This is a genomic window from Clostridium moniliforme, from assembly GCF_017873235.1.
Taxonomy (GTDB): Bacteria; Bacillota; Clostridia; order Clostridiales; family Clostridiaceae; genus Clostridium; species Clostridium moniliforme.
The window spans coordinates 57,672-115,342 of record NZ_JAGGJZ010000005.1; the positions used below are offsets into that span (position 1 = coordinate 57,672).

51 protein-coding genes (2 of these 51 cut by a window edge) are annotated in these 57,671 nt (G+C 28.1%); 38 read left to right on the forward strand and 13 right to left on the reverse strand.

The annotated features are described in order from the left end of the window. Both glpK and J2Z53_RS08770 read right to left on the reverse strand, forming a co-directional pair. On the reverse strand, positions 1-1,379 hold the 5' portion of the coding sequence (glpK, locus tag J2Z53_RS08765; protein ID WP_209797117.1) for a glycerol kinase GlpK. 121 nt of this gene lie to the left of the window's left edge; 1,379 of the gene's 1,500 nt are visible here — the first part of the coding sequence; its start codon is at positions 1,377-1,379; its stop codon lies beyond the left edge, outside the window. 37 nt (positions 1,380-1,416) lie between these two features. Then, positions 1,417-2,121 carry an MIP/aquaporin family protein gene (locus tag J2Z53_RS08770; RefSeq protein WP_209797118.1) on the reverse strand — a complete coding sequence of 235 codons (705 nt, stop codon included), beginning with the start codon at positions 2,119-2,121 and terminating at the stop codon, positions 1,417-1,419. Between the two features lie 448 nt (positions 2,122-2,569). Between J2Z53_RS08770 and proB the strand changes: the two genes are divergently transcribed. The 4 genes from proB to J2Z53_RS08790 all read left to right on the forward strand — a co-directional run bounded on the left by proB (position 2,570) and on the right by J2Z53_RS08790 (position 6,321). Next, on the forward strand, positions 2,570-3,388 hold the full coding sequence (proB, locus tag J2Z53_RS08775; RefSeq protein WP_209797119.1) for a glutamate 5-kinase: 819 nt from the start codon (positions 2,570-2,572) through the stop codon (positions 3,386-3,388). Between the two features lie 2 nt (positions 3,389-3,390). Then, entirely contained in the window at positions 3,391-4,635 is a 1,245-nt protein-coding gene (locus J2Z53_RS08780; RefSeq protein WP_209797120.1) for a glutamate-5-semialdehyde dehydrogenase, read from the forward strand. A gap of 68 nt (positions 4,636-4,703) precedes the next feature. After that, entirely contained in the window at positions 4,704-5,156 is a 453-nt protein-coding gene (locus J2Z53_RS08785; RefSeq protein ID WP_209797121.1) for a GNAT family N-acetyltransferase, read from the forward strand. Positions 5,157-5,400: 244 nt separating this feature from the next. Continuing rightward, positions 5,401-6,321 (forward strand): TraB/GumN family protein, encoded by a 921-nt coding sequence (locus J2Z53_RS08790; RefSeq protein ID WP_209797122.1) that lies wholly within the window; start codon positions 5,401-5,403, stop codon positions 6,319-6,321. A gap of 146 nt (positions 6,322-6,467) precedes the next feature. Here the strand turns inward: J2Z53_RS08790 and J2Z53_RS08795 are convergent, their stop codons facing one another. The 4 genes from J2Z53_RS08795 to J2Z53_RS08810 form a co-directional block, all read right to left on the reverse strand. Further along, the gene (locus J2Z53_RS08795) at positions 6,468-7,130 is read right to left on the reverse strand and encodes a class II aldolase/adducin family protein (RefSeq protein ID WP_209797123.1); all 663 of its coding nucleotides are present in this window, start codon (positions 7,128-7,130) and stop codon (positions 6,468-6,470) included. Between the two features lie 78 nt (positions 7,131-7,208). After that, on the reverse strand, positions 7,209-8,573 hold the full coding sequence (locus J2Z53_RS08800) for a PTS galactitol transporter subunit IIC (RefSeq protein ID WP_209797124.1): 1,365 nt from the start codon (positions 8,571-8,573) through the stop codon (positions 7,209-7,211). A 134-nt stretch (positions 8,574-8,707) separates the two neighbouring features. After that, on the reverse strand, positions 8,708-8,998 hold the full coding sequence (locus tag J2Z53_RS08805) for a PTS sugar transporter subunit IIB (RefSeq protein ID WP_209797125.1): 291 nt from the start codon (positions 8,996-8,998) through the stop codon (positions 8,708-8,710). A 38-nt stretch (positions 8,999-9,036) separates the two neighbouring features. Continuing rightward, complete coding sequence (locus J2Z53_RS08810) at positions 9,037-9,510, reverse strand: PTS sugar transporter subunit IIA (RefSeq protein WP_209797126.1); 474 nt, start codon at positions 9,508-9,510, stop codon at positions 9,037-9,039. Positions 9,511-9,751: 241 nt separating this feature from the next. Between J2Z53_RS08810 and J2Z53_RS08815 the strand changes: the two genes are divergently transcribed. From J2Z53_RS08815 to J2Z53_RS08830, 4 genes are all read left to right on the forward strand, one after another. After that, positions 9,752-9,949, forward strand: coding sequence for a hypothetical protein (locus J2Z53_RS08815; RefSeq protein WP_209797127.1), 198 nt, complete (start codon positions 9,752-9,754; stop codon positions 9,947-9,949). Positions 9,950-9,963: 14 nt separating this feature from the next. Beyond that, a complete protein-coding gene (locus tag J2Z53_RS08820; protein ID WP_209797128.1) occupies positions 9,964-12,744 on the forward strand; it encodes a sigma 54-interacting transcriptional regulator in 2,781 nt (926 codons plus the stop codon). 81 nt (positions 12,745-12,825) lie between these two features. Continuing rightward, complete coding sequence (locus tag J2Z53_RS08825; protein WP_209797129.1) at positions 12,826-13,602, forward strand: SDR family NAD(P)-dependent oxidoreductase; 777 nt, start codon at positions 12,826-12,828, stop codon at positions 13,600-13,602. 10 nt (positions 13,603-13,612) lie between these two features. After that, the gene (locus J2Z53_RS08830) at positions 13,613-14,425 is read left to right on the forward strand and encodes an HAD family hydrolase (RefSeq protein WP_209797130.1); all 813 of its coding nucleotides are present in this window, start codon (positions 13,613-13,615) and stop codon (positions 14,423-14,425) included. 45 nt (positions 14,426-14,470) lie between these two features. Here the strand turns inward: J2Z53_RS08830 and J2Z53_RS08835 are convergent, their stop codons facing one another. Together J2Z53_RS08835 and J2Z53_RS08840 are read right to left on the reverse strand one after the other, a co-directional pair. Then, on the reverse strand, positions 14,471-15,652 hold the full coding sequence (locus J2Z53_RS08835; RefSeq protein WP_234925817.1) for an ABC transporter permease: 1,182 nt from the start codon (positions 15,650-15,652) through the stop codon (positions 14,471-14,473). Further along, positions 15,645-16,376 (reverse strand): ABC transporter ATP-binding protein, encoded by a 732-nt coding sequence (locus J2Z53_RS08840; protein WP_209797132.1) that lies wholly within the window; start codon positions 16,374-16,376, stop codon positions 15,645-15,647. Before J2Z53_RS08840 ends, J2Z53_RS08835 begins: the two co-directional genes overlap by 8 nt. Before the next feature lie 462 nt (positions 16,377-16,838). Between J2Z53_RS08840 and carA the strand changes: the two genes are divergently transcribed. The 3 genes from carA to J2Z53_RS08855 all read left to right on the forward strand — a co-directional run bounded on the left by carA (position 16,839) and on the right by J2Z53_RS08855 (position 21,678). Continuing rightward, positions 16,839-17,888, forward strand: coding sequence for a glutamine-hydrolyzing carbamoyl-phosphate synthase small subunit (gene carA / locus J2Z53_RS08845; protein ID WP_209797133.1), 1,050 nt, complete (start codon positions 16,839-16,841; stop codon positions 17,886-17,888). A gap of 21 nt (positions 17,889-17,909) precedes the next feature. Next, positions 17,910-21,125, forward strand: coding sequence for a carbamoyl-phosphate synthase large subunit (gene carB / locus J2Z53_RS08850; protein ID WP_209797134.1), 3,216 nt, complete (start codon positions 17,910-17,912; stop codon positions 21,123-21,125). Positions 21,126-21,414: 289 nt separating this feature from the next. Then, positions 21,415-21,678, forward strand: coding sequence for a hypothetical protein (locus J2Z53_RS08855; protein WP_209797135.1), 264 nt, complete (start codon positions 21,415-21,417; stop codon positions 21,676-21,678). 102 nt (positions 21,679-21,780) lie between these two features. On the opposite strand, the gene J2Z53_RS08860 is transcribed toward J2Z53_RS08855, so the two are convergent. Next, on the reverse strand, positions 21,781-23,682 hold the full coding sequence (locus J2Z53_RS08860; protein WP_209797136.1) for a type I glutamate--ammonia ligase: 1,902 nt from the start codon (positions 23,680-23,682) through the stop codon (positions 21,781-21,783). A 344-nt stretch (positions 23,683-24,026) separates the two neighbouring features. Between J2Z53_RS08860 and murI the strand changes: the two genes are divergently transcribed. From murI to J2Z53_RS08965, 21 genes are all read left to right on the forward strand, one after another. Continuing rightward, complete coding sequence (gene murI, locus J2Z53_RS08865; protein ID WP_209797137.1) at positions 24,027-24,800, forward strand: glutamate racemase; 774 nt, start codon at positions 24,027-24,029, stop codon at positions 24,798-24,800. A 370-nt stretch (positions 24,801-25,170) separates the two neighbouring features. After that, the gene (locus J2Z53_RS08870; protein ID WP_209797138.1) at positions 25,171-25,443 is read left to right on the forward strand and encodes an STAS-like domain-containing protein; all 273 of its coding nucleotides are present in this window, start codon (positions 25,171-25,173) and stop codon (positions 25,441-25,443) included. Between the two features lie 450 nt (positions 25,444-25,893). Then, entirely contained in the window at positions 25,894-26,667 is a 774-nt protein-coding gene (locus J2Z53_RS08875) for an IclR family transcriptional regulator (protein ID WP_209797139.1), read from the forward strand. Between the two features lie 667 nt (positions 26,668-27,334). Next, positions 27,335-27,973, forward strand: coding sequence for a bifunctional 2-keto-4-hydroxyglutarate aldolase/2-keto-3-deoxy-6-phosphogluconate aldolase (locus J2Z53_RS08880; RefSeq protein ID WP_209797140.1), 639 nt, complete (start codon positions 27,335-27,337; stop codon positions 27,971-27,973). A 14-nt stretch (positions 27,974-27,987) separates the two neighbouring features. Next, the gene (locus J2Z53_RS08885; protein WP_209797141.1) at positions 27,988-29,010 is read left to right on the forward strand and encodes a sugar kinase; all 1,023 of its coding nucleotides are present in this window, start codon (positions 27,988-27,990) and stop codon (positions 29,008-29,010) included. 15 nt (positions 29,011-29,025) lie between these two features. Beyond that, a complete protein-coding gene (locus J2Z53_RS08890; protein WP_209797142.1) occupies positions 29,026-30,210 on the forward strand; it encodes a glycoside hydrolase family 88 protein in 1,185 nt (394 codons plus the stop codon). 27 nt (positions 30,211-30,237) lie between these two features. Then, positions 30,238-31,068, forward strand: coding sequence for a 5-dehydro-4-deoxy-D-glucuronate isomerase (gene kduI / locus J2Z53_RS08895; RefSeq protein ID WP_209797143.1), 831 nt, complete (start codon positions 30,238-30,240; stop codon positions 31,066-31,068). A 28-nt stretch (positions 31,069-31,096) separates the two neighbouring features. After that, entirely contained in the window at positions 31,097-31,882 is a 786-nt protein-coding gene (kduD, locus tag J2Z53_RS08900) for a 2-dehydro-3-deoxy-D-gluconate 5-dehydrogenase KduD (RefSeq protein WP_209797144.1), read from the forward strand. Positions 31,883-32,000: 118 nt separating this feature from the next. Beyond that, entirely contained in the window at positions 32,001-32,657 is a 657-nt protein-coding gene (locus J2Z53_RS08905; RefSeq protein WP_209797145.1) for a lactate utilization protein, read from the forward strand. A 56-nt stretch (positions 32,658-32,713) separates the two neighbouring features. Further along, positions 32,714-33,931: a glycoside hydrolase family 88 protein gene (locus J2Z53_RS08910; protein WP_209797146.1), complete on the forward strand. Its 1,218-nt coding sequence runs from the start codon at positions 32,714-32,716 to the stop codon at positions 33,929-33,931. A 46-nt stretch (positions 33,932-33,977) separates the two neighbouring features. Next, positions 33,978-34,787: a PTS mannose/fructose/sorbose/N-acetylgalactosamine transporter subunit IIC gene (locus J2Z53_RS08915; protein WP_209797147.1), complete on the forward strand. Its 810-nt coding sequence runs from the start codon at positions 33,978-33,980 to the stop codon at positions 34,785-34,787. A 12-nt stretch (positions 34,788-34,799) separates the two neighbouring features. Then, a complete protein-coding gene (locus J2Z53_RS08920) occupies positions 34,800-35,636 on the forward strand; it encodes a PTS system mannose/fructose/sorbose family transporter subunit IID (protein ID WP_209797148.1) in 837 nt (278 codons plus the stop codon). Between the two features lie 17 nt (positions 35,637-35,653). Then, entirely contained in the window at positions 35,654-35,944 is a 291-nt protein-coding gene (yajC, locus tag J2Z53_RS08925; protein WP_209797149.1) for a preprotein translocase subunit YajC, read from the forward strand. A gap of 92 nt (positions 35,945-36,036) precedes the next feature. Next, positions 36,037-37,788 (forward strand): solute:sodium symporter family transporter, encoded by a 1,752-nt coding sequence (locus tag J2Z53_RS08930; protein ID WP_209797150.1) that lies wholly within the window; start codon positions 36,037-36,039, stop codon positions 37,786-37,788. Between the two features lie 188 nt (positions 37,789-37,976). Beyond that, positions 37,977-38,537, forward strand: coding sequence for an undecaprenyl-diphosphatase (locus J2Z53_RS08935; protein ID WP_209797151.1), 561 nt, complete (start codon positions 37,977-37,979; stop codon positions 38,535-38,537). Between the two features lie 34 nt (positions 38,538-38,571). Continuing rightward, entirely contained in the window at positions 38,572-39,225 is a 654-nt protein-coding gene (locus J2Z53_RS08940) for a DedA family protein (RefSeq protein ID WP_209797152.1), read from the forward strand. A 211-nt stretch (positions 39,226-39,436) separates the two neighbouring features. Beyond that, positions 39,437-39,961, forward strand: coding sequence for a peptidylprolyl isomerase (locus J2Z53_RS08945; protein ID WP_209797153.1), 525 nt, complete (start codon positions 39,437-39,439; stop codon positions 39,959-39,961). A gap of 13 nt (positions 39,962-39,974) precedes the next feature. Next, entirely contained in the window at positions 39,975-40,337 is a 363-nt protein-coding gene (locus J2Z53_RS08950) for a DUF3783 domain-containing protein (RefSeq protein ID WP_209797154.1), read from the forward strand. A gap of 6 nt (positions 40,338-40,343) precedes the next feature. Then, a complete protein-coding gene (locus J2Z53_RS08955; protein ID WP_209797155.1) occupies positions 40,344-41,021 on the forward strand; it encodes a helix-turn-helix domain-containing protein in 678 nt (225 codons plus the stop codon). A 229-nt stretch (positions 41,022-41,250) separates the two neighbouring features. After that, on the forward strand, positions 41,251-44,721 hold the full coding sequence (locus tag J2Z53_RS08960) for a S8 family peptidase (RefSeq protein WP_234925818.1): 3,471 nt from the start codon (positions 41,251-41,253) through the stop codon (positions 44,719-44,721). 61 nt (positions 44,722-44,782) lie between these two features. Beyond that, positions 44,783-46,015, forward strand: coding sequence for a peptidoglycan-binding domain-containing protein (locus J2Z53_RS08965; protein WP_209797156.1), 1,233 nt, complete (start codon positions 44,783-44,785; stop codon positions 46,013-46,015). Positions 46,016-46,084: 69 nt separating this feature from the next. On the opposite strand, the gene J2Z53_RS08970 is transcribed toward J2Z53_RS08965, so the two are convergent. Continuing rightward, positions 46,085-47,149 carry a YkvI family membrane protein gene (locus J2Z53_RS08970; protein ID WP_209797157.1) on the reverse strand — a complete coding sequence of 355 codons (1,065 nt, stop codon included), beginning with the start codon at positions 47,147-47,149 and terminating at the stop codon, positions 46,085-46,087. Between the two features lie 132 nt (positions 47,150-47,281). Between J2Z53_RS08970 and J2Z53_RS08975 the strand changes: the two genes are divergently transcribed. From J2Z53_RS08975 to J2Z53_RS08985, 3 genes are read left to right on the forward strand one after another with little or no spacing between them, the layout of a single operon-like run. Next, positions 47,282-48,385 (forward strand): hypothetical protein, encoded by a 1,104-nt coding sequence (locus J2Z53_RS08975; protein WP_209797158.1) that lies wholly within the window; start codon positions 47,282-47,284, stop codon positions 48,383-48,385. 50 nt (positions 48,386-48,435) lie between these two features. Continuing rightward, positions 48,436-49,371, forward strand: coding sequence for a TIGR01212 family radical SAM protein (locus J2Z53_RS08980; protein WP_234925819.1), 936 nt, complete (start codon positions 48,436-48,438; stop codon positions 49,369-49,371). 9 nt (positions 49,372-49,380) lie between these two features. After that, on the forward strand, positions 49,381-50,094 hold the full coding sequence (locus J2Z53_RS08985) for a 2-phosphosulfolactate phosphatase family protein (protein ID WP_209797159.1): 714 nt from the start codon (positions 49,381-49,383) through the stop codon (positions 50,092-50,094). A gap of 51 nt (positions 50,095-50,145) precedes the next feature. Here the strand turns inward: J2Z53_RS08985 and rbr are convergent, their stop codons facing one another. After that, positions 50,146-50,736: a rubrerythrin gene (gene rbr, locus J2Z53_RS08990; protein WP_209797160.1), complete on the reverse strand. Its 591-nt coding sequence runs from the start codon at positions 50,734-50,736 to the stop codon at positions 50,146-50,148. A gap of 387 nt (positions 50,737-51,123) precedes the next feature. Between rbr and J2Z53_RS08995 the strand changes: the two genes are divergently transcribed. Further along, on the forward strand, positions 51,124-52,356 hold the full coding sequence (locus J2Z53_RS08995; protein ID WP_209797161.1) for an NAD(P)-dependent oxidoreductase: 1,233 nt from the start codon (positions 51,124-51,126) through the stop codon (positions 52,354-52,356). Positions 52,357-52,475: 119 nt separating this feature from the next. On the opposite strand, the gene J2Z53_RS09000 is transcribed toward J2Z53_RS08995, so the two are convergent. Both J2Z53_RS09000 and J2Z53_RS09005 read right to left on the reverse strand, forming a co-directional pair. Next, positions 52,476-52,625 (reverse strand): hypothetical protein, encoded by a 150-nt coding sequence (locus tag J2Z53_RS09000; protein WP_209797162.1) that lies wholly within the window; start codon positions 52,623-52,625, stop codon positions 52,476-52,478. Positions 52,626-52,692: 67 nt separating this feature from the next. Then, positions 52,693-52,920 (reverse strand): (2Fe-2S)-binding protein, encoded by a 228-nt coding sequence (locus tag J2Z53_RS09005; RefSeq protein ID WP_209797163.1) that lies wholly within the window; start codon positions 52,918-52,920, stop codon positions 52,693-52,695. Between the two features lie 638 nt (positions 52,921-53,558). Between J2Z53_RS09005 and ileS the strand changes: the two genes are divergently transcribed. Continuing rightward, complete coding sequence (gene ileS / locus J2Z53_RS09010; RefSeq protein WP_209797164.1) at positions 53,559-56,669, forward strand: isoleucine--tRNA ligase; 3,111 nt, start codon at positions 53,559-53,561, stop codon at positions 56,667-56,669. A gap of 177 nt (positions 56,670-56,846) precedes the next feature. Further along, positions 56,847-57,671, forward strand: partial view of a LacI family DNA-binding transcriptional regulator gene (locus J2Z53_RS09015; protein ID WP_209797165.1) — the 5' portion only. The gene runs 174 nt beyond the window's last position; only the first 825 of its 999 coding nucleotides appear in the window; its start codon is at positions 56,847-56,849; its stop codon lies off the right edge, out of view.

The window sequence follows — 57,671 nt, forward strand, 5'->3', positions numbered from 1 at the left end:
ATTTCTTCTTTATCTTTCCAGAATCCAACTGCAAGACCTGCTAAGTAAGCAGCACCTAATGCTGTTGTTTCTACTATCATTGGTTTTTCAACAGTTGTTCTAATTAAATCTGCTTGGAATTGCATTAAGAAATTATTTCTACTTGCCCCTCCATCAACACATAATGTATTTAAATTACAACCTGTATCTGAAATCATTGCATCTAAAACATCTTTAGTTTGATAAGCAATTGCTTCTAAAGCTGCTCTTATTATGTGATTTCTATTAGATCCTCTTGTTAATCCAAGTATTGCTCCTCTAGCATACATATCCCAATAAGGTGCTCCAAGACCTACAAAAGCAGGAACAACATATACACCACCATTATTTTTAACTTTTTTAGCAAAATATTCTGAATCAGGAGCATCATTTATTAATTTTAATTCATCTCTAAGCCATTGAATAACAGCTCCACCAACAAATATAGATCCTTCTAAAACATACTGAACATTATCTTTGGTACTTGCCCCTATTGTTGTTAGTAATCCTTTTTTACTTTTAACTATTTCATTTCCTGTATTCATTAATAGGAAACAGCCTGTTCCATAAGTATTTTTAGCATCTCCCTTTTCAAAAGCAGTTTGACCAAATAAAGCAGCTTGTTGGTCTCCAGCCATACCTGATACAGGAATTCTAATTCCGCCTTTTCCTCCAAGGTTTGTATATCCATATATTTCTGATGAGCTTTTAACTTCTGGAAGCATATTTCTAGGAATGTTTAATATTTTTAATAATTTTTCGTCCCATTTTAAATCTTTTATATTAAATAACATAGTTCTTGAGGCATTAGTATAATCTGTTACATGAACTTTACCATTTGTAAGTTTCCATACAAGCCATGTATCTACTGTTCCAAATAGTAATTCACCTTTTTCTGCCTTCTCTCTAGCACCCTCAACATTATCAAGAATCCATTTAATTTTTGTACCTGAAAAATAAGCATCTATTATTAATCCTGTATTATCCTTTACGTAGTCTTCTAATCCATCTATTTTTCTTAATTCATCACACATTGAAGCAGTTCTTCTACATTGCCAAACTATTGCATTGTAAATAGGAACTCCAGTTTTCTTATCCCAAACTATTGTAGTTTCTCTTTGGTTTGTAATACCTATTGCTGCAATTTCTTCTTGGCTAATATTACTTTGTGCTATTGCTTCTTGTAGTACACCAAATTGTGATGACCATATTTCCATAGGATTGTGTTCAACCCAGCCTTCTTTTGGATAAATTTGATTAAATTCTTTTTGACTTACTGCAATTATATTTTGTTGTTTATCAAAGATTATTGCTCTTGAACTTGTTGTTCCTTGGTCTAATGCTATTACATATTTTTTCATTCTACTCACCTCTAAATAAAATTTAAAATTAAATTACTTAAAATATGGTTACAAATACAAGTGCTCCAGCAATAGCACCTAATATAGGAGCTACAACAGGAATCCATGCATATTTCCAATCTGCATCTCTTTTTCCTGGTACAGGTAAAATTGCATGAGCTATTCTTGGTCCTAAGTCTCTAGCTGGGTTAATTGCATAACCTGTAGTACCTCCTGAACTTAAGCCTAATGCCCAAATTAATAAACCTACAGCAAGGGTATTTAAACCATTTGCCATTTTAACTGCATTAATTCCTAAAATTCCAAATACTAAAAAGAAAGTTCCTAAGAATTCACTGATAAAATTAAATAAACCATTTCTTATAGCAGGGCCTGTACAAAATACGCCTAGCTTACCATCTTTATCATCAGTTTCTTCAAAGTGATTATAATATTGAATAAATACTAATACTGCACCTAAGAAAGCTCCAATCATTTGAGCTGTTATATACATAGGTACTTGGCTCCAAGGAAAATCTCCAATAGAAGCTAAAGCAAGTGTTAGTGCTGGATTAAAATGAGCACCACTTGTAGCACCAAATATAAAGGCAGGAATAGCAACAGCAAAAGCCCAGCCAGTTGTTATAACCATCCATCCACTATTTGATCCTTTAGTTTTTTTCAAAACAACATTTGCTACAACTCCATCACCTAAATAAATTAGAATCATTGTACCAAACATTTCAGCTAGAAAATTGATCATAAAAATACCTCCATTAAAATTTTATAATTTTAATATTATTTATATAAAATAATTAATATTATTTTTTAATAAGCTAAAGTTACAATAATAAAAATAAAAAAAGCCAAGCAAAAATAATATAAAAATCTTTTATGCTTAACTCTCTAAAACTCTATCACACAAATTATATTTATTTTATTTAATTAAAAATTAGAACATGTTTTGAAAATGTTTACAAAAATAGTATATCACTTTTATGTGAATATGTAAAAATTTTTTAATAAAAATACAAATATATTATTTTAATATGATAAGCTTATATAAGTAATAAATTTATATTAGTCAAATTTAACAATATTAGAAATATATTTTATAATATTAATTATATTATTTATAAAATATATTATGTTAAAATAACTAATGAATAACAAGATTAATTATATAATTTAAATACAAGGGGTTGTAAAAAATGAATATAAGAAACGACATAAAAAATGCTAAAAGAATAGTTATAAAGGTTGGAACATCTACCTTAACTTATGAAAATGGAAATATTAATTTAACAAGAATTGAAGTATTAACTAGAGTTATTTCAGATTTAATGAATTGTGGTAAGGAAGTTGTACTTGTTACATCAGGAGCTATAGGAGTTGGATGTAGTAAATTAAAGTTAGAAGAAAGACCCCAAAGTATTAGAGAAAAACAAGCAGTTGCCTCAATAGGTCAATGTGAGCTTATGCATATATATAGTAAATTTTTTGCAGAGTATAATATTACTGTAGGTCAAGTTTTACTTACAAGGGATGTAGTTGAAGATAATCATATTAGAAATAATGTATGTAATACTTTTAATACATTATTAGATATGGGTGTTCTTCCAATAGTAAATGAAAATGACACAGTAGCTATTGATGAAATTGAGAATATAGTTAGGTTCGGAGATAATGATAACTTATCAGCAATTGTTTCATGGCTTGTATCAGCAGACCTTCTTATAATACTTTCAGATATAGATGGATTTTATGATAAGGATCCAAGAACTAATGAAGATGCAAAACTTATACCAGAAATAGTAGAAATAACAGAGGAATTAGAAAAGGCAGCAGGTGGTGCAGGAACAAACCTTGGAACAGGTGGAATGATTACAAAAATTGAAGCTGCAAAATATGCAAATAATGTAGGTGTAAATGTAGTGCTTGCAAATGGAGAAAATCCTAAAATATTACTAGAAATATTAAATGGTAAAGAAATCGGAACATTATTTACAAAAAATGAAAGGAGAAATTAAAAATGAGTGAATTAATCTCAAAGGGTAAGAAAGCAAAGGAAGCTTCTTATGTTTTAGCAAATCTTAGTACAACTGATAAAGATAAAGCTTTAAGATTAATGGCAGATAAGTTATTAGAAAAGGCTGATGAAATAATAGATGAAAATAAAAAAGATTTAAAGAAAGCTGTAGAAAAGGGAACAAGTAAAGCTATGCTAGATAGATTATCTTTAGATAAATCTAGGATAGAGGGAATGGCAGATGGACTTATGCAGCTTATTAATCTTCAAGATCCAGTTGGAGAAGTAATAGAAATGTGGAATAGACCAAATGGACTTCAAATTGGTAAGAAGAGAGTTCCAATGGGTGTTATAGGAATAATATATGAAGCTAGACCAAATGTTACTTGTGATGCAGCTGGACTTTGTTTAAAGACAGGAAATGCAGTTATATTAAGAGGTGGAAAAGAAGCTATAAATTCAAATATAGCAATAATAAAAGCTCTTAGAGAAGGACTAAAGGAGTCAGGTCTTCCAGAAGATTCAGTAAGTCTTGTTGAAGATACAAGCAGAGAAGTTGCAACAGAGATGATGAGATTAAATGATTATATAGATGTGTTAATTCCAAGGGGAGGAGCTGGGCTTATAAAAGCTGTAGTTCAAAATGCAACAGTTCCTGTAATTGAAACTGGAACAGGAAATTGTCATATATATGTAGATTCAGATTGTGACTTTGAAATGGCAAAAAATATAGTAGTTAATGCAAAGACATCAAGACCAGCAGTATGTAATGCAGCAGAGAGTTTAGTAATTCATAGAGATGTTGCAGAAGAAATTCTTCCTATATTAACTAAAGCTTTAAGAGAAAAGGATGTTCTTTTAAAAGGTGATGAGAGAGCTTGTAGTATAATAAAAGATATGGAAAGAGCAACAGAAGAAGATTTTTATAAAGAATATTTAGATTATATTATGAGTGTAAAAATTGTTGATAGTATAGATGATGCAATTTCACATATTAATAAATATAATACAGGACATTCAGAAGCAATAGTTACAAATAATTATTTTAATTCTCAAAAGTTTCTTCAAAGAATTGATGCAGCAGCAGTTTATGTAAATGCATCAACAAGATTTACAGATGGTGGAGAATTTGGATTTGGAGCAGAAATTGGAATAAGTACACAAAAACTTCATGCAAGAGGGCCTATGGGACTTAAAGAACTTACAACAGTTAAGTATATAATATTTGGAAATGGTCAAATTAGATAATTAAAGATTTTATTGATTTTAAGGATTTTTAAATTAAAAAACTTTGGTATAAATGGAGGGTGCAGCATATGAAGATTTTTATTGAGAATTTTGATGAACTTACAAATGAAATTTTATATAAAATAGTTCAAGAAAGATTTGAGGTTTTTGCTTGTGAACAAAAAATAACCTGTGAAAATGAATTTGATGGTAAGGATAAAGATTGTATACATGTTTATGCAAAGGATGGAGATAAGATAGCAGCTTATCTTAGAATACTTCCTAAAGGAATTGGATATAATGATGCACCGGCAATTGGTAGAGTTATAGTAAGTAAAGATTATAGAAGGCATGGTCTTGGAACAGTCATATTAAAGGAAGCTATAAAATATATTAAGGAAAACTATAATGAAGAAAAAATAAAATTATCATCTCAAGAATATGTTAAAAAGCTTTATGAAAATGTTGGATTTAAGGTAGTCTCAGAACCTTATGATGAAGCTGGAATTCAACATGTAAAGATGGTTTATAATATAAAATAAAAAAAGATCCTCCAAGCGATGAGTATTGGGGGATCTTTTTGAAAAGTAGTATTGAAATAGTAAGTAGGGTCAGTTCTATAAGAAAATAGTAACTGCCGCTTACTATAATTATCTGAATATTCAAATAAATTATACTATAAATTTGATAAAAAATCAATTTATTAATATATACTATGGAATATGGAAAAATATGTTACAATATAATTAAGTAAAATAACAGTATAGGGGGAGAGTGTTTTTATAATTGTTTTCAAAAAAATATAAAATAGTAACATCTTTAATACTGGTTTTAGGAATTGTTTTTATCTTTGCAGTAATTGGATATGAAAAAAATTATTCAAATTCTTCGAAGGTAGAAGCCAAAGGTTTTCAATGGGAGGTTAAGAAAGATAATAAGACTATGTATTTAATAGGAACAATGCATCCTATTAATAATGATTATGAATATTTTAATAAAACAATAAAAGAAATATTGAGAAATACTGATGTACTAGCAGTTGAAATTAATCCTTCAGAAGATGAACTTTTAAAAATTAATGTAGAAGGAACATATAGTGGTGGTAAATCAATTGAGGATGAACTTAATAAAAAACAGATTAAAAATCTTAAATCTATATGTAAAGAAGTTAATTGTGACTATGAAAAGATTAGAGTATTAAAACCATATTTAGTAGTAAATAATTTACAGTCTATTTTATATGAAAGAGCTGGACTAGCTATGGAAACTTTTGATGATATGTTAATTAAAAACTCATTAAAGAAAAATAAGAGGGTAGTTGAATTAGAAACTATAGGTTTTCAAGTGAATCTTCTAAATAAAGTTAATGGAATAGATGCTTTAAAGGTAAATTTAGATCTTCATAAAGATGGAAAGTTCATTGAAAATGGAAAAGATATAATTAATTATTCCAAAGAGTTAATGAATGGGTATTCTAAAGGGGATAGTAAGGTTATGGAAGAAGCAATAAAATTTCAAAAGCAAAATAAGAAAGAATATAACCTTATGATAAAAGATAGAAATATAAATATGGTAAAAAAGATGGAAGGATTTTTTAATGAAAATGGAGTATATGCAATAGCTGTTGGATCTTTACATTTTTTTGGTGAGGATGGAATAGTAAATATAATGAAAAACAAAGGTTATGAGGTTACGAGGATAGAGTAAATAAGTCATTTATAAAATAAATTTTTAAATAAAAAGCCACAAGTTTTACTTGTGGCTTTTAGATAGCTATTTTATAAATTGGGTAATGTTAATTTTTATTGGGTTGTATAAATATTTAAAAGTTTTCGGGTTAATTTAAAAACGATTTATTTTATTTTCTTTAAGTTTATTTGATCTGGATATTTCCATTTAGCAATTTCTTCATCTGAAATATAGTCAGGTTCTTTTAATCCATTAAGCATTAATGTTCCATAATATATTTCTGCAACTTCTTCAACATATATAGCTTTTAATAATGCTTCATGAATATCTTCTTTATCAACAGCAAGTACACCATGTTTAGACATTAAACAAACATCAGATATTTTCATTGGTTCAACTATGCTTTTAGCAAGTTCAATAGTTCCAGGTCTACCATATGGAGCTACAGGAACTTTTCCACCATAACTTAATACTTCATATATAACTGGTTTAATTTCTTTTTCTAAAACAGCAAACATTGTTGCAAATTTTGAATGAGTATGAACTATGCTATGTACATCTTCTCGTGTTTTATAAACTTCTAAGTGCATTAATAATTCACTTGTTGGTTTTAATCCAGTTTCAGCTTCAATTAAATTTGCATCTAAATCTACTACACAAACATCTTTGTATGTAAGTTTTTCTCTATCAATACCAGATGGAGTTACAACTACATAGCCAGTTTCTTTATCTCTAATACTAAAGTTACCTGCCTTATGTTTGCAAAGTCCTATATCTTGAGCTTTTTTAGCTACTTCAACCACTGATTTTTTTAAATCTTCTAACATAATATTATCTCCTTATCTATATTAAGATCTTTGATATTAAACATCATCATATAATAATGATACGGTATTGTTTTTTTATTATTTTGCCATTTCCTCATCTAATTTAGCATTTCTTTTCTTCATATATTTTGCATAATATACAAAACATAAGATCCATAAGCCTAAGAATACTATTCCAATAAATTCTCCATTTATTGCGTTCATAGCTTGAGCTAATGACCATCTAAATGTTGGAGCTTCGATTCCAAACCAGCTTAATAATTGTCCTGCTGGTACATCTATAGTTCCAACTTGTTTAGCTAATTCTGTAAACATTGTGCTGAAATTAGAAGCACATAGTAGATATATTGGAGTAACTACTGTACCTAAAATTAGCATTCTAAATAAGTTTCCTCCTGTAATTATAAGAGTTGGAACAACCATACCTATATTTATAATAGCTCCAAGTGGTAATACATTATTTACTCCAGCTTTTGATAAAAGTATTGAAAGTAATAATTCAATTGGAACTAAAAGTATTGCTGCAACCCATACTTCTGATAATCCTGCCATGAAAGGCCAATCTAATCCGATGTAGAATTCTCTACCTTTAAATTTGTTTTTCATAAAGCTACTTACAGCATCTGCAATTGGAGCAAGTGCTTGCATAAATAATTTAGCAACCATAGGGAAAAGAACCAATGATGTTGAAACTTGAATAGCTACAGTTAAGATTTTACTTAGATCATATCCAGCAAAGGCAGCAATTAATGCACCAACTAAAAATCCCATAACTGAGTTTTCGCCAAATATTCCAATTTTCTTTTTTAATATTTTAGCATCTAGCTTTATATTATTAATTCCAGGAATAAAATCTAAAATTCTATTTAATGGAGCTAATATAACACATTGTAAAGTCATCATATGAGGACATGTTACACCTGGTATATTAGTTAATTTATTAATTTGTTTTGCAGTTAAGTCTGCATTTTTAAGTTCTAGTACTACTTGAATTGAAGCTGCAATAAGTCCTAAAGGAATGCTACCTGTAACTGCAGTTACAATTGTTGCAGTTAAAATTTTTCCCCAAACATTCCAAAGGTCAACATTTAGAGTACTTGTCCATCCAAAACCTAACATAACTAGGTTAATAACTATTTGAATTGGAAAAACTGCTAATGCATAAGGCCAAGCCCAAGCTATTGCTGACATTGGGGCCCAACCGACATCTATTGCATTTAAGTGAATTCCAGTATTATTAACAAAAGCAGATGCAGCTGGACTTATTGATTTAAACATGAAATCAAGTATTACGCTCATTCCAGTAAAGGCAATTCCTAAAGTTAATCCTGCAGTAATAGCTTTTTTGACTTTCATTTTCATGAATAATCCAAGTATTATCATTATTAAAGGCAAAAATACAGCTGGACCTAGGCCTAATATATAATCTAATATTGCTTTCACAATAATTCCTCCCTTAATTTTCAAAAATTAATTTAGCTATTTAAATAGCTTTATATTTATAATTTATTGTTGTATAATCTAATTGTAATTTAATTTATTTAAACCTTGATGCTTTATGCGGATAGGTCTTTTTTTTATGCATTTATGAACTGTTTTAATTTTTCAAATTCTTCATCCATTCCCATTCCAGTTAAGAATGCTAGTCCGTTTATAGTTGGTTTATCAATATCTAATGCACCAGCTGAAACTATTGAAACATAAATATCACATTGATCTATTATACTTTCTAATGATTTAATATCTACAGCCTCAACTACTGCTGGTAAACCTTCTTCTTCAATCATATTTGAAATTTTTGATGCAACTGTTTGTGATGTTGCAACTCCTGATCCACATGCTACATAAATTCTTTTTGTTTTTGCCATTTTTAATTCCTCCTTAAATTTTATTGGATTTAATGATTTTAATTTTGGTTAATAAGTTCTGATAGATTTTTATATATCTCATCAAGATCATTGCTAGTGTTTAATATTTCTAGTCGTTCTTTTTGAGAGAATATTCCCATTAAATTGCTTAATGTATTTACTTGGGCTTTAGGATCGTGAATAACTAACATAAATACTAATTTAACGTTTACATCATTCTCGCCAGTTCCCATTTCTTTAAATACAACTGGATTTTTTAATCTTGCAAAAAATATTGCACCTTTTTTAACATGAATTGAATCTGTATGAGGTATAGCTATTTCAATATCATTAGCTTTTAACCCGGTTGGATAAATCCCTTCTCTTTTAATTAAGTTTTCATAGAATGTATCTTTTACATATCCTTTTTCCTCTAAGATACCTGCCATGTGTCTTAAAACTTCTTCTTTTGAATTTGCCTCATAATCTAATAGGATTAAATCTTTTGTGAAAAGATTATTGTTTCCTGTCATGATTACACCTCCTATTTTATGTCTATGCCTATATATAGAGCAAGTATCGTGCCAAAATAGTGCATATTAGTTAAAGTAGCTATTTTATTAGATTCTTAAAATTCATTATGCACTAATTAAATTTTGATAATAAATAGTGCATAAGTATTAAAAAAATTAGATTTATATATTGGTTGAAATGTTAATAATAGTATGATAATTTGTAATTAATAGAAATTATTGTTATGAAGGAGTGAACTTTATGAAAGCAAAAATTTGGTTTTCTTTAGTAGTTGTTTGTGCAATTTTACTTACTATATCTTTTGCAACTAGCAATATTACAATTGCGGCTATAAGTTTAGCATTTGCTTTATATTTACAAAGAATGAAATCAAAAGTAGAATTCCCAAAGAATTTTATTAATATGAAAATTATAAGTTTTAAAAATTCTAATAAATAAAAAGGAGGTTTAACATGTCTCAAAAAGATCTCATCTTAGACTTCATTAAGGAAAATACTACAAAAGATCATTTGATTGAGAACTATTTGAATTCAAGAGATATGGGCGTTAGTGCAAAGTCTATTGAAGAGGTATTCAATATTGTGCGCAATAATAGTAGTACTATTCTTAATAACTTATATAAAGAAGGATATTTAATAAAAATAGCTAGTAGACCAGTTACCTTTTTACATAAAGATAACGTTTTAAGTTTTAATTTATCAAAAAATACATATACGTTAGGAGAATTTGAAAAAATTATTTCTAATTTAAAAAAAGAAGTGAAGGTAGACCCTTTTAGTAAGCTTATAGGATATAATGGATCACTTCAAAGTCAAATATTAAAGGCAAAAGCTGCTATATTGTATCCTCCAAATGGACTAAATACATTAATTTTAGGAGAGAGTGGGGTAGGTAAAACCACTTTTGCTCAAAGAATGTATGAATTTGCAAAATTAAACAAAAATTCAATTAAAGAAATTCCGTTTATTTCTTTTAACTGTTCAGATTATTTTAATAATCCACATTTGCTTTTATCTCAACTTTTTGGACATGTTAAAGGGGCATTTACTGGAGCTGATTCTGATAAAGAAGGTTTAGTTGAGAAAGCAGATGGAGGAATTTTATTTTTAGATGAAATACATAGATTGCCTCCTGATGGTCAGGAAATGCTTTTTTATTTAATTGATACTGGAGAATTTAATAGACTTGGAGAAACATCAAAAAATAGAAAAAGTAATGTAATTATAATAGCTGCAACAACAGAGAATCCAGATGATGTTCTTTTAAACACATTTTCAAGAAGAATTCCCGTAAGCATTAAATTACCTTCTTTTTGCGAAAGAGATTTAAATGAAAGAATGGCAGTTGTTCAAGATTTGTTTTTAGAAGAAGCATTAAACCTTAACAAAAAGATTATTGTTTCAGCAGAACTTTTAAAGGCAATTTGTCTTTATGATTTTAGAAAGGGAAATTTAGGACAACTATATTCAGAAGTTAAGTTAATATGTGCTAAAGGCTTTTTAAATTATGTAAAAAATGAAAGTGATAATATATATTTAAACTATGATATGCTTAATAAAGATATTATATATAATTATTCTTTAATGGATGATATTTCTAAAAATTTCTTTTCTTTTAAAAATAGTCAAGTTATTTTAGATCCTAAGAATACATCGAAAGATCATTATTCAATTTCAAATACTTTTGATGGTAACATTTATGATTTAATATATAATAAAACAACATCTTTAAAAGATTTAGGATTTAAAGATGAGGAGATAACAAAAGAAATAACGGATATTATAAATATACATTATGATACACTTTTAAATAAATTAGAGGATAAAGATATAAATATTGAGCAACTATACAAGATAATAAAAAAGGATATTGTAGACTTTTCTTCTAAGGTTATAAATTATGCATCTATGGAGTTACAAAATATTTTTACTAACCAATTTATATTAATATTGTCTCTTCATATAAAGTCTTTATTAAAGAGATTACATGATGGTAATTATACAAAGAAATTAGATTTAACAACAATTGAAAAAAAATATCCCAATGAATATTTAGTATCAAAATATTTCTTAAGAGAATTAAATTCATACTTCAATGTTAATGCACCTGAAGATGAAATAGGATTTTTAACATTACTTTTAGCTAATAATCAAGTTAAATTTGAAAGTGGAGCAATAGGTATACTTGTAATGTGCCATGGGGATAGTACAGCAAGTAGTATGAGTAAAGTAGCAAATAACCTATTAAAATCATCTTTAGTTAGGGCAATAGATATGCCTTTAAATGCAAAGGTAGATGATATTTATAAAAGGGCTCTTTCAATAATTAGAGCTATGGACCCAGAGGAAGGTGTCTTATTACTTACTGATATGGGATCATTAACAGAGATAGGAGATAAAATATCTATTGAAAGCAATATAAAAATAAAAACTATAACAAATGTTACTACTTTAACTGTTTTAGAAGCTTTAAGGCAAGTGCTTTTAGGAACATATTCAATAGATGAAATATACTATAATTTAAAGGATTCATTTGGTAATTCAATTAATGAAGAATATAAGAAGAATGCTATTTTAACTTTATGTACTACAGGTCAAGGGTCTAGCCTTATAGCTAAAAATATGATTAATGAAATTATAAAAGATAGTAATTTAGGTGATATTGAGATTATAGCTTTAGAATATGATGAACATTTATCAAAAATATCAGAATTAACAGATTCATATAGAGTTCTAGCTTGTATCGGAAATTTTAGACCAAAGGTTGATATACCTTACTTTCCAATACATAAATTGTTTAGTAAAAGTTTTTCAAAGCAGTTTACTGATTTTATAGAAAATAAAATTAAAAATGAAAAGAATAATAAAAGTTCTAATGATGATGTAAACTATGATAATCCATATGATGCTGCAACTAAAATATTAATAAAATATATAAAATTTTTAAATCCATATTTTGTTGTAAAATCAATAAAAAAATTTGTTATTGAATTAAATGATTCAAGAGTAAATGATGAAAATTTAGTTGATTTAATATTACATATTGGATGTATGTTAGATAGATGCATTCAAGGAAATTATGCAAAATTTGATAGGATAGAAGAATTTAAAGTAATATTTTCTAATGATTTTAATAAAGTTAAAAGTTGTATATCAATATTAGAAAAAGAATTTAATATGGAAATTACAGAAGATGAAATATGTTATATAGTAAAGGTATTAAATAGAGATTAAAAAGTGGCTTAGCCACTTTTTTTAATACAAAAAAATAAGTTATAATTTATAAGAAAGATAGGTTTAAAGAGAGGAAATATTATGGGAAGAGAATCTTATACGTTAATAACTGGAGGTACAAAAGGAATAGGTTTAGAACTTGCAAAACTATTTGCAAAGGATAAAAATAATTTATTATTAGTTGCAAGAAATGAATTAGAATTAATTAAAGTTAAGGAATTATTAGAAAAAGAATTTAATATATGTGTAAAAGTTTTAGGATTAGACCTTAGTGTGGATAATTCATGTGAAAAACTTTTTGAATTTGTGGATGAAAAAAATATAGTTGTGGATAATTTAATTAATAATGCAGGTGTGGGTAGCTTTGGGTATTTTGATAATATTAGTGAGGAAAAGGATATTAATCTTATAGAAATTAATATTGTAGCTTTAACAAAACTTATTAAATATTTTCTTCCTAAAATGAAGGAGAGAAAACAAGGTGGAATACTTAATGTAGCTTCAACAGCAGCTTTTGTTGGTGGTCCTAAAATGAGTACATATTATTCTTCAAAGGCATATGTATTAACTTTATCAGAAGCTCTTTATGAAGAAGGAAAAAATTTTGGCGTTAATGTATGTTGCCTTTGCCCTGGACCTGTAAAAACATCATTTCAAGAAAATGCAGGTATAGTTAAATCTGAAAAAGCAAAAAAATATTTAATGGATGCAGATTTTGTTGCAAGAGAAGGCTATGAGGGCTTTAAAAGAGGAAAAGCAATTATAATACCTGGATTTAAAAATAAAGTAATGGTAATTGGTACAAAGTTTTTACCTAGAGGTATAATAAGAAAAATAATATTTAGCACAAATAAATAGGAGGAGAGAAATGGGGATTTTTGATGGATATATATTAGTTTCAGATATGGATGGAACTTTGTTAAATGATGAAAGAAAAATATCAGAGGAAGATAAAAAGTCTATAAAATACTTTATAGATAATGGTGGATTATTTACTATAGCAACAGGAAGAATGTTACCTGCTGCAAGTAGATTTGCAAGGGAACTTAATTTAAGTTTACCTATAATTTTATATAATGGAAGTAAGGTTTATGATTATTCCACAGAAATTGTTGTTAAGGAACACTTTTTAGAGGAAGAGAGAAAAGCTGTGATACATAAATTACTAGAAGAAAAGGCTGATATAGGAATAGAACTTTACTGCGAAGAGAATATTTATATATTTAAATCTTGTAAATATACAAGTAGATTAAAAGGCCTTGGTTATAATGTGATTTTTGATATAGATGAGAGTGTTTGGAATAAAAAGTGGACTAAAATTTTAATACTTGGGGAAAAGGAAGTTATTGATAACTTAGAAGAAGGTTTTGAAAATAAATATGATAGTGAGATTCCTATAAGAAGTGGAGAAAAATTTCTTGAAGTTGTGCCTAAATATACTTCAAAGGGAAAAGCTCTTATGGAATTAGTTGAAGCTTATAATTTAAGAGATTTTAAGATTGTAACTGTTGGAGATAATATGAATGATAAAGAGCTTATAGAAAATGCTACCTATGGATTTGTAGTTAAAAATGGTAATGAAAAACTTTTGAATAATGCAAAATATATAGCTCCAAGTAATAATGAAAATCCTATTACTTATATTGTTAATTGGATAAAAGAAAATAGAAATTCTATTTAAAAATATAAAAAGAGACTGCTAATAAAATTAAGCAGTCTCTTTTAGTTATGATCTAAATATTACTTCTTCTTTTGAGAACATGTATCTAGCAAAAAGTACAGCAGCAACAACATAAATTATATGCCAACCAAATACTATTGCTATATGAGTTGGGTTATATATTCCAACCATAACTTCTTTCATAAGAGCAACTGAATTTGCAATTGGTATATTAAATATAAGCATAGAAGTATTTTTAGCATCCATAAATACAGGTACATATGAAAGAATCATAAATGGCATTACAAGACCTGAAAGGTAAGTTCCAGCCTCTTTAACTGATTTAGCATAAAGACTTACACAAGTTTCTAATGAGCAAATAGCAATTAGTAATAATAGAGAGATTAAAAGTATTAAAGCAATACTTGTTCCATTAAGGGCAAGAGGGAATCCACCTTCCATGCCAGGAATACTTTGCATTGCAAAGTACATAGAACCAAGACTCAGTATTAGTGCAATAGCTGAAACTACACTCATTGCAATGATTTTACCCCATAAAAGAGCACTTCTATTACAAGATGTTGAAAGTAATGGTTCTAAAGTATTCCTTTCCTTTTCTCCAGCTCCAAGATCTGCTGCAATTGCAAGAGTTGGTGAAATCATAAGTATTATTATTAATGAAGGTATCATACTACCAAAACCACTAGCCGTAGGGTTAACATTTCCATCTTTAGTTAATCCAGATTTAACACTTACATCAAAAGGTTTAAGTATTGAAGGATTTATACCCTTAGCAGTTAATTTATCACTGACTATTTTATCTGATAATCCGCTTAAAAGTTTTTCAACAATATTTGATGCTATCTGAGAATTATTAGAGTTTTCATCAAATAATATTTGAAGATCTGTTTTCTTTCCTTCTGATACTAGCTTGTCAAAGTTTTTTGGAATATCAATAATAAGTTGTACATCTCCATCCTTTAAAGCTTTAGAAGGGTCATTTACATCTTTTATACTAATATTACTTTGAGATTTTAGTATATTTGCTACACTTGAATTTAAATCTCCCTTCATAACAATATTAATATTTTGAGATGCTTTCTTTTGGGTGTCTTCTATTCCTTTAAACATGATATTAAAGATAATAGGGAAAATTAGTATTGGAAGTAGAATAGAAAATATAATAGTTTTTCTATCACGGAAAATATCCTTTAGTTCTTTCTTAAAGACTATAAAAAAATTATTCATGAGCATTACCTCCAATTAAAGATACAAAGACTTCCTCTAAATCTTCACTATCATATTTAATTTTAAGAGTTTCTAAATTACAATCTTCTAAAAGTTTACCCTTATTAATAATAACAACTCTATCACAAAGCTTTTCAACCTCTGCCATTGAATGACTTGAAAAAAGAATAGTTTTTCCTTCCTCTTTACATTTAAGTATAAATTCATGAACTGTTCTAGCTGCTGTAACATCAAGACCAGTTGAAGGTTCATCAAAAAGCATAACGTTAGGACTATGAACTATAGAACGTGCTATAGATACCTTTTGTTTCATTCCCCTTGAAAATTTAGCTACTTTTTTATCAATAAACTCATCCATTTCAAATCTTTTGGATAATTCATTAATACGCTCATCAGCGCTTTTATTATCTATACCATAAAGATTAGCAAAATATTTTATATTTTCTCTTGCAGTTAATCTATCATATAGACCTACATCCCCTCCGAAAAGTATTCCAATTTCTTTTCTAACTTTAATAGGTTCCTTAGATGCTAAATAGCCATTAACTATTGCTTCACCAGAAGAAATTTTAAGCATTGTTGATATCATTCTAAGAGTGGTTGTTTTACCAGCTCCATTTTCTCCAAGTAAACCAACTATTTCTCCAGGTTTAACTTGAAAGGAAATATCATCAACAACGGTAGTATTTTTAAAAGTTTTCGTTAGATTAGTCACCTTTAACATTATTAATCCCCCTTATATTTTTTGTGTAATATATTACCATAAATGTGATATAAAAAGATAATATCACTAAATTAATTAAAAGTAAATAGTAATTAATAACCTTTTTTATAATATTAATATACATTTTAAAAAGTAAATAATATTAAAATAGATTTATAGAAATTTCTTGACACATAAATATTCATAAACTAAAATATAAAACAGAATAATTTTTAAAGTTAAGATACACTTTAAATTGGTCCTGTGAGGCCAGAAAGGAGTATGCAACTATGTTATTACAGCAAAAGAGAAATATCATAGCTTTGCCGTTAAAGGTAAATTTAATAAACAAAGAATATATAAGGATAATAAGGAGAGCAATTTAAAATATTGTGGTCTCTTTATTGTCCTTTTTTTGTATATAAAATTTTATCTTTAAGAAGTGTATTTTTAGCAAAAATACTAAATTAGGGAGGGCTAAGCATGAAAGCAAGGCTTATATTAGAAAATGGCATGATTTTTGAAGGGAATCCATTTGGATATCTTAAAGAAAATGTAGGAGAAGTAGTATTTACTACTGGAATGACTGGATATCAGGAAGTTTTAACAGATCCATCTTATTATGGTCAAATAGTAACAATGACGTATCCTCTTATAGGAAACTATGGAATAAACTTAGAAGATATGGAGTCAAATAAAGCAAGGGTTTCAGGATTTATAGTTAGAGAAAAATGTGATATGCCAAATAATTTTAGATGTGAATTAACATTAGATAATTATTTAAAGTTAAATAAAATAATAGGACTTGAAGGCATAGATACAAGAGCTCTAACAAAAGTTCTTAGAAATAATGGAACAATGAAAGGAATTATTGTTTTAGATGATTCAAAGTTAGAAGATGTTAAAAGTAAACTAAATAAATTTTCCAATAAAGATGCAGTAAATATTGTATCTACTAAAGAAAAATATGAAATTCCTGGAGAAGGAAAACATGTAGCTATTATAGATTATGGAATAAAAGAAAATATAATAAGATGCTTTAAAAATAGAGGATGTAAAATTACAGTATTTCCATCAAAGGTAAAGGCAGAAGAAATACTTAACGTAAATCCAGATTTAATATTTTTATCAAATGGTCCTGGAGATCCACAGGATTTAGAAGAGGAAATAAATACAATAAAAAATATAATAGGTAAAAAACCTGTAGTTGGAATTTGTTTAGGACATCAACTTTTAGCATTAAGTTTAGGAGGAAATACAACTAAATTAAAGTTTGGACATAGAGGATGCAATCATCCAGTAAAAGATTTAGAAACGGGAAAAGTACATATAACCTCACAAAATCATGGGTATGTTGTAGATAAATTACCTGATGATGTAGAAGTAACTCATTTAAATATAAATGATGGAACAATTGAAGGATTAAAACATAAAACTATGAAGGTATACTCAGTTCAATTCCATCCAGAGGCATCAGCAGGTCCAAAGGATTCAGAATATATATTCGATAGATTTTTAAGTTATGCATTATAAGATTATTAGGGGGTTAAAGATATGCCATTAAATAAAGATATAAAGAAAGTATTAGTTATAGGATCAGGTCCAATAGTAATAGGACAAGCAGCAGAATTTGATTATTCAGGAACACAAGCCTGTGAAGCATTAAGAGAAGAAGGAATTGAAGTTGTATTAATAAATTCAAATCCAGCAACTATAATGACAGATAGAGAAGTTGCAGATAAGGTTTATTTAGAACCATTAACTTTAGAATTTGTTGAAAAAGTAATAAAAAAGGAAAGACCAGATAGTTTACTTGCAGGAATGGGTGGTCAAACAGGATTAAATCTTGCAGTAGAACTTTATGATTCTGGAATTTTAGATAAATATAATGTAAAAGTAATAGGAACTTCTATTGAGTCTATAAAAGAAGGTGAAGATAGAGAACTATTTAGAAATATGATGAACAGAATTAAAGAACCTGTTATTCAAAGTGAAATAATAACAGACTTTAATACTGGAATGGACTTTGCAAATAAAATAGGTTATCCAGTAATAGTAAGACCTGCCTATACCCTTGGGGGAACTGGCGGAGGTATTGCTGAAAATGAAGAGGAACTTAAAGTAATATTAGAATCAGGACTTCAGTTAAGCACAATAGGACAAGTATTATTAGAAAAGTCAGTTAAGGGTTGGAAAGAAATAGAATATGAAGTAATGAGAGATTCCTATGGAAACTGTATAACAGTATGTAATATGGAAAACATAGATCCAGTTGGAATTCATACAGGAGATAGTATAGTTGTAGCACCATCTCAAACATTATCAGATAAGGAATATCAGATGCTTAGAACTGCATCAATAAACATAATAAATGCGGTAGGAATAAAGGGAGGGTGTAATGTACAATTTGCCTTAAATCCTGAAAGTTTTGAATATGCAGTAATAGAAATAAATCCAAGGGTTTCAAGATCATCAGCTCTAGCATCAAAGGCAACTGGATACCCAATTGCAAAGCTTGCAGCTAAAATTGTATTAGGCTATGGACTTGATGAAATAAAAAATGCTGTAACTCAAAAAACATATGCTTGCTTTGAACCAGCTCTTGATTATGTAGTATGTAAAATTCCCAAATGGCCTTTTGATAAATTCTTTGGTGCAGATAGAGAACTTGGAACAAAGATGATGGCAACTGGAGAAATAATGGCAATAGGTTCAAATTTTGAACAAGCTTTCTTAAAAGGAATAAGAAGTTTAGAAATAGGAAGATATTCTTTAGATTTTAAGAAGTTTAGAAATTTAAGTATGAAGGAACTAAAAGATAGAGTAGTATGTCCAGATGATGAAAGAATATTTGCCTTAGCAGAAATTCTTAGAAGAGATTATAGGATAGACATGGTATCTCAAATAACTGGAATAGATAAATTCTTCATAGAAAAGTTTAAGTGGATAGTTGAAGAAGAGCAAAGATTAAAATTAAGCAATATAGAAAATCTAGATAAAGAATGGCTTTTAAAATTAAAGAAAAAAGGTTTTTCAGATAAGGCAATAGCAGATTTTTTAAAGGTAAGTCCAGATGATATATATAAATTAAGAGATATATGGAATATAAAACCTTCATATAAAATGGTTGATACTTGTGCAGGAGAATTTGAAGCTTTATCACCATATTACTACTCAAGCTATGATGAATATGATGAAGTTAAAGTAACAAATGATAAAAAGAAAGTAATAGTTATAGGTTCAGGTCCAATTAGAATAGGACAAGGTGTAGAGTTTGATTACGCATCAGTTCATTGTGTTAAGGCACTTAAAAATTTAGGAATAGAAACAATAATAGTAAATAATAATCCAGAGACAGTAAGTACAGATTTTGATATATCAGATAAATTATATTTTGAGCCACTTACAGAAGAGGATGTTTTAAACATAATAGAAAAGGAAAATCCAGATGGAGTAATACTTCAATTTGGTGGTCAAACAGCTATTAAGCTTGCAAATTTCTTAAAGGAGAAAAATATAAAGGCTCTAGGAACAACAGCGGATGAAATTGATATGGCAGAGGATAGAGAAAAATTTGATGCACTTTTAGAAGAGTTAGGAGTAGCTAGACCAAAGGGAAAAGGAGTATGGTCAGTTGAAGAGGGTTTAAAAGAAGCTAAAATATTAGGTTTTCCAGTACTTGTTAGACCTTCATATGTAATTGGAGGACAAGGTATGGAGATAACTCATGATGAAGAGGAGTTAAAATATTATTTAGAAAATGCCTTTTTAAAGGATAAGAAAAATCCAATTCTTATAGATAAATATTTAATGGGAAGAGAAATAGAAGTAGATGCAATATCAGATGGGGAAGATATATTAATACCAGGAATTATGGAGCACTTAGAAAGAGCTGGAGTTCATTCAGGTGATAGTATAACAATGTATCCAAGTCAAAATATAAGGGAAGAAATTAAAGAAAAAATATTAGAATATACTAAAAAACTTGCACTAGCAATAGGAATAAAAGGAATGATAAACATTCAATTTATAGAATTCGAAGGGAAGCTTTATGTAATAGAAGTTAATCCAAGAGCTTCAAGAACAGTACCTTATATAAGTAAAGTTTCTAAAGTTCCAATAGTTGATATTGCTACAAAAGCAATGCTTGGATATAAATTAAAAGATTTAGGATATGGGGTAGGTCTATACAAAGAGCCAGAACTTATATCAGTTAAAGTACCAGTATTCTCAACTCAAAAACTTCCAAATGTAGAAGTATCATTAGGACCAGAAATGAAATCAACAGGAGAGGTTTTAGGAGTTGGAAGAAATATAAAGGAAGCTTTATACAAAGGATTTGTTGCAGCAGGAATGATAACTAACATTGATAATAAAAAAATACTTGCAACAATTAAAAACCATGATAAACAAGAATTTTTAGAAATGGCAGTGGAGCTTTTAAAACTAGGATATAAATTTGTATCAACAAAGGGAACATGTAAATTATTAAGAGATAATGGAATTAATGCAGAAGAAGTAAGAAAAATTAATGAAGAAAATCCCAATATACTAGATGTAGTAAAAAATAAAGAAGTTGATTTAGTAATAAATACACCAACTAAAGGAAATGATTCAAAGAGAGATGGATTTTTAATAAGAAGAGCTGCTGTAGAGAGAAATATTGGAGTTATAACAGCTTTAGATACATTGAAGGCAATGATAGATGTTAGAAAAGAAAATTTTAGTGAAAAAAATAATTTAGAAGTTTTCAATATATCAGAAATTTAAAATAAAAAATAAATGGAGTTTATTTTTATATTTATTGGAGTTAAAGATATTTATAAACAATAAAATAGAGTATTGCATAAGAACTAGAAATCATATGCAATACTCTTTTTATGTCTAATAAAAAAGAATTATAAATCGACAGTTTTTTCTTTTAAAAATAAAAAATAATTTAGGAATATATAATCTAATAAAACATATATTGTTAACATAAGAAAAAATATATTGACATACGAACCTGTGTTCGCTAAAATATAATCAAACGTGTGTTCGTATAAAAGGAGTGTTATTTATGAAATCTAATTCAAATATTTTTGTAAAATTAAATTATAAGAGTATGACTGAAAGCAGAAGCTTAATTATTGATAGACAGGGAAACTTTGGAGATTCAAAAAAATATTTAATGTGTGCAGGAAAATATGATAAAAATGGATGGACTATAGTTTTTAAAGCTAGAGATTATAAAGAGGCTGAGGAAATAGTAAATAATAATCCTTTTATACATAGCAAGGGATATTCATCAAGTATATATCAAAAACCATCATTCTCATGTTAAACCTAATGGACAGGATTAAAACATTCTACAATAAATAATTTTATAGATATATACTTTGAATAATAAAAAGGCTAGAAGTAATTTCTAGCCTTTAATATTAAATTATAAATCTAATAAGTTTTTCTCATATTCTGAGTAAAGTTCTCTAAGTTCACACATTTTATCTTCAATTTCTAAATAAAGCTCAGAAGCTAATTTATAATCAGAATTATTAAATGCATCTCTTAATCTACTAAATAAAGATTTACTATTAGAAGTATCTTTCATTAAATAGTGTCTTAATTTATTTAATCTAGTCCAATTAAATATATCTAAATCAAGAGCTTTATCTGGAGAATGAAGTCTTTTACTATCTCTTATTTGTTTAATGTAGTTGTTTATTATTCTATGTTCTAATTCAGTTGCCCATCTTGATAGTGCAGCGATTTTAAAACTGTTTATTATTTGATCAGTAAATACTGGATTTTTCTTTAATACTTCAAGTTTATCTAAATTATTATCAAGTTGAGATAAGTTTTCATAAACTGTTGCAGGTGCTTTACCGAAGTATTCATTTCTTTCTTGTTCATTAAAGTCTTCAAATACGTCATCTTCACTTCTATAAGCTCTACTAGTCTCTAAATAGTCTGCCTTTTCACCAGGTTTTTTAGATAACTCTTTTAATAACTCATCTTTTGATTTTTTTGAATGTGAAGCATATAAAATACCATCAAGCATAGCTAAATAAGAAACTGCAAATGTTAAATATGTATTTGAATGTGGATTTGGTGATCTAAGTTCAAATCTAGTTGCCATAGGACTTTCAAAGTCTCTTATTAATCCAATTAAAACAGTTCTATTTCTTGAAGGGTTCTCTGGAGTTATTCCTAATGAAGTAACTGTACAAATTGGTGCCTCAAATCCAGGTTTCAATCTCTTAAGGGAATTATTTGTTGAAGATATAAATGGATTCATTACTTCATAATTTTTAAGTATTCCCATAACAGCACCATATCCTATTTCACTTAAGAAATGTTCTTTAGATACATGGAATAGGTTAACTCTATTTCCATTCTTTAATTTAGCACTAACTCCTAAGTGAACATGCATACCAGAACCAGCAACTTCATCTATTGGTTTTGCCATAAATGTTACTTCAAGACCATTTCTTCTAAATGTTTCTTGTATAAGAGTTCTAATGAAAAGTTCATTATCTGCTGCTTGAAGTGCTGATGCAAATTTCCAGTCTACTTCAAGTTGTTCCATGATGTGATTGAATTTACCAGTGCTTTCAAGTTTAGCTTTAACACCACCAACTTCTTTATGTCCCATTTCAGGATTAAAGCCGTATTTATCCATTAATATTAAAGTTTGTTCTAAAGCAGTTCTTACTGTTCCTTTAGTTCTTGTCCAATATTGTTCTTGTAAAACTTGTGATGTTGATAACTCTTCTATTTCAGCAGTATCATTTGGTGTTTTAACCCAAAATTCTAATTCTGTTGCTGAAGTTAAGTTAATTTCTTCTATATCTTCTTTAGTTAAATTGTAAGTTTCTAATAATTTTGGATTTTTTGAGAATTCGTCCCAAAGGGCTTTTTCGAAGGTTTCAACAGATGATTTTAAAATATATCTTGAATCAACAGCTTTGTTGTTATGATATAAGAAACAAGGAATCTTAAGAGTACCTATAGGTTTTTTTGTAAGAGGGTCTATATTATCGTAGTTGTAGTCAACAAACCAATTACAGTCTAAATCTGTAATCATATCAACTTTTGCATTATTAAGGGTAGCTATTCCAGGTAATACAACTGATGAACCGTCTGTTTGAACAGCGACACCATTTAAAAATGAATCAATATCATCTAAAAATAAGCTTACAGGAATTTTTTCATCTGTATCATTACCAGATAAATCTATTCCAACTAGAGAAACAAACTTAATTTCAGGATTTTCAGATAATATATTAAAAATATCGCTTTTAGTATGTTTATTGCTTGGTATAGTGTAAATTAAATCATCAACCATAGTTTTCTATTCTAGATATTAATGTAGAAATGAACTATATACCTAGAATAATGTCACATCCTTTCTAGTTTATCGAATGAATTTGAAAACACTTAACTTAATGTTCGTGTCACAAAAAATCTTAGACAAATTTTACTACAATACATTGTATCAGTCAATAATATTAATAGAAAATTATTAGTTAATAGTTTGTTAGACAAATGTTAAGTAGTGTGTATTTTTTATCGAAATTTTATTAAACAATATGTGGATTATAAATAAAAAATAGTGTATAGATTTATTTTATTTAAAGTTATAGAATATATAATATATAAATTTAAAATAAAGAATGGAGTGACTAAGCTTTGAATAAAAAAGGATTACCAATAGGTTTTTTTGACTCAGGAGTTGGTGGATTAAGTGTAATGCGAGAAGCTTTAAAGCTTATGCCTAATGAAAATTACATATATTTTGGAGATTCAAAAAATGCTCCATATGGTACAAAAGAAATGAATGAAGTTAGAGATTTAACTTTTGATGCAGTTGAGTTTTTGTTAAGTAAAGGAGCAAAGGCTATAGTGGTTGCTTGTAATACAGCAACAAGTGCAGCTGCTAGTGAACTTAGAAAGGTATATAAGGAAGTTCCTATTATAGGTATAGAACCAGCTGTTAAACCAGCTGTAGAGTTACATAGAAATGGAGATGTAATAATAATGGCAACTCCTTTTACATTATCTCATCTTAAATTTAAAAAACTTATGGATATGTATAGACAAGATGCAAGTATATATCCAATGCCTTGTGCTGGATTAGTTGAGTTTATTGAAAAGGGAGATTTAAATAGTAACAATGTAAAGAAGTACCTTGAGGATAAATTTAAAGAATATGAAAATAAAGATATAGCAGCTATAGTACTTGGATGTACCCATTATCCATTTATAAAGGAAACTTTATCAGAAGTTGTTGGTGGTGATATTCCAATAATTGATGGTGGGGAAGGAACTGCAAGAGAACTTAAAAGAAAACTTGAAGATATGGATCTTATAAGTGATTCAAAAACAAAAGGAGAAATTGAGATATATAACTCTACTGGAAAAGAAGAAATTATTTTATTAAGTAAAAAATTATTAGAAGTTTAAATATATAATTTATAACAATATTAAAAATCTCTAAAATCTATAAGTATTAGATTTTAGAGATTTTTAATAATATTATTATTTTAGTTTCGAATTAACAGTTAAATTATATAATAAATGTAATTTTTAGTTTATCAATATTTTTATATTTAATAGATAATTAGTTAATAAAGATTATATATTTATTAACTATTAGTAAAAAAAATGAGTATTATATATTGAATAATTAAAAAGTGATAAATATTAGAAAAAAGTTTGTTAAATAGTTGACAAAGATAAAGCAAATTGATATATTATAAGTGTAAAAAGAATTGTCAGAAAATTTTAAAAATAAGAATGACTAATTATAAAAATGATTTATGAGGTGATAATTATGATGATAAATGTTAAGGAATTTTTAGGAGAAAATTTTGCTGTTGAGGATGCTATAATACTAAGAGATCAAATAAAAGATAATTTAAATGAAGAAGTTGTTTTAGATTTTGAAGGATTGGACAAGGTACCAACTACATTTTTAACTTGTCTTTTTAGTGAACTAATAAATGAAAAAGGAAGAGAAGCAATTTTTGACGCTGTTAATGTTAAGAACTTAACAAACTATAATGATTTTTCAAGAGTGGTAATGGGAACAACATTCTTAAATTAAATATGGAGTAAAATTAATGAATGAAATAGAAAGTATACACAAAAAAACCACTATTTTTAAATTTTGAAGTAGTGGTTTTTTATTTTAATTATATATTTTGAGTTACTTTAAAGAGAAATTTAATGCAAAATTGCTCTTTATTTTTTTGCAGAAAATCAATAATATATTATTAAAATATTTAAGAAGATTTAAAAAATACTATTATTCATATATTTGGATAATTTTAAAATAATATAAAAAAGAATCTTATAAACCTAATTAAATTGTAAATAAATACAATTATTTTTATTAATTTAATTTAAATGATTACACTAAATTATGTATATAAATAAATAGATTTTAAGTTGATTATTAATTTGCATTAGTTTAATATGATTATTAGAACAGAATTATAGAACACTTAATTAGAGTTATAGAATAAATTTTTATATATGAGAAAGGATGAAAAATATGGGAGAAGTAGTGCAGTCTGTAGAGAGGGCATTATCGATATTAGAGATATTATCTAGTAATTCAGATGGTATGGGAATAAAAGAGATAAGTGAAGGAGTAGACCTTCATAAAAGTACTGTTCATAGATTGTTAGCGACTTTAATCGAAAAAAAATATGTTAAACAGAATCCAAAAAATAATAAGTATATGCTGACGTTTAAAATGTTTGAAATAGGAAATAGAATGGCTAGTAACATAAATTTAGTGGATGTAGCAAAGCCTCATTTAAAAGAATTAGTTGATATAACAGGGGAAGTTGTACACCTTGTTGTTAGAGATGGAAATGAGATTATATATATAGATAAGGTAGAACCAAATAATACTTTAAGAATGTATTCTAGAATAGGGAAAAGAATACAAATGTATTGTACAGCTGTAGGAAAAAGTATGATGGCATATATGAATGACAGTGAAATAAAAGAAATTTGGGATAATAGTGAGATAAGACAAATTACTCCTAAATCAATTATTCACTTTGATGAATATATGAAGATAATAAATAAGGCAAGAAAAGAAGGATATGCATTAGATGAAGAAGAAAATGAAATAGGAATAAGATGTATAGGAGCTTCAATATTAGATTACAAAAATGAAGTTTGTGCAGCAATAAGTATATCAGGTCCTACTAATGTATTTACATTAGAAAAAATAGAGCCATATTCAAAGTTAATAAAAAAAACAGCATTAAAAATTTCAGAAGATATAGGTCATAGTATAGAAAATAATATTTAAGTTATTAATTCATCCTCACATGATTCATAAGTATATATTAAATTCTAATAAAGTTCTTTTCTATAATTTGAAATGATATTTAAGTATTTCTAAAAGTTTATATATAATAAACACTCCAAAATAAATAATAAAAAACAAAATATATTAAGGTGTATTTTCCTTATTTAATGGAAAATACACCTTTTTTTATTTATATAAGAAAATGTTTTCAAAATAAAATATATAAATATTAATGAACAGTTAATAAAGTTACAATTAGTTAATAATATTATTATTTATAGTTTTAAAATTGTTAACTATACTAGAAAAAAGTTTTGTATTATGGAATATAGTTTTACAAAATGGAATAAAATAAAATGCAAGAAACCATTTAAAGTCAAAAGTTATAAATATTTTATTATTAAAAAATAAATATTGAAAAATATAAATAATATTAAAGTGGTCTATACCAGCTAAATTCAAGGGTTTTATCAATTTTTTCATCAATAAAATAATATAAATATGAAAAAAACTATAAAAAAAGAAAATATTGTTAATAAACCATTAATATGTTAATAATAAGTTTTCAACAAATTTGTTGATTATTTCAAATTTATTAACTATACTTAAAATATATTCTATATTATGAAACAAAGTTTTACTATGTGAAACATAGGGGGATGAAAAAATGAATAAGTACGATGTGCTAAAAAGAATAGAAGACAAAGGAATAGTAGCTGTTGTTAGAGCTAATAATCCAGAAGAAGCTATTAAAATTTCAGATGCGTGTTTAAAGGGTGGAATAGATTCAATTGAAATAACATTTACTATACCAGGTGCAGAAAATGTTATAAGAGAATTAATAAGCAAGTTCACAGAAGAATTATTAGTTGGAGCAGGTACAGTATTAGATAGTGAAACAGCTAGAATTGCAATATTAGCTGGTGCAAAATTTATTGTTAGTCCTGGATTTGATTTAGAAACTGCTAAATTATGCAATAGATACAGAGTACCTTATATGGCTGGTTGTGTAACTATTAATGAAATGATAAGAGCATTAGAGGCAGGGGTAGATATTATAAAATTATTCCCAGGTAGCGCTTTTGGGGCAGGATATGTTAAGAGTGTTAAAGCACCATTACCTCAAGCACCAATTATGCCAACTGGTGGAGTAGATATAAATAATGTAGATCAATGGATAAAAAATGGTTGTATAGCTGTAGGCGTAGGGGGAAAGTTAACAGCAGGAGCCAAAACTGGAGATTTTGAATCAATAACAAAATTATCTAAAGAATTTATAGAAAAGATAAAAGAAGCTAGAAAATAAAGGGGAAAATAATTATGGCAAAAAAGGTAGTATCATTAGGCGAAATCTTAATGAGATTAACTCCTCCTAATTATGAAAGATTTTTACAAGCAAAATCTTTTGATATAAATTATGGTGGTGCAGAAGCAAATGTAGCTCTTGAATTAGCTAGTTTAGGATTAGATTCATATTTTGTTACTCAACTTCCAAATAATGATATAGGAAAAAGTGCAGAAAATTATTTAAGATCCTATGGTGTGAAAACAGATTATATAAATTTTGAAGGAGATAAATTAGGAGCATATTTTTTTGAAAAAGGATTATCACTAAGACCTTCAAAAGTAATATATGATAGAAAACATTCAGCTATATGTGATGTAAATATAGATAATTTTGATTTCGATAAGATATTTGAGGGTGCAGATTGGTTTCATATATCAGGAATAACACCTGTACTAAGCAAAGAGTGTGCTGAACTTACAAAGCTAGCCATGAAAAAGGCTAAAGAAAAAAAGCTAAAAATAAGTTTAGATTTAAATTATAGAAGTCAATTAGCTACTATAGAAGATTATGAAGAAATAATGGAAGAATTATTACCTAATGTAGATTTATGCATAGGATGGTTGAGTAGCATAGAAGGATGCTCAGGAGAACATAAAATAGCAGATTTTGCAACAGAGAAGTTTGATGAAAATAAATTTTTAAACATATTCTCTAAAATGAGCAAGAAATATAACATAAAATATGTAGCAACAACTCTTAGAGAAAATTTTTCAGCATCAAAAAATGCTATATCAGCAATAATATATGAAGGTAATAAAATTTACAAAAGTCATAGATATGAGTTTGATATATTAGATAGAGTTGGATCTGGAGATGCCTTTGCAGCTGGTTTAATATATGGATTAATAAATGATGAAAATATAGAAAAGTCTTTAAATATTGCAGTTGCATCTGCAGTTTTAAAACATACAATCAATGGTGATTGTAATATAACAAATATAAATGAAATAACATCAATTATAGATGGAAAAACTTCAGGAAGTGTCCAAAGATAATGGGAGGTTTAATAAATGATAAAAGAAATTGCTATTGAGAAAATAAAAGACGAAAGTAAATTTACTAATTCAAAACAGTTAACTAAAGAAGAGGTAAAAAAGGCCTTAGATGATGCAATTAAAATAATTGATAAAGATATTGAAAAATTTGGTGAAAGATTTCCACATTCAGCAAGTAAAGATGGAAAATATAAAATTATAGATAATGTTGAATGGACAACAGGATTCTGGACAGGAATGCTTTGGCTTGCATATGAATATACAGGCGATGAAAAGTATAAAAATCTTGCTCAAAAGAATGTAGATGATTTTATGAAGAGAATAGATGAAAAAATAGAAGTAAATCATCATGACATGGGATTCTTATATTCAATATCTTGTGTTGCAGATTATAAGTTAACAGGTAGTGAAAAGGCAAAAGAAGCAGCTTTAAAAGCAGCAGATCACTTAATGACAAGATATCAAGAGAAAGGAAAGTTTATTCAAGCATGGGGTAACATGGGAGAAGACTACAGATTGATAATAGATTGTTTAATGAATATTCCTTTATTATATTGGGCATCAAAAGTTACTGGAGATAAAAAATACTATGAAACAGCTCATACACACTTTAAGACATCATGTAATTATGTAATAAGAGATGATGGTTCAACATTCCATACATATTATTTTGATAATAAAACAGGAAAACCATTAAAAGGAGTTACAAAACAAGGTTATTCAGATGATTCTTCATGGGCTAGAGGACAAGCTTGGGGAGTATATGGTGTACCTTTAACTTATAGATATACAAAAGATAAGGATGCATTTAGAGTATATGAAGCTGTAACAAATTATTTCTTAAATAGATTACCAAAAGACAATGTATGTTTCTGGGATTTAATATTTAATGATGGAGATGATCATCCAAGAGATTCATCAGCTGCAGCAATAGCTGTATGTGGAATGCTTGAAATGAATAAATATCTTCCAGATACAAATGAATATAAAGATGTATATAAAAATGCATCTAATGCAATAATGAGATCATTAATAGAAAATTATACACCAGATCCAAATGGTGAAGAAGAAGGTTTACTACTTCATGGAGTTTACGGATGGCACGCTAACAATGGTGTAGATGAATGCACTACTTGGGGTGACTATTATTACATGGAAGCTCTAATGAGATTATATAAAGATTGGAATTTATATTGGTAAAAATTAAAAAAAGGAGAGGTTTTAATTATGGATATCAGATATGCAACACATCCAGAAGATTCTAAAAAATATACTACAGAGGAGTTAAGAAAACATTATTTAGTAGAAAAGGTATTTATAAAAGATGAAATTTCTTTAACTTACAGTCATGTAGACAGAATTATATTTGGTGGTGCAATGCCTGTAGACAAAGAATTAAAATTAGAAGCTGGAAAAGAAATGGGAGTTAACTATTTCTTAGAAAGAAGAGAAATGGGAGTTATTAACGTTGGAGGAGAAGGTTCAATTGAGCTAGATGGCGTTAAATACGAAATGGGCAAAAGAGATGGATTATATATACCAATGGGAGTAAAAGAGGTTGTATTTAAATCAAACTCAAAAGATTGCCCAGCTAAGTTCTATATAAACTCAGCTCCAGCACATCATAGTTATGACATAGTAAAAATAGATATAAAAAATGCAAATCCTGTTCATTTAGGAAGTCCAGCTAATTTAAATGAAAGAACTATATATCAATATGTTCACCCAGCTGTATGTAAGAGCTGTCAATTATTAATGGGATTAACAATGCTTGAACCTAATAATGCTTGGAATACAATGCCTTGTCATACTCATGAAAGAAGAATGGAAGTTTACTTCTATTTTGATATGAATGAAGATACAAGAGTGTTCCACTTAATGGGAGAACCAACAGAAACAAGACACATTGTAATGAAAAATGAACAAGCTACTATATCACCAAGTTGGTCAATACATGCTGGTGTAGGTACAAGTAATTATACATTTATTTGGGGAATGTGTGGAGAAAATCAAACATTTGATGATATGGATCAAATATCAATGGAAGATTTAAGATAAAAATTTATTTTGAAAGGATGATTAAAGAATGAGTTGTTCAGAATTAGATAAGTTCTCAATGGATTTCTTCTCATTAAAAGGAAAAGTTGCAATAGTAACTGGAGGAAATACAGGACTTGGACAAGGATATGTTGTTGCTTTAGCTAAGGCTGGTGCAGATTTATTTGTTCCAACTTATGATACAAATTGGGAAGAAACAAGAAAAATGGTTGAAGCTCAAGGTAGAAAAATCGTTTTTTGCCAAGTAGATTTAACTAAGAGAGAAGATATTACTAAAGTTGTAGATACTTGCATGAAGGAATATGGAAAAATAGACATATTAGTAAATAATGCAGGAACTATAAGAAGAGCTCCACTTTTAGAATATAAAGATGAAGACTGGAAAGCTGTTATGGATATAAACTTAAATGCAGTTTACTATTTAAGTCAAGAAGTTGCTAAGATTATGGCTAAGCAAAAGTCAGGAAAAATAGTTAATGTGGCTTCAATGCTTGCATTCCAAGGTGGAAAGTTTGTACCTCCATATACTGCTAGTAAGCATGGTGTAGCTGGTTTAACTAAAGCATTTGCAAATGAACTTGCTTGCTATAATATTCAAACAAATGCAATAGCACCTGGATATATTGAAACAGCAAACACTGCTCCAATTAGAGCTGATAAGAATAGAAATGAAGAAATACTTTCAAGAATTCCAGCTGAACAATGGGGAAAACCATTTGACCTAATGGGAGCTATGGTGTTCCTATGTAGTAAAGCTTCAGACTATATGAATGGAAATATTCTTGCAGTTGATGGTGGATGGTTAGTTAGATAGTATTTTTTAATATATTTAAGATAGTTCTAAATTATTAGAACTATCTTAAATGATAAATATCATGTAAATAGTTTAGTAAATATAGATTAATTTTATACAATTTAAGGAGGAGTTCTAAATGAACGATTATAAAAGATGGTATTATACAGCTAAAGCTAAAAGAACTGTACAAGCATTAAAAGAAAAAAAGTATGATGCTGTTATTGTGGAGAATTTAGAAGAAGCAAAGAAGTTAGTTCTCGAATCAATTCCTGAAGGATCATCAGTTGCGATGGGGGGATCAGTAACATTAAATGCAATGGACATGATATCCACAATTAGAAATGGAAATTATAAGTTCTTTGATAGATTTGATCCAAATTTAACTTTTAAAGAAGAAGTTGAAGTTTATAGACAAGGAATGTTAGCAGATTATTTTTTAAGTAGTACAAATGCGATAACAGAAGATGGAATGCTTGTAAATGTTGACTGTTCAGGGAATAGAGCTGCAAGTATGATTTTTGGGCCTAAACATGTAATCGTTGTAGCAGGATTTAATAAGATTGTTAAAAATTTAGATGAAGCTTTAAAGAGATTAAAAGAAATTGCTCCTATGAATTGTAAACGTCTAAAGGGACATAATGTAGCTCCTTGTGTTCAAAATGGAGAATGCACAGGAGGCGTTGGTTGTAATATAAAACAGAGAATGTGTAATTATATATCAATTGTTGAACACGGTGGAAAATTTGAAGGAAGATTTAAAATAATAATTGTTTTAGACGAAGTTGGATTTTAAATAATTTAAATAGGTTATAAGGGCGTAAATAAAAATAATTAAGAGGTGTGTTATTTATGAAAATAAAAAAAATAGAACCAATTAAGGATAGAGAAAAATTTTTAAGTCAAAAACTTTTAACTAAAGAAGAAGTTAAAAATGCTATAGAAGATTGTATAAAGATAATAGAAAAGAATATGAAAAAGTTTCCTGGGGATAAATTTCCAGATTCATCAAGTGTAGATTATAAATATCCTGTTATAGAAAATGTTGAATGGACAACAGGTTTCTGGACAGGAATGTTATGGCTTGCTTATGAATATACAGGAGATAATAAGTTTAGAAAGTTAGCGGAAGAAAATATACAATCATTTAAGCATAGATTAGATAATTTAATAGAACTTGGACATCACGACTTAGGATTCTTATATACAACAACTTGTGTTAGTGCTTATAAACTTACAGGAGATGAGCTTCCAAGAGAAGTTGCTATAAAAGCTGCAAAACAATTAATTACAAGATATCAAGAAAAGGGAGATTTCATACAAGCTTGGGGACCGCTTGGAGCAAAGGATAATTATAGATTAATAATAGATTGCTTAATGAATATTCCTTTACTATATTGGGCAGCAGAAGAAACTGGAGAAAAGGATTTATATAATAAAGCATATAATCACTATAAAACAGCTTGCGATAATGTAATAAGAGAAGATGGATCAAGTTTCCATACATTCTTCTTTAATAATGAAACTGGTGAACCACTAAGAGGTGCGAAAAGACAAGGATACTCAGATGAATCTACTTGGTCAAGAGGACAAGCATGGGGAATTTATGGAGTACCACTAACTTATAAATACACAAAAGATAAAAACGCAAAAAATCTTTTTGAAGCAGTAACTAATTTTTATTTAAATAGATTACCTGAGGATTTCGTATGTTATTGGGATTTAATATTTAGTGATGAAGGAAATATTCCAACAGATTGTAAAGTAGAAGATCAATCAAGAGATACATCTTCAGCAGCAATCGCAGTTTGTGGAATAAATGAAGCCAACAAACATTTAGAAGAAACAGATGAAAATAAATTAGTTTACAAGTATGCAATGCATGCAATATTAAGATCTTTAATAGAAAATTATGCAGCTAAACCAGATTCAGATTCTGAAGCATTATTACTACATGGAACTTATGCAGTTCATGCTAACAGAGGAATTGATGAAGGAACTATATGGGGAGATTACTATTACCTAGAAGCATTAATGAGATTCTATAAGGATTGGGATTTATACTGGTAAAAATTAAATTTTACATATTGTCGAATAATTGAAAGGATGTGGAACAATGACAATATCACTAGCACAAGCTATCATAATAGGATTATTTTCAGGTATATGTTTAGCTGGTCAAATGCTTGGAATTTACACAAACCGTTCACTTGTACTTTCCTTAGGGATAGGAATAATTTTAGGAGATATTCCAACAGCTCTTGCAATGGGAGCAATTGGAGAAATGGCATTCCTAGGATTTGGAGTTAGTATCTGTGGAGCAGCTCCTCCAAACCAATTAGGACCTGGTGTAATAGGTACTTTATTAGCAATTACAATGAAGAATAGTGGAGTTACTGTTGAACAAGCATTAGCTTTATCTTTCCCATTTGCAGTAGCAGTTCAGTTCTTAGTTACTCTTTCTTATACACTATCAACTCCAGCAGGAGCTTGGATGAATAAGGAACTTAAGAAAGGACATTTTTTAAGATTTAGAATACTAGCTCATAGTTGCGTTATTATGTTATTTGTTTTTGGATTCTTAGTAGGATTTGGTTCAGCAGTAAGTATGCCAACAGTTAAGTACATAATATCATTAATTCCAAAATGGTTAATGAAGGGAATTACAGTTGCAGGAGGAATGTTACCAACAGCAGGATTCGCAATAGTAATGGATAAGTTAACTAATGGAGAAAAGAAGTATTTAGCATATGTAGTTTTAGGATATGTATGTATGTCATACTTTAAGTTACCAATACTAGGATTAGCATTTGTAGGAATAATATTTGCTATATATGACTACTTCTCACGTCAAGCACGTAATAAAGCTATACAAGAAGCAGTAAGTGCTGCTACAGAGAATAAATTAGCTCAGGAAATAAAATAAGGGGGGCTTAGAATGGAATCTCAAATAACAACAAATGAAACTAGTACAAAAAGTGTATTTAAGTTCAAAGATTACTTAAAGGTTGGATTTCGTACTTATTTAGCACAGGATATATTCAATTATGGTACTTACATGGGACATTGCTGGGCTTATGTAATGTGGCCTGCTTATAAAAAGTTATATGGAAATGATAAACAAAAACTTATTAATGTTACTTTAGATAATACTGAATTCTTTAATACTAATATGCAAGTTATGGCATTTATAACAAGTCTTTATATGGCAATGTTAGATAATGGTGAAACTTTAGATGAAGCTCGTTCTATAAAATTATCTCTAATGGGACCAATTGGAGGAATTGGTGGAGCAATTTCACAATTTGGATTAGCTATGATCTTTGCCAGTGTTGGTGCTTCAATGGCTTCGCAAGGATTGATTTTAGGACCAATATTCTTCTTCGTTTGTATGAACCTTTGTGTATTTGGTTTAAAGATACTTACTACTTGGCTTGGTTATAAATTAGGAACAAATGTTATGGCTGGATTAAAAGAAAAGATGAAAGACATAACTGACAGTGTTTCAATAGTTGGTGTTACAGTAATCTCTGGTCTTATAGTTCACTTCACACATATAAAGCTAGGTTTACAATATTCAACATTAGTAAATGGAAAAACTCAAGTTGTTAAGATTCAAGAAATATTAGATAAAATATTACCTAATATGTTACCAGTTGTATTTGCTACAATAATATTTATTTTAATTCACAAATATAAATTCAATATGTATAAATTACTAGGAATTGTATTTGGGATAGCAATACTTGGATCAGTTTGTGGAATATTAGTATAAAATAAGGAAGATTTTATATGAAAGATGCAATAATTATAGGGTTTATGCTAACTGTACTACTTTACTTTTTATATAACACAATAATTTTTCCATCAATAAATCAAAAAAAATTTATTAAACAACAAAAAAATATGAAAGATTTTCAAGATGGATTAAAAGTATCAGACAACGTATTAACTATGTCTGGAATGTATGGAGTTATAGTTAAAATTAACAAAAATATTGTGTCATTAAAAATATCACCAGATGTTGTAGTAAAGATAGATAAATCTACAGTAGTAGGGATGAGTAAAGAAAAAATATTTTAATAAATAGAAAATTCCATAGCGCCTATTATTCTTATAAATTTTAGGTGTTATGGAATTTTTAAAATTAAAATATTAAAGAGAGGAGTAATTATATGCTATTAACCATTGTATCATTTATATTTTTTACTGCTTTAGTAGCTGTTGCATCCTACATAAAAACAAAGGGAAGCGATACTACTGCTAAAGGATATTTCTTGGCAGGAAGAGGATTAACAGCTACTGTTATAGCAAGTTCTATGGTTCTTACAAGTTTATCTACAGAACAATTGGTTGGAACTAACGGATCATCATATAAAGCTAATTTTTCTATTATGGCATGGACTGTAACATCTATAGTGCCATTAGTAGTACTAGCATTATATTTTTTACCAAAGTATTTAAAGGGTGGATTTACTACTGTTCCTCAATTTTTTGAAGAAAGATATGATTCAAAAACTAGAAGACTTACATCTGTATTATTTTTATTAGGGTATACATTTGTTATAATTCCAGGATCATTATACTCAGGTGCAATAGCTTTTACAAAAATATTTAATGTATCTGAAGTGTTTCATATAAGTTTTTCAGCATCTTTATGGATTGTAATATGGATTACTGGAATAATAGGAGGAATATATGCTATTTTTGGTGGATTAAAAGCCGTTGCAGTATCTGATACTTTAAACGGAATTGGTCTTTTTATAGGAGGATTACTTATTCCTATATTTGGACTTATGTTTTTAGGAAAAGGTGATATCACTTCAGGATTTAATTATATACTAACAAATATTCCAGAGAAACTTAATGCTGTTGGAGGACCTCAAGATCCAGCACCATGGACAACAATATTTACTGGAATACTTATAGTTAATTTCTTTTACTGGAGTACAAATCAAGCTATAGTTCAAAGAACCTTAGCTGCTAAAAACTTAGCAACAGGACAAAAGGGTATATTAATTGCTGGAGTTATGTTATTACTTTTACCTGTTATTTTAAATTTACCAGGAACAATATCTTATGCTGTATTTGGTAATAGTTTAGAAAATATGGATTTTGCTTATCCAGCATTAGTATCTAAAGTTTTACCTAAACCATTACTAGGATTTTTTACAGCCACAGTCTTTGGAGCTATACTTAGTACATTTAATTCATTCTTAAATAGTGCAGCTACATTATTTTGTGTAGATATATATAAACCTAAGATAAATCCAAATGCTACAGATGAACATCTTATTAAAGTTGCTAAAATTGTAGGAACAATAATAGCGTTAATTTCAATGTTTATAGCACCATTACTTCAATATGGATCAGAAGGATTATTCTTATTACTAAAGAGATTTGCTGGCTTTTTCAATATTCCAATAATAGTTCTTGTTTTAATGGGATTTTTAAATAAAACAGTTTCTGGAAAGGCTGCAAGGATTACTACTTATGTACATATAGTTTTATATTACCTATTAATATGGGTATTTAAAGTTAAGATTAATTTTGCAAATATAATGGGACTTTTATTTATATTTGATATAGGCTTAATGTTTGTATTAGGAATTAAATTTAAAAGAAAAGTTCCATATAAAATGAATAAAGAAAATAAATCACATGTTAGTTTGAATTATTGGGAATACTCTGTATTTTGTAGTATTATGTTAATTGCTGCATTAGTTTATTTATATGCTTTGTTATCACCAATTGGAATAGCAACAAAAATTAGAACTAATGATTTTGGTTTTTATTCAATTATATATTGGATTGTAATTACTATAATTGCATTTATTTCTCATAAAAAATTCATGAAAAATAAAGTTATAATACAAACTGAAGATGGTAAAGAAGTTAACTCCTTAATTGATAGTACAATTGAATAATAGTTGTAGTTAGCTTTTATATATTTAAACCCAATATTTATCTCCCACTAAATTTAGTAGGAGATTTTTTCTGTTGTTAAATTAAAAAGTTCTCATCAGATATTAATTTAATAATTATTTTTAGTTAATCTCTAATTAACATATTACTTTTATAATAGTAACTAAATTGTAAAAGGAGGAGTTTTATTTTGAATTTAAATTTAGAAGTATTTCACCTTATAAATAATCTAGCTTATAAAAATGAAATGTTAGATAAGTTTATGATATTTTGTTCAAAATACTTACCATACATCTTTGTATTAATAGTTATTGGTGTATTTATATTAGGAATGAAAAATAAAAATATAAAATGTAGGAAAGTAGCTGTAAGCACAGCAGTTTTCACTGTTATAAATTTAATTATAAGTTTTATATTAGGTAGTTTGTTTTATGTTAATAGACCCTTTGTACATAATAAGGTTAATTTATTATATTATCATAAACCAAATTCATCTTTTCCAAGTGATCATGTTATTGGAACATTAAGTATAGCTTTAGGTCTTGGAAGTTATAATAAAATATTAGGAACTATACTTACAGTTTTATCTTTATTAGTTGGATTTTCAAGAATATATGTTGGGCATCACTATCCATCAGATGTTTTAGGTGGTTTTTTATTGGTTATTATAACAAGTTTTATATATAATAATTTATTAAAAGATAAAGTAGAAAGATTATATGAAAATATAGAAGGAAAATTTATAAAGTAAAAAATAAATTTACTAAAGATAAGGAAGTGTTTAGATGAACTTTATAAATAAATTTATAGATATAGTCTTGCATTTGGACAAGTATCTTGGAGTATTAATAAATAATTATGGTATATGGGTTTATGTAATATTATTTTTAATAATATTATTAGAAACAGGACTAGTTGTAACACCTTTTTTACCAGGAGATTCTGTAATATTTGCATCAGCAACATTTGCAGCTTTAGGAGTTTTAAATATTTTTATTATAATGATATCTTTTATTTTTGCAGCTATAATTGGTGATACTATGAATTATAATATTGGAAAGTATCTTGGAAGAAAATTGCTTGAAAAGAAAGATTCGAAGTTTATAAAGAAAGAGTATATAGATAAAACCAATGAATATTATGATAAATATGGAGGCAAAACTATTGTAATAGCAAGGTTTGTTCCTATAGTTCGTACTTTTGCACCTTTTGTAGCTGGTATAGGTTCTATGAAGTATAAAGAATTTATATCTTATAATGCCTTAGGGGGAATACTTTGGGTATTTTTAATATCTATTTTAGGATATTTTTTTGGTAATATACCTGTTGTAGCAAAAAACTTTTCTATAGTTATAATAGGAATAATAATAGTATCAATTCTTCCAGCTTTAATTGGAGTACTTAAAGGAAAGAAATCTTCTAGTGAAAGTATAGAATAATTATTTAAATTAGCACAAGTGTCTTATTATAAATACCACACTTGTGCTATATTAATATAAGATATATCTTATGCTATAATAATTGTTTAATATGTCTAAATGATATATAATTTCATTATATGATATGTATTGATTTATTAAGGTTTATATGAATTTATATGAATTTTTTAGACAATAATACATAATAGTTATAATTGAAAGGAGAATTTATATGAAAAATCCAATAGTAACAATTGAAATGGAAAATGGGGGAGTTATAAAAGCTGAATTATATCCAGAAATAGCTCCAAATACAGTTGATAATTTTATACATTTAATAAACATGGGATTCTATGATGATTTAATATTTCATAGAGTAATTCCAGGATTTATGATTCAAGGAGGATGTCCAGAAGGCACAGGAATGGGTGGCCCTGGATATTCAATAAAGGGAGAATTCTCAAGAAATGGATTTAAAAATGATTTAAAACATACAAAAGGTGTTTTATCAATGGCTAGAGCAATGCATCCAGATTCAGCAGGAAGTCAATTCTTTATAATGGTTGCAGACGCACCACATTTAGATGGACAATATGCTTCTTTTGGTAAGGTAATTGAAGGTATGGACGTTGCAGATAAAATAGTTAAAGAGCCAAGAGATCGTGCTGATAGACCATATGAAGATCAAAGAATTAAAAAGGTTACTGTAGATTTAGGTGATTATTCTGCAAAAGAACCAAAAATATTAGAAGATTAAGAGGTGGTCTAAGATGAGTAATAAATCATTATTAGTACATGGATTATCAAAAGATGAAATAAATTCATTAAGATTATTATCAAAGGTTATAGAAATAACACCAGAAATGGTAGAATTAAAAATTAAAGAAATAGCTGATGGTAAAAATGTTTCTGATGTTGAAGGAATTATTGAAATGCCAAATGAAAAGGCAATATTGTTTAATGGTTTTTCAGATAAAGAAGTTCAAGTTCTAGTAAAGAAAATAAGAAGTGCTGTAAAAGGTGGCGTTCTTGCAGTTGTAACACCAATATCATGTAATTGGTCATTTAAGTATTTACTTACTCATCTTCTAGAAGAAAGAGAATGGTATAAGAAACAACAAAAAGGAGAGTAGTAGGTTTTGAGTAGAGTTGGAGATAGAATAAAGGAAGCTAGACTTAAAGCTAATATGCCTCAAAAAGCATTAGCTAAAAAGCTTGGAGTTTCTGAAAAGTATATAAATGAAGTTGAACTTGGAAGAAAAATTGCACAAGAAAGTTTTATTAATAAAGTTTCAAAAGTTTTAAATGCTGATTTAAATGATATTAGTATGGTAGCTACAGATGAAGATTTAATGGAAGAAAAGAAATCTTTTAGAGAAGTTAATTCTACTTCTAAGAGAAATAATAAATCTAATGAAGTTTGGGAAAATGCATTTTCTTCAGTGTTAAGAAATGTTCCTATATATGATTACAGTTTAAAAAATATAAAGGGACATAAGGAATTACCTATTCATTCTAATAAAATAGAAGGATATAACCAAGATAAGGTTTTATATATTGAGGTTTCTGATGATGAAATGAGTGGATTTAGAATGTTAAAGGGAGATTTAGTATTTGGTCACTTAGTTACAGAACTTAATCAAAATGGATTTTATTTAGTAGAATATAAGGGAGAAACTAAAATAAGAGAAATTAGAAGATTAGATAACTCAAAAGCCTTACTTATGAATAACAGAGGAAGTCTTATGACTGAAACTGTTGAAGTTAGAAACATTAAAGTAATAGCAAAATTAGATAGAATAGAAATTAAACTTTAATTTAAGTCTATATTTTTATTAAGTGTTGATTTTAGAGTAGCAAAGTTCTATCTGAAATAAACACTAGTTTAAAATATAACATAAGTTAAAAGTTTATATTTAGTATAAAAGGAGCCATAGGTAACTTGGCTCTTTTTTTGTGCCTTAAAATAAATAATTAGTTTATCAAAAAAATATCTCATTTCATACAATAGTTATAGTATAGAAATAAATTAGAGGTGAATTAAATTTGAAAAATAAGTTGGATACTTATTTGAAACTATATAGAACTTTAACAAAAGATACTTTAAATAAATTGAATTTTTTTAAGGGAGAAATGGTTGATGGACAAAATTTCATAGAGGTTGTAACAATAAGTGGGGATAATGTGGATAACATTGCACAAATTGTTGATAACTTGGGAGGGTATTATGAAAATTTAGGGTATGGATATGGAATAGTAAAGATATCTGTGGATAAACTTTCTGAATTGGAAAGAGTAGAAACAATACAATATATTGAATTACCAAAGTCATTATATATTTCAGATGCAAGTAGTAATAGAGCAGCTTGTGTTCAAACTGCACAAAGTAGTTATGATGTAAATGGAAGTGGAGTTTTAGTAGGATTTATCGATACAGGAATAGATTATTTACACAGAGCTTTTAGAAATGATGATGGCACTACAAGAATTGAATATATTTATGATTTAAGTTTAGGAGGAACTGTATATAATAAAGAACAAATAAATAATGCCATAAAAAATGAAAATCCTTATAGCATAGTTCCATCAAATGATTTAATTGAACATGGAACTCATGTTGCAGGGATAGCTTGTGCAGGAGGGAAAATACCTATTTCAAATTATGGGGTAGCACCAAAATCTTCAATTATAATGGTAAAAGCAAATAGAGGAAGGTTTGCTCTTAGTACTCAAATAATGAGAGGACTTAAATTTTTAGTTGATAAGAGTAAAGAACTTAAAATGCCATTGGTTGTAAACATTAGTTTAAGTACTAATGATGGAGCTCATAATGGAACCTCTCTTTTAGAAAAATATATAAGTACAGTATGTGATTTAGAAAGAATAACTGTTATTGTAGCAGCAGGTAATGAAGGTGATGCTTCACATCATGTAGGCGGAACTCTTAGAGATGAACAAAGTATATCAATAAATATTGCAGATGATGAACCTTCTGTTGAACTTGCCTTTTATCATGATATTTTATCAGAAGTAAGTGTGCAAGTTACAAATCCAACGGGAAAGATAAGTGGAGAAATAAAAATAAAAGAAGGATTTAATGAATTAAATTTAGATGGAGATAGAATAATATTTTATATGTCAGGGCCTAAACCTTTTGATTTGCTAGGAGAAGTTATAATAGGTTTTATAGCAGGAGGTACTTATTTAGTTTCCGGTGAATGGAAAATAAAAATAAATTCATTAAACAATTATAGAGGAAATTACAATTTATGGATGCCTGTAACAGAGGGTTTAAATAAAGATACAAAATTTTTAAGGCCAACTCTTTTTAATACATTAGGAATACCTGCAACTGTAAATAATGTTATATCTGTTGGAAGCTATAATTATATAACTAATACAATATCAACTTTTAGTGGAAGAGGTAAAATTGGAGACGAAAGCAACATTAAGCCAGATTTAATTGCACCAGGAGAAGGTATAATCGCTCCAGTTCCTTATAATAGTTTTGATGCTAAAACTGGAACATCTATGGCAACTCCTCATGTAACGGGAATAGTTGCATTGTTTATGGAGTGGGGAATAGTAAAAGGAAACGATAAATTCTTATATGGTGAAAGGCTTAAAAGTTATCTTATACAAGGTGCTAAAAGGGATAGACCGAGTGTAATTTATCCAAATGCATTGTGGGGATATGGAACTGTATGTGCTTATAATTCCTTTGAAATATTGAGAAGCAATCTTAATCTACCTAGTAAAGATAGACAGCTTATGAATATTAGAAAAATAATTGAATATTCAGGAGATATAAAGGCTGGCTTAGAAAATTATCCTAATGTTGAGTTAATAATTTTAGATGAAAATTTTGCTGTTATAAATGCTCCAGAAAATGAAATAGATAAAATAATAGAGGATGTACCTCAAATTGTATTTGAAGAAGCATCTCCAGTATATACATTAAATGAAATTTCACCAGTAGATGCATCTGGAGCTCCACTTTTTCATGATAATCCATACCTTTCTCTAAATGGAAGAGGAGTGTTAGTTGGACTTATAGATACAGGGATAGATTATATGAATGAAGAATTTAGGAGAGAAGATGATACAACAAGAATAATGTCAATTTGGGATCAAACTATTGGGGATATAGATGAATCTGCTGTATTTAAATATGGTAGAGTATTTTCAGAAAGTCAAATAAATAATGCAATAAATACTTCATTATCAGGAGGCGATCCATATTCTGTAGTTAATAGTAGAGATGAAATAGGTCATGGAACCATGATTGCTGGATTAATTGGAGGAAGAGGGAGAGATCCTAAATTTTTAGGAGCTGCTCCAGATTGTGATTTTGTTGTAGTTAAGTTAAAAGAAGCATCTGAAAGATATTTAAGAAATTTTGGAATAACAACTCCTGGTACTGGAAGATATGCAAATGTAGATATTGTATTGGCTATTAGATATATATTAAATGAAGCAAAAAGATTAAATAGGCCATTAGTATTATATATACCTCTTGGTACAAATGTTGGAGCTCATGATGGAAGTTCTGTGGTAGAAAGATTTATAGATGATGTATCAAAGAGAAGGGGATTAGTTGTAGTTGCTTGCACAGGCAATGAAGGAGATTCAGATACTCATACAACAGGAATTCTTTCTCAAAATGGTGATACAAAAACTATAGAACTTAAAGTTTCTAACACTCAAACTAATTTATTTTTTGAAATATGGTGTAGAAGACCTGATAAAGTTTCTTTATCTATAGTTTCTCCTTCTGGAGAAATAATAGATAGAATACCAGCTAAATTAAAACAAGCTGAAGAGATTAAATTTGTTTTTGAAGGGACAAGGATGTTTATAGAATATTTTATCCCAGAGGAAATAACAGGAGATGAATTAATAAGAATAAAAGCAGAAAATTTAAAAGAAGGTATATGGCAATTTAATCTTATAGGAGATTATATAGTTGATGGAAGATATGATGCATGGATTCCTCAAAGAGAATTATTACAAGGAGACACTAAATTTTTAAATTCAAATCAATATACAACATTAATGTTACCAGCAACAGCAGAGAGGGCAATAGTTGCAGCTTATTATAATCAAAATAATAATGCAACTGTAGGTAAGTCTGGAAGAGGACTTACTAGGGATAATAGAATAAAACCAAATGTTGCAGCTGGAGGTATTAATACAGTTGTAATGACTCCAGGGGGAGGTAGTAGAGTAGCTTCAGGTGCATCTGTTGCTGGAGCTGTTTTGGCGGGATGTTGTGCCTTACTTCTTCAATGGGGAATTATAGATAATAATGATCCAACTATGTATTCTGTAAAAATGAAAACTTATATAATTAGAGGAGCAGAAAAGCGAGAAGGAGATGTATATCCAAATAGAGAATGGGGATATGGAATATTAAGTATGCAAGGAATATTTAATAATATAAGAGCAAGGGGAGCTGACTATAGGTATGATGAGTTTTATAGAAATAATTTATTTGTAAGAAAGCCTATTAAATAATTTCACCAATAAAGCAATGCAAGCATAAATTATTTATAAAAGAAATAATAAGGAGTTTTTGATGGCTGAAAAAGGAAAATTAAAAATTCAATGTTTTAATGGAGATGATTATATTCCTGTAGAAGGATGTAGGGCAATTGTAACTTCTAGAGAAGGAACTGAAAAACAAATTGAACTTAGAACAGATTCTTCTGGACTTACAGAAACTATAGAATTAGATGCTCCATCACTTGAAAATTCACAACAACCTAGCGATAAATTACCTTATAGTTTATGTGATATTAGAATAGAAAGGGAGGGATTTCAACCTTTTGTTGTTAATGGGTGTCAAATATTTCCTGTAGAGACTGCGTATCAAAAGTGCAATTTAGTAGAATCTAATCAAACAAGAAATAGTAGAGCTGAAATTATAAATATACAACCAAATAGATTGGTTGGAGACTTCCCAAGAAAAATACCAGAAGAAGTTGATAAACCTTTGCCACTACCTTCTAGTGGGGTAGTATTGCCAAAACCTGTAGTTCCAGAATATATTGTAGTTCATGAAGGTGGACCAAATTCTCCAGGACAAAATCATAGGGTTTTATATAAAGATTATATTAAAAATGTTGCTTCAAGTGAAATATTTTCTACTTGGTCATACAATACAATAGCAGCTAATGTTTTTTGTATAATATCATTTACTTTAAATAGAATTTATACAGAATGGTATAGGTCAAAGGGTAAAAACTTCGATATTACTAATTCAACTGCTTATGATCATGCATTTAGTTTTGGAAGAAATATATATGAAAATATAAGTAATATTGTTGATGAAGTATTTTCAACCTATGTAAGAAGAATAGGAAGGAAACAGCCACTTTTAACTCAATATTGTGATGGGAAAAATGTTATATGTCCTGAATGGCTTAGTCAATGGGGCAGTAAATTCCTTGGAGATGAAGGAAGAGCACCGTTTGATATATTAACATACTACTATGGAAACAATATTGAACTTACAACAGCTGAAATTGTAAAAGGTAGTCCTAAATCTTATCCAGGGTATGACTTGACAAGAGGATCAAGGGGAGAACCTGTAAGAATAACACAAGAGTATTTAAATAGGATTGCTAGAAATTACCCATTAATACCTAAAGTTGCTGTTGATGGAATATATGGAGCAAGGACAGCAGAGCAGGTTAAGGTATTTCAAGGAATATTTGGATTACCAAAAACAGGAGTGGTAGATTATAAAACTTGGTATAAAATCTCAGAAATATATGTTGGGGTAACTAAAATAGCAGAGCTTAATTAATAAAACTCATATTAAAAACTTAGACTATATCAAAGTAAGTATTAACTACTTATGATATAGTCTATTTTATTAATTATTTAATTCTGTCTTATGTTTAAAGTAAAATATTAAGCATTGAGATATAAATATTAAACTTAACATTCCAAATAGTGGATATAAAGTTGAAATTAAATTTCCAAAACCTATTTGAGATATAGGAAATGCTATTAAGATAATTAATAATGTTCCTTTTTTAAAATTAATATTAAAAGTTTTTTCTAGTGTTTTACTTATTGAATATACATCTGAAACTTCTGTTGAGAACATTTCTAGCAGTATAACCATTAATAGAAGTGCTTGAATTATTGTTGAAAATCTTTTTGCTACAAATAATAATGGTATTTCAAATTCATAAATATAAGGTTGATTTATTATAAGTAATAAATTTATCAATAAGCAAAGTATAGTAAGCCCTATTGCCCCAAAGGAAATTCCAAGAGACATAGTTTTTGTTTTTTTAACACTTGTACTTAAAGGAACTAAAACTCCTGAGCAACATAATATATTATACCCTGCGTAAAGAATTGTTGATGTAGCAAGACCGCTTTCTTTTCTAGCCTGAAAACTTAATATATTTTCAAGTGTTACAGCATCAGCACAAAGAACAAAATATAATATTGTTATTGTTGATATTGTAATTATTAATGTTGGGACTATAAAAGAATTGACTTCTATTAATCCATCTGTACCTCTAAATAAAAAGAAAACTGCTATCGCCATCATAATTAAAGTTCCAACTATTTTTGGAATATCGAAAAATTGATTAATTAATGCACCACTACCAGCTAATATAATTGAAGCACTAGATATTAAATAAATTGTTGTTATTCCTCCAGTAATTTTACCTAAGAAGTTTGGACTTATTTTATAAATAACATCTCCATAAGATTCTAAGTTGTATTTTATACTTATTTTTGAAATTATTGTTCCCATAATTATATAGAATAAGCCACAACTAAGTATTCCTATAAAGCTATATATACCAAAGGAAGTGAAGAATTGTGTTATTTCTTTTCCAGAAGCAAGACCAGCACCTACAACAGTTCCTATAAAAACAACTGCAATTTGAAATATTTTAATCCATTCTTTTTTCAAATGATACCTCCTTACAAATGCTTTCTATAAAAATATATAAATTATACTTAAGATTTATTCTATTTATAAGTGAATAAGGTAAATTTTCTAAGGAAAACTAAAAAGAGAAGAAATCTAAAGAGGAGTGATTTTTTGAAAAAGAGAAATATACTTTTAATTTTTATAATATTTATATTGTGTTTTATAGGATGCAGAAAGGTACCAAATAATAATAGTAATTCAAATAATTTTAATAGTAGGATAGCAACACAAAGAGCAACTCAGTATATGGAGAGACTTAAAAGAAATGATATTGAAGGAGCAAATAAAATATCAACAAAAGAACTTGCAACAAGTAATAAGATAAAAGATATAAATAATATGCCAATTGTATCATTTTCATCAGGTAATGTAGTAGAAACAGGTAACAGTGCATATGTAACATTTTATTGTTCAAGAGCAAAGGGAGAAGTTTCAGATGCAAGTCTAGATATGATTACACTAAAAATAGCCAAAGAAGATAATGAATATAAGGTTTCAGATATGAAAAGTGAAACTATTAAACAATTATATCATAAAGGATCAGAGCTTAGAGTTACAAATAAAGATATGGGAAATAGTGAACTAGTACTTAGATTAAAAGATATACCGTTAGAAATGTATCCTAAGGACCAAAAGCCAGCTATAAAGATTATTAAGATTCCTAAAGATAAATTTTCTATTTTTGGTATAAGTTACACTGGACGTAACATAGCCTTAAGTACTACAGATGGAAAGAATAGTTTCATTGGAGTTGCAGTTTTAGAGGAATCAGGTATTTCTGAAGCATCAGCAAAACCTGTAAATAATTTAATAGCTGAAAGTAATAGTAGCAATGAAGGTATTGATGAAAATACTTTAAAACAAATTTTAGAAAAACCAATTGCTAAAAAAATATTAGCCTATGATATAATACCTGATTCTAGTATTAAAAGTATGATATTTAATGAAGAAGATGGAAATCTAATAGTTCAATATACTAAAGGAAAGGGAAAAGGATTGGGAATTAAAATATATAAAAATCCTGATGGTGAATTATTAGAAATAGATTTTGAAAAAATATTTCCTATAGATAAATATAGTATAAATTACCAAGGGGCAACAAAAAATGATATAGTAATAAAAGTTGTAAGTTTAAAAGATAAAGGGAATGTATCACAAGAGTTACTAGGAAATTATAGAATAGATTTATTAGAAAAAACTCTTGAAAAAATATAATAACAAATAAATTTTCACTTATGATATTATTAAGATAAATAAGATTAATAATGGAGGAAATCATAGTGAAAGAATGGAATGGAAAAAGATATCATAGTTTAAACTATTTTCTAAGACATAAATTTAATGAGAAAGTTTTTAAAATATCATTAGATGGTGGATTCTCTTGTCCAAATAGAGATGGAACAATAAGTATTGGGGGATGTCTTTTTTGTAGTGAAAGTGGATCAGGAGATTATGCAGGTGACAGACATTTATCTATAAGCAAACAATTTTCTGATGTTAAAAAAATGATGAATAAGAAGTGGAAAGAAGGAAAATATATAGCTTATTTTCAAGCTTTTACGAATACATATGCACCAGTTGAAGAACTTAGAAGAAAATACAATGAAGCAATACAAGAAGAAGGCGTTGTTGCATTAGCCATTGCAACTAGACCAGATTGTTTAGGTGACGATGTATTAGATCTTTTAGAAGAAATAAATAAAAAAATTTATGTATGGGTAGAACTTGGACTTCAAACTGTTTCAGATGAAACTGCAAGGAAAATAAATAGAGGATATAAGTTAGAAGTATTTGAATATGCTACAAGAAGACTAAAGGAAAGAAATATTGATTTTGTAACTCATTGTATATTTGGGTTACCTGGAGAAACAAAAGAAGATATGCTTAAAACTGTAGATTATATAGCACATTCAGGCTCTAAAGGAATTAAGTTTCATCTTCTTCATTTAATGAAACATACTCCTATGGTTAAATTATATGATAGAGGTGAATTACAATTTGTATCTAAGGAAGATTATATAGATTTAATATGTAAATCTATAGCAAGGTTACCAGAAGATATGGTAGTTCATAGGTTAACTGGAGATGCACCAAGAGATTTACTTATAGGTCCAATGTGGAGTTTAAAAAAATGGGAAATATTAAATGCAATTGATAAAGCATTAATAGATAATGATATATACCAAGGAAAAGATTTTTAGGGGGATATTATGAATATAGATATTATTATTTCAGCAGATTATATAAATGAGGATTCTATAAAGGATAAGGTTGTAGTTGTTATTGATATGCTAAGGGCTACATCTGTAATAACAACAGCTTTTATAAATGGATGTAAAGAATTAATACCATATTTAACTGTTGAAGAAGCAATGGAAAAAAGTAAAGAATTTAAAGCGGGAGACTGTATATTAGGTGGGGAGAGAAAAGCTGTTAAAATAGAAGGTTTTGATTTATCAAATTCTCCATTAGAATATACAGAAGAAGTAGTTAAAGATAAAACTGTTATAATTACAACAACAAATGGAACTAGAAGTTTAACAAAGTGTAAAAGTGCAAAGAGAGTTTTTGTTGGTGCTATGATTAATGGTAAGGCGGTAGCAGAAAAGTTAGTAGAAATTGGAGAAGATGTTGTTATAGTTAATGCAGGAACTAATGGACAGTTTTCAATGGATGACTTTATATGTGCAGGATATATGATAAATGAAATGCTTAAAATAAGTAATAAATTAGAGCTAACAGATATAGCTAAAACTGCAAATTATATATATGAAAATAATAAAGGCATAGATAGTTTTATAAATAGTGCAAGACATTATGGAGTAATGAAAGAACTAGGTTTAATGAATGATGTTAAATATGCAATGAAAAAAGAAATTACAAATATTGTTCCAGAATATAAGAATGGTCATATTGTTAAATAAGTTTATATAAAAAAAGCTACCAAATTATTGGTAGCTTTTTTTATATAATTTTTAGTAGTTTTCTGTAAATAATTCGAAGTATGATTGTGGGTGTAAGCAAGCTGGACACTTAATAGGAGCTTCAGCGCCTTCAAATATGAATCCACAGTTTCCACATTTCCATAAAGTGTTTTTAGATTCTCTCTTAAATACAATTCCTTCTTCGATATTTGCAGCTAATTTTCTATATCTCATTTCATGAGCTATTTCAGCTTTAGCTATCATTCTAAATGCAGCAGCTATTTCAGGGAATCCTTCTTTTTCAGCTACATCTGCAAATGTTGGATAAAGGTTTGAATTTTCATCATGCTCACCTTCAGCTGCATATATTAAATTTGTTTTAGTATCAGTAGGTAATTCTACTGGATATCCTGCATTTATTTCTATTGCCTCTCCTTGGAAATCATCTTTTAAGAATTTATAAAATCTCTTAGCATGTTCCTTTTCATTTTCAGCAGTTTCCATAAATATGTTTGAAATTTGTACAAATCCTTCTTTTCTTGCAGCACTAGCAAAGTAAGTATATCTTGTTCTTGCTTGGCATTCTCCTGCAAAAGACTTCATTAAATTTTCAGCTGTTTTTGTTCCTTTTAAACTCTTCATAACTAATCCTCCCCATTCTTTGTAAAATTAAATGTTAGTGGATAATTAATATTTACAAATCTTATAAGTTAATTATAATAGTATGAATTGAAACATTCAACAGCATTAAATGATAATACTGTATATTAAATTATAAGTTTTTGTTAATAATATATAGTTTAAATTAAATATATTAAAATTTAAGATGTATTTTAAAATAAAACTGATTTTTATTAGACAGTTATTAAAATAGTAAATTTTAATATGTATGGAAGCTAACATTGTTAATAAAATAATTAAGATGATAATAGAAACTTTTTGAGTTATAATTATAAAAAATGTTTTTTTAGACCATATTATAAGTTTAAAAGTTAGTTACTAAAGAATAGATTTTTCTAGGAGGAAATTATGAGTTTATTTTTAAATGAAGAAGCAAATAGATGTTTATTATGTAAAAAACCAAGGTGTAAAGAATTTTGTCCAATAAGTACTCCTATTCCAGAAATTATAGAATTATATAGACAAGAAAAGTTTGAGGAAGCAGGTAAGATACTATTTGAAAACAATCCTCTTTCAGCAGTATGTGCTATAGTATGCCCTCATGAAGAACAATGTGAAGGACATTGCATTAGAGGAATAAAGGGAGAACCAATACATTTTTATGAGATTGAAGAGGAACTTTCATTAAAGTACTTAAATGATATAAAGTTTAATAAAGTTAAAGCTGATAAAGATAGAATTGGTATTATAGGTGGAGGTCCTGCTGGAATAACAATTGCTTTTATTTTAGCAAAAAGAGGATTTAAAGTTACTATATTTGAGGCTCATGAAAAAATAGGTGGAGTATTAAGATACGGAATACCAGAATATAGATTACCAAAATCAATAGTTGATAATATTTCAATAAAACTTGAAGAACTTGGCGTTAAAATAAGACCTAATATAATGATAGGACAAGTTATAACTATAGATAGATTATTTGAAGATGGATATAAAGCTTTATTTATAGGTACTGGAGTATGGAATGCTAAAAAGTTAAATATAAGAGGTGAAACTTTAGGAAATGTTCATTATGCTATAGATTATTTAAAAGCTCCAGATGTATATAATTTAGGAGATAGAGTTTGTGTTATTGGTGCTGGAAATGTTGCTATGGATGCAGCAAGAACTGCTAAAAGAAATGGAGCAAAGGAAGTTTATGTAGTTTATAGAAAAGACTTTAATCAAATGACAGCAACTAATAAAGAAATAGAAGAAGCTAAAGAAGATGGTGTAGAATTTAAATTGTTTAGAGCACCAGTTGAAATATTAGAGGATGGAATTAAGGTTGTTAAAACTGAAAATATAGAGATAGATGGAAAAATTAAAACAAGAACATTAGATGGAGAAGAAGAACTGATTAATTGTGACTCAACAATAATAGCTATAAGTCAAGAGCCAAGAAGTGTTATTGTATCAAGTACTACGAAATTAGAAACAAATAAGTATGGACTTGTTATAACAGATGAAGAAGGCCATACAACAAGAGATGGTGTATTTGCATCTGGAGATGTTGTTACAGGAGCAAAAACAGTTGTTCAAGCAGTTGCCCATGCAAAAAATGTTGCAGATGCAATGGAAGAGTATTGCAAAAATAACTAAAGAATTTAATTGTCATATACTAAAAATATGAAATTAAAAATGAGCCTTATATATTAAAAGTTTATCTAAGATATTAATATAATATTTTAAGATGACCTCAATATATTTGGCTCATTTTTTTATTTATTATTGTTTATAGGATTTTTATTAGTTGAAGTCCATTGATTATTACCAGCAGTTTTTTCTTGTGTTGATGTTTTAGCGCCATTCACTTCTACTGGAGTAGAAATCCATTGATTATTAGTTGAAGTTTTTTCTTTCTTATTCATATAAAAAATTCCTCCTTTTTTATAATACTTATAGTTTTAGCATTATAAAAAATTTAATTCTAGGAATTTATTTGTATTCACCGTTGTTATATTGATCAATTAATTCTTGTATTTTAAATACGCATCTAGCACCACCGCAAGAACCAGTACTTGCTCCAGTAGCTTCTCTTACTTCTGCTATACTTTTTGCACCATTTCTTATTGCATCTTTAATTTTGGCTCTATTAATTGCCTTACATATACATACCTTAGTTAATTTATCCATTATATCTTGATTTACATTATTATTTTCCATATTTAATCCTCCTAAATTCAATTTATCTATATTTTAAACAATTCATCTAATTTAATATTCATTTTATATAAATTAATTTAATCATTGTTTTAAATAAAAATCAATACTAATTAATAAAAATTATTGGTAAAATCAATAAATATAAATACATATTATATATAATAATTTTTTTAATTAGATTTTTATTAAAAATTTTTTTGTAAAGTATAGAAATATGGTTAATTGACTTTTTTATGGGCATAATATATAATGTTTTTAATAAAGACAATGATTAGGAAAAGTAATTAATAAATTTATTTCAAGAGAGTAGTTGTTTGGTGAAAAACTATAATAAATATTAATGAAAATCACCTAGGAGTTGGTGGCCTAACGGTAAAAATTTACCTATTAAGTTAACACGTAATCTTGCGTTAAAAGATAGAGTATGTTAGTACTTGAAAAACTCAATATCAATTCAATAATAGAGGAGAAAATCTATTATTATAAAATATTTATGTTAATATTTAATTGATTATTGTAATATTACCATGGGTGGTATAGCGAGTTATTTACTTCGTCCTATAGTTAGGATGAGGTTTTTTTATTTTATAGAAAAATACTTTAATAAATATAAAGTAAGATAAGAAAGGAGAATGAACATGTACAAAAAAGTAGAACTTACAAATGGCTTTGTAGGAATGGAAAAAGAAGTTGCTGACCTTTGGAAGGCAAGAAATGTAATTAAAAAGAATTTTGACATGAATCAAGATGGTGAATATTTCACATTTTATGATGGACCTCCAACAGCAAATGGAAGACCTCACGTAGGACATATCCTTACAAGAGTAATGAAGGATATAATCCCAAGATATAAAGTTATGAGGGGATTTAAGGTTATAAGAAAAGCTGGATGGGATACTCATGGATTACCAGTTGAACTTGAAATAGAAAAGAAACTTGGAATTTCAGGTAAAGAACAAATAGAAGAGTATGGTGTTGAAAAATTCGTTAAAGAATGTAAAGAAAGTGTTTTCACATATGTAAGCATGTGGGAAAAGATGACAAACCAAATAGGATACTGGGTAGATATGGATCATCCATATGTAACATACCATAACCCATATATTGAATCAGTATGGTGGGCATTAAAACAAATGTGGGATAAGAATCTTTTATATAAAGGTCACAAAGTTATGCCATATTGTCCAAGATGTGGAACAGCTCTTTCATCTCATGAAGTATCACAAGGATACAAAGATGTTAAAGATTTAACTGCAGTAGCTAAATTTAAAGTTTCAGGAGAAGACAATAAATATATACTTGCATGGACAACAACTCCTTGGACACTACCTTCAAATGTAGCTTTATGTATAAATAAAGCATACGAATATGTTGAAGCTAAAGTAGGAGATGAAACTTATATTTTAGCTAAAGAATTAGCTCCAAAAGTTTTAGGAGAAGATTTTGAAATTGTTAAAGAATTTAAGGGTGAAGAATTACTTGGAATGAAGTATGAGCAATTATTATCATTCTATACTCCAGAAGGAAAAGCTTTTGAAGTAATTCATGGAGATTTCGTAACTCTTTCAGATGGTACAGGAATTGTTCATATAGCACCAGCTTATGGTGAAGATGATAGCTTAGTTGCTAAGAAAAATGGAATGGCATTTATAAACTTAGTTGATACTCATGGATGTTTTAAAGAAGAAGTTACTCCATGGGCAGGAAAGTTTGTAAAGAAATGTGATCAACAAATTTGTGATTACTTAGAAGCTGAAAATAAATTATTTAAAGCTGAAAAGCATACTCACTCATATCCACACTGCTGGAGATGTGACACACCACTTCTTTACTATCCAAAGGATAGCTGGTTTGTTGCAATGACAACTTTAAGAGATAAATTATTAGAAAATAATGATAAGATAAACTGGCTTCCAGATAACATTAGAACAGGTAGATTTGGTAAGTTCTTAGAAAATGTTATTGACTGGGGTATCTCAAGAGATAGATACTGGGGAACACCACTTCCAATATGGGAATGTGAATGCGGACATAGAGAATGTATTGGAAGCATAGAAGAATTAAAAGAAAAGGGAATTGATGTACCAGAAGGTATAGAATTACACAAACCATTTATAGATAAAGTTTATTTAACTTGTCCAGATTGTGGTAAGAAGATGAAGAGAACTCACGAAGTTATTGATTGTTGGTTTGATTCAGGTTCAATGCCATTTGCACAACATCATTATCCATTTGAAAACAAAGAGTTATTTGATAAAAACTTCCCAGCGCAATTTATATCAGAAGCTGTTGACCAAACAAGAGGATGGTTCTATACATTACTTGCAATTTCAACTGCAATATTTGATAGAAACCCATTTGAAAATTGTATAGTTTTAGGTCACGTTCTTGATAAGAAGGGCTTAAAGATGAGTAAGTCAAAGGGAAATGTTGTTGATCCATTTGATGTACTTGATGCACAAGGGGCTGATGCTACAAGATGGCATTTCTATACTGCAAGTGCACCATGGCTTCCAACTAGATTCTCAATTGATGATGTAGGAGAAGCTTCAAGAAAATTCTTAAGCACATTATGGAATGTATATTCATTCTATGTTTTATATGCTGAATTAGATAAATTTAATCCAACTAAATATGCTGATTTTGTATCAGATAATGTAATGGATAAATGGATAATGTCTAAATTAAACACATTAATTGAAAGAGTAGAAAATGGATTAGACAATTATGATATAACAGGTTCAGCTCTTGCAATTGAAGATTTTACAGATGAATTATCAAATTGGTATGTAAGAAGAAATAGAGCAAGATTCTGGGCATCAGAATTAACTGAGGACAAAATTGGAGCTTATGTAACTTTAAATAAAGTTCTTGTTACTTTAGCTAAAGTTTGTGCACCATTTGTTCCATTTATAACAGAAGAAATTTATCAAAACTTAGTTGTTAACTTAGATGAAAATGCACCAGAAAGTATTCATTTATGTTCATGGCCAAAAGTAGATAAAGAAGCGATAGATAAAAATTTAGAAGAGCATATGGATTTAGCTTATACAATAGTTAAGCTTGGAAGAAGTGCAAGAAATGGTGCTAATGTTAAGAACAGACAGCCTCTTTCAAAGATACTTGTATCTACAACATCACTTCCAGATTATTATGGAGATATTATAGCTAACGAGCTTAACATAAAGGAAATTGAATTTGGAGCAGATCTTTCTAAATATGTTAACTTTGAACTTAAACCAAACTTACCTGTATTAGGAAGAGCTTATGGTAAATTAATACCAGGAATAAGAAAAGAAATAGCTTCAAGAAATCAAATGGAATTAGCTCAAAAAATTCAAAATGGTGGAGTAGAAGTTATAAATGTTCAGGGAACTGAAATAGAACTTAATTCAGAAAATATTCTTGTAACAATGCAAGGCTTAGATGGATTTGCTTTTGCAGGTGAAGGAGATATTGGAGTAGTTTTAGATACTCATATAACTGAAGAATTAAGAGAAGAAGGTCATTTAAGAGAAATCATCTCAAAAATTCAAAATATGAGAAAAGAAAAAGGCTTTGAAGTTTTAGACAATATAAACCTTTATGTTGCAGGTAATGATACATTAATAGATGTTATAAAGAAATTCCAAGATACTATTAAGAAGGAAACATTAACTAAAGAAATAGTATATAATGGAGAATTTAATTATACAGAAGTAACAATTAATGGTGAAAATTTAAACATGACAGTAGAAGTTGTAAAATAATTATATAAAATTAAGAATAGAAATCTTAAAAACCTTTAAGATTTCTATTCTTTTTTATATTTCAATATATATTTACAAAAGTTTTAGGAAAACTATAATTAAAGAAGGGATTTTATTGAAATAAACCGAATATATTAGTATAATAAGTTATCAAATATGATTAGGAGTGATTAAATTATGGCTACTTCTATTAAGGATGTTGCTAGAGAGGCAGGCGTTTCAATAGCTACTGTTTCCAGGGTTTTAAATGACATAGACGTGGTAAATGAAGATACAAAAAAGAAAGTTTTAGACGCAATTAAGAAGTTAGGATATAGACCAAATATAGTAGCGAGAAGTTTAAAAACACAAAGAACAAAGACTATAGGAATATTAATACCAGACATATCAAGTCAATTCTATCCAGAGATTGTTAGAGGAGCAGAAGATGTATCTAACATATATGATTATAACATAATACTTGGAAATTCTGATTTTGATGTAGAAAAAGAAAAAGAATATTTAAGAGTATTAAAAGAAAAGATGGTTGACGGAGTTATTTATATGAGTAGTTCCCTTCAAGATGAGATTTTAGATTTAATAAATGAATTAGATTTAAAAACTGTACTTGTTGAAACTAAAGACAAAGAAGGAAAACTTCCAAGTGTAACTATAGATAATATAGAGGCTGCATATGAAGGAACAAAGTACCTATTAGACAAAGGGCTAAAAAATCTTGCATTTGTAGGAGTTAAAAAGGATGAAATAAATGCATGGAGTGATAGATACATAGGATTTGAAAAAGCTTTAAAAGACTTCAATTTATCTGTAGATGAAGAATTAATATATTTATCAGATCTTAAGGTTAAGAGCGGATATAAGGCTGCTGAAAGCTTTATAAAATCAAACAAAAAATTAGAAGGTATAATTTGTGCAACAGATGAGTTAGCAATGGGAGTTATTAACGGGTTAAGAGATAATGGAGTAAGAGTACCAGAAGATGTTAGTGTAGTAGGATTTAAT

Excerpts from the sequence above, each read along its gene's own strand:
- J2Z53_RS08785 (WP_209797121.1), top strand. The coding sequence starts at position 4,704 with ATGAAGATTTTTATTGAGAATTTTGATGAACTTACAAATGAAATTTTA.
- ileS (WP_209797164.1), top strand. The coding sequence starts at position 53,559 with ATGTACAAAAAAGTAGAACTTACAAATGGCTTTGTAGGAATGGAAAAA.
- J2Z53_RS08985 (WP_209797159.1), top strand. The coding sequence starts at position 49,381 with ATGAATATAGATATTATTATTTCAGCAGATTATATAAATGAGGATTCT.
- J2Z53_RS08780 (WP_209797120.1), top strand. The coding sequence starts at position 3,391 with ATGAGTGAATTAATCTCAAAGGGTAAGAAAGCAAAGGAAGCTTCTTAT.
- J2Z53_RS08820 (WP_209797128.1), top strand. The coding sequence starts at position 9,964 with ATGTCTCAAAAAGATCTCATCTTAGACTTCATTAAGGAAAATACTACA.
- J2Z53_RS08815 (WP_209797127.1), top strand. The coding sequence starts at position 9,752 with ATGAAAGCAAAAATTTGGTTTTCTTTAGTAGTTGTTTGTGCAATTTTA.
- yajC (WP_209797149.1), top strand. The coding sequence starts at position 35,654 with ATGAAAGATGCAATAATTATAGGGTTTATGCTAACTGTACTACTTTAC.
- J2Z53_RS08920 (WP_209797148.1), top strand. The coding sequence starts at position 34,800 with ATGGAATCTCAAATAACAACAAATGAAACTAGTACAAAAAGTGTATTT.
- J2Z53_RS08930 (WP_209797150.1), top strand. The coding sequence starts at position 36,037 with ATGCTATTAACCATTGTATCATTTATATTTTTTACTGCTTTAGTAGCT.
- J2Z53_RS08945 (WP_209797153.1), top strand. The coding sequence starts at position 39,437 with ATGAAAAATCCAATAGTAACAATTGAAATGGAAAATGGGGGAGTTATA.
- kduD (WP_209797144.1), top strand. The coding sequence starts at position 31,097 with ATGAGTTGTTCAGAATTAGATAAGTTCTCAATGGATTTCTTCTCATTA.
- J2Z53_RS08875 (WP_209797139.1), top strand. The coding sequence starts at position 25,894 with ATGGGAGAAGTAGTGCAGTCTGTAGAGAGGGCATTATCGATATTAGAG.
- J2Z53_RS08860 (WP_209797136.1), bottom strand. The coding sequence starts at position 23,682 with ATGGTTGATGATTTAATTTACACTATACCAAGCAATAAACATACTAAA.
- J2Z53_RS08855 (WP_209797135.1), top strand. The coding sequence starts at position 21,415 with ATGAAATCTAATTCAAATATTTTTGTAAAATTAAATTATAAGAGTATG.
- rbr (WP_209797160.1), bottom strand. The coding sequence starts at position 50,736 with ATGAAGAGTTTAAAAGGAACAAAAACAGCTGAAAATTTAATGAAGTCT.
- J2Z53_RS08830 (WP_209797130.1), top strand. The coding sequence starts at position 13,613 with ATGGGGATTTTTGATGGATATATATTAGTTTCAGATATGGATGGAACT.
- J2Z53_RS08890 (WP_209797142.1), top strand. The coding sequence starts at position 29,026 with ATGATAAAAGAAATTGCTATTGAGAAAATAAAAGACGAAAGTAAATTT.
- J2Z53_RS08885 (WP_209797141.1), top strand. The coding sequence starts at position 27,988 with ATGGCAAAAAAGGTAGTATCATTAGGCGAAATCTTAATGAGATTAACT.
- kduI (WP_209797143.1), top strand. The coding sequence starts at position 30,238 with ATGGATATCAGATATGCAACACATCCAGAAGATTCTAAAAAATATACT.
- J2Z53_RS08870 (WP_209797138.1), top strand. The coding sequence starts at position 25,171 with ATGATGATAAATGTTAAGGAATTTTTAGGAGAAAATTTTGCTGTTGAG.
- carB (WP_209797134.1), top strand. The coding sequence starts at position 17,910 with ATGCCATTAAATAAAGATATAAAGAAAGTATTAGTTATAGGATCAGGT.
- carA (WP_209797133.1), top strand. The coding sequence starts at position 16,839 with ATGAAAGCAAGGCTTATATTAGAAAATGGCATGATTTTTGAAGGGAAT.
- J2Z53_RS08965 (WP_209797156.1), top strand. The coding sequence starts at position 44,783 with ATGGCTGAAAAAGGAAAATTAAAAATTCAATGTTTTAATGGAGATGAT.
- J2Z53_RS08810 (WP_209797126.1), bottom strand. The coding sequence starts at position 9,510 with ATGACAGGAAACAATAATCTTTTCACAAAAGATTTAATCCTATTAGAT.
- J2Z53_RS09000 (WP_209797162.1), bottom strand. The coding sequence starts at position 52,625 with ATGAATAAGAAAGAAAAAACTTCAACTAATAATCAATGGATTTCTACT.
- J2Z53_RS08905 (WP_209797145.1), top strand. The coding sequence starts at position 32,001 with ATGAACGATTATAAAAGATGGTATTATACAGCTAAAGCTAAAAGAACT.
- J2Z53_RS08795 (WP_209797123.1), bottom strand. The coding sequence starts at position 7,130 with ATGTTAGAAGATTTAAAAAAATCAGTGGTTGAAGTAGCTAAAAAAGCT.
- J2Z53_RS09005 (WP_209797163.1), bottom strand. The coding sequence starts at position 52,920 with ATGGAAAATAATAATGTAAATCAAGATATAATGGATAAATTAACTAAG.
- J2Z53_RS08940 (WP_209797152.1), top strand. The coding sequence starts at position 38,572 with ATGAACTTTATAAATAAATTTATAGATATAGTCTTGCATTTGGACAAG.
- J2Z53_RS08915 (WP_209797147.1), top strand. The coding sequence starts at position 33,978 with ATGACAATATCACTAGCACAAGCTATCATAATAGGATTATTTTCAGGT.
- J2Z53_RS08835 (WP_234925817.1), bottom strand. The coding sequence starts at position 15,652 with ATGAATAATTTTTTTATAGTCTTTAAGAAAGAACTAAAGGATATTTTC.
- J2Z53_RS08950 (WP_209797154.1), top strand. The coding sequence starts at position 39,975 with ATGAGTAATAAATCATTATTAGTACATGGATTATCAAAAGATGAAATA.
- J2Z53_RS08995 (WP_209797161.1), top strand. The coding sequence starts at position 51,124 with ATGAGTTTATTTTTAAATGAAGAAGCAAATAGATGTTTATTATGTAAA.
- J2Z53_RS08840 (WP_209797132.1), bottom strand. The coding sequence starts at position 16,376 with ATGTTAAAGGTGACTAATCTAACGAAAACTTTTAAAAATACTACCGTT.
- J2Z53_RS08805 (WP_209797125.1), bottom strand. The coding sequence starts at position 8,998 with ATGGCAAAAACAAAAAGAATTTATGTAGCATGTGGATCAGGAGTTGCA.
- proB (WP_209797119.1), top strand. The coding sequence starts at position 2,570 with ATGAATATAAGAAACGACATAAAAAATGCTAAAAGAATAGTTATAAAG.
- J2Z53_RS08825 (WP_209797129.1), top strand. The coding sequence starts at position 12,826 with ATGGGAAGAGAATCTTATACGTTAATAACTGGAGGTACAAAAGGAATA.
- J2Z53_RS08880 (WP_209797140.1), top strand. The coding sequence starts at position 27,335 with ATGAATAAGTACGATGTGCTAAAAAGAATAGAAGACAAAGGAATAGTA.
- J2Z53_RS08910 (WP_209797146.1), top strand. The coding sequence starts at position 32,714 with ATGAAAATAAAAAAAATAGAACCAATTAAGGATAGAGAAAAATTTTTA.
- J2Z53_RS08980 (WP_234925819.1), top strand. The coding sequence starts at position 48,436 with ATGGAGGAAATCATAGTGAAAGAATGGAATGGAAAAAGATATCATAGT.
- J2Z53_RS08770 (WP_209797118.1), bottom strand. The coding sequence starts at position 2,121 with ATGATCAATTTTCTAGCTGAAATGTTTGGTACAATGATTCTAATTTAT.